Annotated in this window: 39 protein-coding genes and 1 pseudogene (1 of these 40 running past the window's edge); 12 read left to right on the plus strand and 28 right to left on the minus strand. The window is 47.8% G+C overall.

The genetic code is table 11. The features are described from left to right. Positions 1–368: 368 nt before the first annotated feature. Positions 369–899, minus strand: coding sequence for an NUDIX domain-containing protein (locus CIK93_RS09270; RefSeq protein WP_094391509.1), 531 nt, complete (start codon positions 897–899; stop codon positions 369–371). A 1-nt stretch (position 900) separates the two neighbouring features. Beyond that, entirely contained in the window at positions 901–2,352 is a 1,452-nt protein-coding gene (locus CIK93_RS09275) for a sialate O-acetylesterase (protein ID WP_094447173.1), read from the minus strand. A gap of 89 nt (positions 2,353–2,441) precedes the next feature. Here CIK93_RS09275 and CIK93_RS09280 point away from each other — a divergent pair, with 89 nt between their 5' ends. Then, a complete protein-coding gene (locus tag CIK93_RS09280) occupies positions 2,442–3,257 on the plus strand; it encodes an alpha/beta hydrolase (protein WP_094434774.1) in 816 nt (271 codons plus the stop codon). A gap of 158 nt (positions 3,258–3,415) precedes the next feature. On the opposite strand, the gene CIK93_RS09285 is transcribed toward CIK93_RS09280, so the two are convergent. The 3 genes from CIK93_RS09285 to CIK93_RS09295 form a co-directional block, all read right to left on the minus strand. Further along, the gene (locus CIK93_RS09285; RefSeq protein WP_094447174.1) at positions 3,416–4,558 is read right to left on the minus strand and encodes a TlpA disulfide reductase family protein; all 1,143 of its coding nucleotides are present in this window, start codon (positions 4,556–4,558) and stop codon (positions 3,416–3,418) included. Between the two features lie 253 nt (positions 4,559–4,811). Continuing rightward, positions 4,812–6,701 (minus strand): AAA domain-containing protein, encoded by a 1,890-nt coding sequence (locus tag CIK93_RS09290; protein WP_094391505.1) that lies wholly within the window; start codon positions 6,699–6,701, stop codon positions 4,812–4,814. Positions 6,702–6,784: 83 nt separating this feature from the next. Beyond that, entirely contained in the window at positions 6,785–9,436 is a 2,652-nt protein-coding gene (locus CIK93_RS09295) for a hypothetical protein (RefSeq protein ID WP_094447175.1), read from the minus strand. Positions 9,437–9,652: 216 nt separating this feature from the next. On the opposite strand from CIK93_RS09295, the gene CIK93_RS09300 reads away from it, so the two are divergent. Together CIK93_RS09300 and eno are read left to right on the plus strand one after the other, a co-directional pair. Continuing rightward, positions 9,653–11,041, plus strand: coding sequence for an RluA family pseudouridine synthase (locus CIK93_RS09300; protein WP_094447176.1), 1,389 nt, complete (start codon positions 9,653–9,655; stop codon positions 11,039–11,041). A gap of 114 nt (positions 11,042–11,155) precedes the next feature. Continuing rightward, the gene (gene eno / locus CIK93_RS09305) at positions 11,156–12,463 is read left to right on the plus strand and encodes a phosphopyruvate hydratase (RefSeq protein WP_094391502.1); all 1,308 of its coding nucleotides are present in this window, start codon (positions 11,156–11,158) and stop codon (positions 12,461–12,463) included. A 95-nt stretch (positions 12,464–12,558) separates the two neighbouring features. On the opposite strand, the gene dusB is transcribed toward eno, so the two are convergent. The 8 genes from dusB to CIK93_RS09345 all read right to left on the minus strand — a co-directional run bounded on the left by dusB (position 12,559) and on the right by CIK93_RS09345 (position 18,971). Beyond that, entirely contained in the window at positions 12,559–13,512 is a 954-nt protein-coding gene (dusB, locus tag CIK93_RS09310; RefSeq protein WP_094447177.1) for a tRNA dihydrouridine synthase DusB, read from the minus strand. A gap of 31 nt (positions 13,513–13,543) precedes the next feature. Next, on the minus strand, positions 13,544–14,662 hold the full coding sequence (gene dprA, locus CIK93_RS09315; protein ID WP_094447178.1) for a DNA-processing protein DprA: 1,119 nt from the start codon (positions 14,660–14,662) through the stop codon (positions 13,544–13,546). Then, the gene (locus CIK93_RS09320) at positions 14,659–15,054 is read right to left on the minus strand and encodes a thioesterase family protein (protein ID WP_094447179.1); all 396 of its coding nucleotides are present in this window, start codon (positions 15,052–15,054) and stop codon (positions 14,659–14,661) included. Before CIK93_RS09320 ends, dprA begins: the two co-directional genes overlap by 4 nt. A 4-nt stretch (positions 15,055–15,058) precedes the next feature. Continuing rightward, positions 15,059–16,399 (minus strand): DUF2851 family protein, encoded by a 1,341-nt coding sequence (locus CIK93_RS09325; protein WP_094447180.1) that lies wholly within the window; start codon positions 16,397–16,399, stop codon positions 15,059–15,061. 176 nt (positions 16,400–16,575) lie between these two features. Continuing rightward, complete coding sequence (locus tag CIK93_RS09330) at positions 16,576–17,463, minus strand: LysR family transcriptional regulator (RefSeq protein WP_094447181.1); 888 nt, start codon at positions 17,461–17,463, stop codon at positions 16,576–16,578. Position 17,464: 1 nt separating this feature from the next. Beyond that, positions 17,465–17,956, minus strand: coding sequence for a threonine/serine exporter family protein (locus CIK93_RS09335; RefSeq protein WP_094391496.1), 492 nt, complete (start codon positions 17,954–17,956; stop codon positions 17,465–17,467). 12 nt (positions 17,957–17,968) lie between these two features. After that, positions 17,969–18,751 carry a threonine/serine exporter ThrE family protein gene (locus tag CIK93_RS09340; RefSeq protein WP_094447182.1) on the minus strand — a complete coding sequence of 261 codons (783 nt, stop codon included), beginning with the start codon at positions 18,749–18,751 and terminating at the stop codon, positions 17,969–17,971. Beyond that, a complete protein-coding gene (locus CIK93_RS09345) occupies positions 18,723–18,971 on the minus strand; it encodes a hypothetical protein (protein ID WP_094447183.1) in 249 nt (82 codons plus the stop codon). The genes CIK93_RS09340 and CIK93_RS09345 overlap by 29 nt, the downstream gene beginning before the upstream one ends. Before the next feature lie 276 nt (positions 18,972–19,247). Between CIK93_RS09345 and pnp the strand changes: the two genes are divergently transcribed. Then, positions 19,248–21,557, plus strand: coding sequence for a polyribonucleotide nucleotidyltransferase (gene pnp / locus CIK93_RS09350; protein ID WP_094447184.1), 2,310 nt, complete (start codon positions 19,248–19,250; stop codon positions 21,555–21,557). Between the two features lie 436 nt (positions 21,558–21,993). On the opposite strand, the gene CIK93_RS09355 is transcribed toward pnp, so the two are convergent. From CIK93_RS09355 to CIK93_RS09370, 4 genes are all read right to left on the minus strand, one after another. Continuing rightward, on the minus strand, positions 21,994–22,671 hold the full coding sequence (locus tag CIK93_RS09355; RefSeq protein WP_094447185.1) for a hypothetical protein: 678 nt from the start codon (positions 22,669–22,671) through the stop codon (positions 21,994–21,996). 935 nt (positions 22,672–23,606) lie between these two features. Beyond that, the gene (locus tag CIK93_RS09360; protein ID WP_094391488.1) at positions 23,607–25,157 is read right to left on the minus strand and encodes a bifunctional GNAT family N-acetyltransferase/carbon-nitrogen hydrolase family protein; all 1,551 of its coding nucleotides are present in this window, start codon (positions 25,155–25,157) and stop codon (positions 23,607–23,609) included. A 75-nt stretch (positions 25,158–25,232) separates the two neighbouring features. Then, the gene (locus tag CIK93_RS09365; RefSeq protein ID WP_094447186.1) at positions 25,233–26,147 is read right to left on the minus strand and encodes a YafY family protein; all 915 of its coding nucleotides are present in this window, start codon (positions 26,145–26,147) and stop codon (positions 25,233–25,235) included. Between the two features lie 3 nt (positions 26,148–26,150). Beyond that, positions 26,151–26,759, minus strand: coding sequence for a ribonuclease HII (locus tag CIK93_RS09370; RefSeq protein ID WP_094447187.1), 609 nt, complete (start codon positions 26,757–26,759; stop codon positions 26,151–26,153). A 122-nt stretch (positions 26,760–26,881) separates the two neighbouring features. Between CIK93_RS09370 and CIK93_RS09375 the strand changes: the two genes are divergently transcribed. Continuing rightward, the gene (locus CIK93_RS09375; protein ID WP_094391485.1) at positions 26,882–27,163 is read left to right on the plus strand and encodes a hypothetical protein; all 282 of its coding nucleotides are present in this window, start codon (positions 26,882–26,884) and stop codon (positions 27,161–27,163) included. A 38-nt stretch (positions 27,164–27,201) separates the two neighbouring features. Here CIK93_RS09375 and CIK93_RS09380 read toward each other — a convergent pair whose 3' ends face one another. The 11 genes and pseudogenes from CIK93_RS09380 to CIK93_RS09430 all read right to left on the minus strand — a co-directional run bounded on the left by CIK93_RS09380 (position 27,202) and on the right by CIK93_RS09430 (position 43,403). Then, positions 27,202–28,416, minus strand: a complete 1,215-nt coding sequence (locus tag CIK93_RS09380) for an aminotransferase class V-fold PLP-dependent enzyme (RefSeq protein ID WP_094391484.1) — start codon at positions 28,414–28,416, stop codon at positions 27,202–27,204. Between the two features lie 14 nt (positions 28,417–28,430). Next, positions 28,431–29,762 carry a Fe-S cluster assembly protein SufD gene (gene sufD, locus CIK93_RS09385; RefSeq protein ID WP_094391483.1) on the minus strand — a complete coding sequence of 444 codons (1,332 nt, stop codon included), beginning with the start codon at positions 29,760–29,762 and terminating at the stop codon, positions 28,431–28,433. Continuing rightward, the gene (sufC, locus tag CIK93_RS09390; protein ID WP_094391482.1) at positions 29,763–30,518 is read right to left on the minus strand and encodes a Fe-S cluster assembly ATPase SufC; all 756 of its coding nucleotides are present in this window, start codon (positions 30,516–30,518) and stop codon (positions 29,763–29,765) included. It lies immediately after the preceding gene. A gap of 30 nt (positions 30,519–30,548) precedes the next feature. After that, complete coding sequence (gene sufB, locus CIK93_RS09395; protein ID WP_371327203.1) at positions 30,549–32,003, minus strand: Fe-S cluster assembly protein SufB; 1,455 nt, start codon at positions 32,001–32,003, stop codon at positions 30,549–30,551. 81 nt (positions 32,004–32,084) lie between these two features. Further along, positions 32,085–34,796, minus strand: coding sequence for a two-component regulator propeller domain-containing protein (locus CIK93_RS09400; RefSeq protein WP_094447188.1), 2,712 nt, complete (start codon positions 34,794–34,796; stop codon positions 32,085–32,087). A 279-nt stretch (positions 34,797–35,075) separates the two neighbouring features. Continuing rightward, positions 35,076–36,950, minus strand: a pseudogene (locus CIK93_RS09405) (OPT family oligopeptide transporter); the annotation flags it as partial. 16 nt (positions 36,951–36,966) lie between these two features. Further along, complete coding sequence (locus CIK93_RS09410) at positions 36,967–38,124, minus strand: MalY/PatB family protein (protein ID WP_094447190.1); 1,158 nt, start codon at positions 38,122–38,124, stop codon at positions 36,967–36,969. A gap of 5 nt (positions 38,125–38,129) precedes the next feature. Next, the gene (locus tag CIK93_RS09415) at positions 38,130–38,978 is read right to left on the minus strand and encodes a DUF3737 family protein (RefSeq protein ID WP_094434732.1); all 849 of its coding nucleotides are present in this window, start codon (positions 38,976–38,978) and stop codon (positions 38,130–38,132) included. A gap of 156 nt (positions 38,979–39,134) precedes the next feature. After that, complete coding sequence (locus CIK93_RS09420) at positions 39,135–40,574, minus strand: tetratricopeptide repeat protein (RefSeq protein WP_094447191.1); 1,440 nt, start codon at positions 40,572–40,574, stop codon at positions 39,135–39,137. An 18-nt stretch (positions 40,575–40,592) separates the two neighbouring features. Next, the gene (locus CIK93_RS09425) at positions 40,593–41,345 is read right to left on the minus strand and encodes a LytTR family DNA-binding domain-containing protein (RefSeq protein WP_158215022.1); all 753 of its coding nucleotides are present in this window, start codon (positions 41,343–41,345) and stop codon (positions 40,593–40,595) included. Between the two features lie 27 nt (positions 41,346–41,372). Further along, complete coding sequence (locus CIK93_RS09430) at positions 41,373–43,403, minus strand: histidine kinase (RefSeq protein WP_094447192.1); 2,031 nt, start codon at positions 43,401–43,403, stop codon at positions 41,373–41,375. 840 nt (positions 43,404–44,243) lie between these two features. Between CIK93_RS09430 and CIK93_RS09435 the strand changes: the two genes are divergently transcribed. The 7 genes from CIK93_RS09435 to CIK93_RS09465 all read left to right on the plus strand — a co-directional run. Further along, on the plus strand, positions 44,244–45,140 hold the full coding sequence (locus CIK93_RS09435) for a sugar phosphate isomerase/epimerase family protein (RefSeq protein ID WP_094447193.1): 897 nt from the start codon (positions 44,244–44,246) through the stop codon (positions 45,138–45,140). 30 nt (positions 45,141–45,170) lie between these two features. Then, on the plus strand, positions 45,171–46,682 hold the full coding sequence (locus tag CIK93_RS09440) for a DUF4992 family lipoprotein (protein WP_158215507.1): 1,512 nt from the start codon (positions 45,171–45,173) through the stop codon (positions 46,680–46,682). 35 nt (positions 46,683–46,717) lie between these two features. Next, a complete protein-coding gene (locus CIK93_RS09445; protein ID WP_254046777.1) occupies positions 46,718–50,053 on the plus strand; it encodes a TonB-dependent receptor in 3,336 nt (1,111 codons plus the stop codon). Between the two features lie 39 nt (positions 50,054–50,092). After that, the gene (locus CIK93_RS09450; protein ID WP_094447196.1) at positions 50,093–52,264 is read left to right on the plus strand and encodes a RagB/SusD family nutrient uptake outer membrane protein; all 2,172 of its coding nucleotides are present in this window, start codon (positions 50,093–50,095) and stop codon (positions 52,262–52,264) included. A gap of 237 nt (positions 52,265–52,501) precedes the next feature. After that, positions 52,502–54,253 carry a polysaccharide lyase gene (locus tag CIK93_RS09455; protein WP_094447197.1) on the plus strand — a complete coding sequence of 584 codons (1,752 nt, stop codon included), beginning with the start codon at positions 52,502–52,504 and terminating at the stop codon, positions 54,251–54,253. Positions 54,254–54,280: 27 nt separating this feature from the next. After that, complete coding sequence (locus CIK93_RS09460; RefSeq protein WP_094447283.1) at positions 54,281–54,955, plus strand: DUF3826 domain-containing protein; 675 nt, start codon at positions 54,281–54,283, stop codon at positions 54,953–54,955. Next, a protein-coding gene (locus tag CIK93_RS09465) for a DUF6298 domain-containing protein (RefSeq protein WP_254046778.1) crosses the window boundary here: on the plus strand, positions 54,952–57,671 show its 5' portion. Its footprint extends 280 nt past the window's final position; only the first 2,720 of its 3,000 coding nucleotides appear in the window; the start codon lies at positions 54,952–54,954; its stop codon lies beyond the right edge, outside the window. Before CIK93_RS09460 ends, CIK93_RS09465 begins: the two co-directional genes overlap by 4 nt.

Consider the following 57,671-nt stretch of genomic DNA (forward strand, 5'->3'; position numbering starts at 1 on the left):
TAATAATCCTTTAATACACTCAAACGGAATTGATCGTCAAAATGACGAGCTGCTCTACGTTCCTTTTTCATCATTTACACTGTTTTTTAATTGTTAAAACGGTGTAAAGTAAATCTGTATTAAGTCATTTAGAAGTGCTATGGATGTTTTTTCGGTAGGTTATTGACGTTGGTTAGACATATAATGAATAGGGGATATGATAGCAAAATAAATTGATTTGCTCAGCAAAACAAATTGTTTTCCTCAGCAAATCAATTTACTTTGGTCAGCAAATCAATTTGTTTTGCTGTTCCAAGTGATATTTGAAGCGGTGACGAGCAATGTGTAAAACATTGCCGACTAACGACTTGTGCATACGGAAGTGTGGCCTATTCGATGCGTGCCACTTCCAGAAAGCGTTCCACTGCACGGCGTATGCTGGTCAGTCCGAACTCTTTTGGGTGGAGATGGCGTATGGGAATCCACATACATTCGGCAGCATCGTCGGCTGCACGGGCACGCGTTTCGGCAGGAACACGTACCAGAAAGTCCATATCGATGGTATGTACGGTGATGCCGCTGTATAGATATTGGTTGGGGAAGGAAAAGAGATATTCCATCTTTGTGGCATGGATGCCCGTCTCTTCCTGTATCTCGCGACGCATTCCCTCCTCTACGGTTTCGTCCATATCGACAAAGCCGCCGGGCAAATCGAGTGTGCCTTTGGCGGGTTCTTTACCTCTGCGCACCACGAGTATCTCGCCGCGATCGTTGACAATGAATGCTGCTGTTGCAGCGCAAACATTGGCATAATAGGTGAAGCCACAGTCTTTGCATCGCTTGCTCTTAAAATTGTTAGTAACAAATTGCTTACTGCCACATATTGGGCAGTAAGCAAACATATCAAGAGGATGTTTCATATTACCAGTTGTCTGTGCGGAATGGGAACAGGGGCAGGCCTCCCGCATTGGCCAGATTGCCCAATTGGAAGTTGCGGAAGCAGTAGCGTACAGCCACAGGCTCCTTCACTTCAGGACTTGATACTACGATGGCTTCGTTCCAAGGGCCTGGTGCATCAACCCATGTGTGGCGTGCGGTAGCCTTGTGGAACACGCGGTCGGCACCAGCTACCTCAAAGCCTTCGATGCCTTCGAAACGGCTGTAGGCTCCGTATTCGTTGTCGAAATGTACCAAAACCTTATCGCCGTCGATCTTCATCTCCTTGAAAGTCATGCTCTCACAGATGATAGATTTCATGCCGTAGGTCTTGTTGAGCGCTTGATAGGCAAGTCGTTCGCCCACCTGACGCTTTTGTGCAGGATGGATTTGCTCTACCTCGTAGGGGTAAACGAGGTCTTCGGTGCATACGATACCACTGTTGGGGATGACCTTGGCAGCATTGAACTGCTGTTCGCGCAATCTTGGTCCAGCGTCGCCGTTGATGTCGCCGTTATGATAAGGAGCTATTTGTACGAAGTAGAAGGGAATGTCGCCCTGCTTGAAATCGCGGCGCCATTGAGCCACAAGGTCAGCCAGTCGCTGGGTGTATTGACCGTCTGGGTCGCCCACGTTAGAGCAGCCTTGATAGAAGAGGATGCCCTTCACGGTGCTGTTGAGTATTGGGTTGAAGGTGCCGTTGCCCCAAAGAAGTGGATAGAGAAAGTCCCATTTGAATTTATTCACCATGTGTGTGGAGTCTAAATCCTCTTTGGTATTCTTGATCAGATAGTCTCGGTCGAGCCAACTCTCTACGCGGCTGCCTCCTTTGTTTGCCATGATGAGTCCAACGGGAACGTCGATAGCCTCGTTGACAGTCTTGGCGAAGAAGTAACCGGTGGCTGATGCTTCGCTAACATTGTCTGCATTGGCCTCTTTCCATTCGCAGTTGGCATCGTCGAGAGGCTTTGTGCTCATGATGCTGGGCACTTTGACATAGTGAATACCTTTATGCTTATTGGCTTCGAGTACTACTTGGTTGTAGCCTTCCACAGGGCAATTGCCGAATCCTTTGATAGGCATTTCCATGTTAGACTGGCCTGCGCAGACCCATACCTCGCCTGCCAATACATTATTGACAGTAACCTTTCCATCACCGTCGTCAAAGCTAATGCTCAGTGGGGTATAGCTGGCTTTGGGCGATTTAACGGTCAGCAACCATTTACCGTCCTTGCCTGCAACAGCTTCGCTACGCTCATTGCTCCACGAAGTGGTAGCCACTACCTTGCTCTTGGGCTTTGCCCATCCCCAAAGGCGTACGTCACTCTGTTGCTGAATAATCATGTTATCGCCTACAAGATGCGACAATTTTACTTTTGCCTGTGCTCCGATGGTCAGTCCGGCGAGCACCATTAATGAAAGAAATCTTTTATTCATAGTCGTAATGATTTGTCGTTTTGGTAGTGCAAAGATACAGACTTTTCAATAATAATATGTATCTTTGCACCTAAAAATATCATTTTATTATGAAGAAACTACTTTTTTTAATCTTATTGTTTGTGTCTGCTTCGGCTTATGCCCAGCAAGGCATGGAGTTGAATCTGTGGCCCCAGGGACCACAAACCAATAATGGCGACCCCAATGACATGGCGAAGATAAGCATCTTTCTGCCTAAGAAGAGCCAATCTACAGGACGCGCCATTGTCATCTGTCCAGGCGGTGGCTACACTCATCTGGCATTTGAAAAAGAGGGGACTGCATGGGCACCCTTCTTCAACAGTATGGGCATTGCCGTCATTGTGTTGAAGTATCGCATGCCCCATTGCGTATGGAAAGTGCCTGCCGAAGATGCTGAAGAGGCCATGCGCACCGTGCGTCGCAACGCAAAGAGTTGGGATATCGACCCGCAGCAAGTGGGCATCATGGGATTCTCAGCAGGCGGTCACCTCGCTTCGACCATTGCCACCCATTCTAAGGGCGATGCAGCGCCCAATTTCCAGATATTGATGTATCCCGTCATCTCTATGGAGACAGGTGTCACCCATCAGGGTTCGCGCGATAATCTGTTGGGTAAGAATCCCAAGCGCAAACTCATCAACGACTATTGCAACGAGCAGCACGTGACCCATGCCACACCTCCTGCCTTCATAGCATTAGCCAACGATGATAAAGCGGTTTCGCCCATCAATGCTGTCAGCTATTACGAGGAACTCTGTCAGGCAGGTGTTTCTGCCTCGATGCATATCTATCCCACTGGTGGACATGGTTTCGGCATCCTCCAGTCCTTCCCCTATCATCTTGAATTGATGATGGAGTTGCGCCGTTGGTTGCAGAGTTTCTAAGTTCCGCAAAAGTATTAAGGGCATCAGCCGCAACATTCATCCATCACGCATTATAGTACAATAGTCTGTAATAGGATTCATCAAAAAATAAGCATCGCATAGACTTGGTGGTCTGTGCGATGCTTGTTTCTTGATGGTTCTGACGGTCTGCCAGACTGTTACAGCAGTGCCTTAATCTCAGCCTCGATGTCACGTACTTGCTGACTGCGCTTGCGCAAGGTGTTGGTACGATCGATGAGGAAGTATTCTGGAAGCCCTTGTACGTTGTAAACGATAAGCGACTGTGAGTCGAGACCTTGTGGGTCGCGCACGCTAATCCATGGCAGTGCGGCGGTTTGCTGCTTCCAGAAATGCTCATCGGGATCGAGTGCTACCTGGTAAATCTCAAAGCCCTGTGCATGGTATTTGTTATAGAGTTCACGCAAGAGCAGGATGCGCTTGGGTGAGTTTTCTGTGCCAAAGACATGGAAATCGAGCATCACCACCTTGCCCTTGAGGTCGCTCAGACGGCACACCTTACCATGGTTGTCGGTCAGTGCAATATCGATAAGTCCCGTGGTCGATACCTTGCTGGCATCGATGGTATTGGCACGGTCTGCCTCGTTGATGCGCATATTCTTCATGCCCTCGATGGCAATGTTGTGCAGGTTGGTTCCGCGCTCAGCTCCTGGATGGTAGGTATCCCAACTGGTAGCTACCGCTGCAAACACTTTGATGTCATCTTTGTTGCTGCGAGGGTTAAACAGCAGCATGTTGCCCAAGGTCTGGAACAGTGCAAAATATGCATAAGAGCGGTTGGGCTCTTTGAGAATATAGTTCATCTTTACATCATTCTTATAGTCGTTGATGATGCGTAAGATGCTGTCGTTGCTTTGGTCGATGGTCAGAGCTGGGTCGCGCTGGATAGCCATGACCCGCTGTTGCAGGTCGATTTGCTTAAGGGCAAGTTCCTTAATCTTCTCACAGTTTTCTGAACCGCTTACTTCATACTGTGTAGCCATTTGTGGATATTGGGTCTTAATGGTCACAGTTTCGGTAGAATCGATACTTACATTGATGATCTGGTCTGCAATGCGCAGACGGTAAAATTCGGGTGCATCGTTTTGTGCACAAGCAAAATTGAAGTTGCCTTCGCCGTCCAGTTTTACAGAATCCACTACGTTGATTTCCTCAATGCCCACGTTTTCGAGGTAGAGCACAGAGTCTTTAGCATTGGCAATGGTGCCTTCTACATGGAATTTCTTCTCGCTACAAGAGGCCATTGCCAGTACAGCCATGGCCATCATCATATACTTCTTCATTTTAATTGTTTTTTCGGTTTTGGGTACAAAGGTACGATTAAGTGAGCGAAAAGCAAAAGGAAAACTCGTTTTTCTTTTGCATTTCCGAACGTTAGTACCTTGGCGACACCGTCGCAAAGGTACGATTAAGTGAGCGAAAAGCAAAAGGAAAACTCGTTTTTCTTTTGCATTTCCGAACGTTAGTACCTTGGCGACACCGTCGCAAAGGTATGATTAAGTGAGTGAAGAGCAAAGTGAAAACTCGTTTTTCTCTCTATTCTTTCCTCTTCAACCGTTGTATATAGTCCCACAGCTGCTTATAGAAAGGATGTCGTGTCATGGTAGGCACATCGCCCAAGATGATGAGTTTCATACGTGCACGAGTAATGGCAACGTTCATGCGGCGTAGGTCACGGAGAAATCCGATCTGTCCCTCTTGATTGGAACGCACCAGCGAGATGACGATGATGTCACGTTCCTGCCCTTGAAATCCATCTACCGTATTGACGCTGATAAGCCTTCGGAAGGGCTTGAAGTATTCGCTGCGGCTCACCAACCGGCGCAGGTATTGCACCTGTGCTCTATAGGGCGAGATGATGCCCACATTGATGCGCTCGTCGAGCAGACGCTCTTTGCCGATGCGCTCGAAGTAATGTTGAAGGGTTTCGAGCGTCAGCGTTCCCTCCTTTTTATTAATACGACCGAACGAATCGCCAACAAACTCCTCATGCATCTCCTCTCCGCTGGTGTCAATCCACTCGATGGGAATGTCCAAATCGAGTATTCCACGATACTTCACATCGGGAGCACTCTCCACCTTACCATCATAGAAATAGTCGGAAGAGAAGCGCATGATGTCTTCGTTCATGCGGTATTGCGTCTGCAATAGACTGACTGCCGAGGGTTTTGTCTCTACCAGATGCTCCATCAATGTGCGGCCCAAACCAGCCTTGAGAGCAGCAATGCTCTTCACCGTGGGCGGCAGTTGGCAGTGGTCGCCGGCAAGGATGACTCGGCCCACACGGCGCATGGGAATCCAACAGGCAGCTTCCAATGCCTGTGCTGCCTCGTCGATAAAGAGGCTGCTGAACTTTCTGCCGTCCAACAGTCGGTGGCCGGCTCCTACCAAAGTGCAGGCAATCACTCGTGCATCGTCGAAGAGTTCTTGGTTGATGCGTATCTCCAATTCGGTGGCACGCCCTTTCAGACTCTCCATTTTCTGGTGGTATTTCTCATCGCCGCGCTTTCGGTGAGCACGCAAATCACGTATGGCTTTGCGGATGGCCCATAGTTGTGGATAGTCGGGATGCCCCTCAAAGCGCCGCTCGTAAGTAAAAGACAGCATCTTGTCGGTAACACGTGTGGGGTTGCCCAACCGCAGTACGGGGATGCCACGGTCTGCCAATTTCTCCGAAATCCAGTCAACAGCCATGTTACTTTGTGCGCATACCAACACCTGGCTCTCGCGCATAAGAGTCTCGTGGATAGCCTCTACGAGCGTTGTGGTCTTTCCTGTTCCTGGCGGACCATGGACTATAGCCACATCCTTGGCACGCAACACTAAGTTGACCGCCGCCTCCTGCGTGGTGTTGAGATAGGGAAAATGCATGGGTGCGAACGTCAGCACTTCAGGTTCTTTGCGCGAATAAAAGAGGTCGCGAAGGTAAGCCAGACGTCCTTTGGCACGTATGGCGCGGTCGAGTGCATCGAGCATCAATCGGTAACTGGTCTCATCAAACGATAATTGCACACCCAGATGGTCGGTGCGCTGAAGTGTCAGCAGATAGCCATCGTTGGGAATGACGCACACCATGCGGTCGCCATCCACATAGCTCACCATAGCCGTAAACGACAAATACTTGATTCGGGCGTCCTTTTGCGACATACTATCGCAGGAGAAAAATATGATGGGTTTGCCAAATTCGAAGTTGTGCTCGATGTCGGTATCGGTAGTGCGCATCACCTCCACAGCCAGTTGGTTGAGCGAATTATAGTAGCTCTTGGTGATTTGCAACGGATACCAAGCATCGCCACGCTTTACCTTCCGCATCATTCCCATCTCTTCGGTCTGTTTGCGGAAGGCTTCTTTCTCGGCTTGATACTCCATCTGGAGTAGCAATCGTTGTTGGGTGAGTGCCTGAACAGGCGATGTCGTAGAAACCATAGTGGGTGCAAAGTTACACTTTTTTTGTGTATCTCTGCACCCTGCTATGTGATTTATTCCCTAATCGGGATTTGTTTTTCGAGTTAACGAGCCAGTCGCTTCTGTCCGTTCTGTATATAGATGCCCTTTGACGGACGCTGTATGCGACGGCCCTGAAGGTCGTAAATAGGACCGTCGGTCTGTTCTTCGTCGGTCTTCACATGTTCGATACCTGTTGTACCGTCGGTCACGGCAAAGTTGAACTGACGTACCATCGAGTCGGAACCGTCGCTCACTTTGACGCGAACGGTATAGAATCCCTTGACCGTAGTGACCATGTTGAGGTTGTTGTCTTCGATGGTGGCACCGCTGACGCTATTGGCAATGGTAGCCGTAAACGAAGGATAGCCTGCGAAATAGGGTTTGAGGTCGATGCTCTTGGTATCGCCAACCTTCACGATGAAGTTTGGATGTGCCATCCAATCAAGGTATTCTTCCAAGTCGGTGTAGTGGTCTCCATCTCGATCGTCATTGTTGTTGGCAACATTTTTATCTGTTCCTGCAATTTCTTCAAACCAGTCGGGGATGCCATCCATATCGGTATCGAATCCTGTAGGACGTGTCTCGGTGGTGATTCCAAGTTTGGCGGCATCGAAACCCTCGCTGTCTTCCTCATGGTCGATGAGGCCTTTTTTGCCCGTTTTGCTACCGGTGGTCGATGTAGATCCGTTGCGCGTTTCGTCGATGATACGTGCATCGTGCTTGTTAAGAGTAGGCATATTGCAACCCACATCGCTCAACACACTCTTGTAGGCACTCTCTGCCGTTTCGATTTCGGCATAGCTTTCAAAGAAAGGCTTAGTGGCCCAGGGTTCCCAGTTGAGCACTTGACCGTTGGAGAGTTCATATATATAGGTGTCGCCTTCCTTATCGTTGACTTTTGATCCTGATGGTTCTTCGCGAATATTGCCTTTGACATAAGCAGCCTGTGTGCCGCTGCCCGTTCCTTCAAACTGATGGCGGAAGAGTTTTCTCATGGTTGTGGCAGGTCCCATCTTATAGTAGTTGTTGACGAAATTGATTTCGTGGGAACCACCGTCGGTAGCACGGCTGCCCCAGTTATAAACCACATTGTTGAACACATCATGATGACCATCATAGTTGCCGGTGCCATCGAGTCCGCCAGAGATACTCCAGTTGCGTCCTTCGTTATGTGCCAAAAGATTGTGGTGGAACGATCCGGGCAGTCCTCCCATCTGTCCGCTTCCGATGGTAGCGGCATAGCCGTGTTGTGTTCCCGTGCCGTAGTTGGGATGGTTGGCACAGTTGAGCGCCTCGCTGATGATAGTGCGTTGCAGCGTGATGGCCTTGGCATTACGGCTTGAGAAACCCTCGTCGATGGTCCAAGAAATGGAGCAATGGTCCATGATGGCATGGTCGTTGCCCGCCATACCCATTCCGTCGATACCGATCTGTGCATCTTTGGCATCAATGATATGGCCACGGTAGAGACGGATGAAACGGGTGATACCGTCGCTCTGCATGCCGAATGGTGCACCACGGAACAAGATACCGTTGCCTGGCGCGGTTTGTCCCGCCACGGTAACATATTTCTCAGAACAGGTCAGACGGGCTTTCAGGTGGATTACACCTGCCACATCAAACAAGATGGTGCGTGGCCCTTTCACCTGAGTGATACCATAGCGGAAAGTTCCGGGTTGGGGATTGGTGGCATCGTCATCGAGTGAAGTGACATGATAGACTATGCCTCCGCGTCCACCAACAGCATATTGACCATAGCCTTCGGCATCAGGAAATGCCTTGCGGCGCGGTTGAAACGACCATACCGTGCCATGGTGTATCTTGCCTTGGGCATCCTCTTCGTCCATGCGCCAGAAGTATCTGGTCAATGGCGATAGCTGACCGGTCTGCCATGAGGCTGCTGTTCCTTCATAGTCGTAGGTTGTGGCATTGACAACTGCCATGGAGTCGGTGCCGAATACCAAGTGGTGCTTGGCGGTACCGTCGGGAGCTTTCCACGACAGCGAAGCCTTACCATCCTCCCATGCCGCATGGCGGTCGTTGTTGGCAGGGGTAGGGTCGAGTGCCATGAAAGTGTCACCGCCCACTTCAAGCGAGTTGAGTTCGAGCGATGTGGTAGTGTAGGTCGTGCCCTCTACAGGTACTGTATAATAGGTGATGGTGACAGGTCGTTGATCTGTGACGGTAAATTCTACGCTCGATTTGGCAGACTCAGAGAGCGAAGTAGCACGACGGGTCTGTTGTATGCCCGTCACTTTGGTCACTCCATCAACATCGATACTGATGGGAGGAGCTACGAAATCGCCTCCATCCGTATTGTTGTGATAGGCCAGCAAGGTGTGGTTGCCATTGGGCAGTCCGGCTATATGCACCTTGATGCCTACCCGTCCGGTGGTGAGTTCGGGTCTGTTGCCCTGTTCGTCAAGTCCCTTGACCATCACACCATCGCAGATGAGCTTGGAATGTTGGCGTCCGTCTTTCCATCTTACGGTATAGAGGGTCTTTCCCTTGACATCGCCTTCTATTTCTACGGTAAATGTAACGCCACCGAATGTCTTGGTAGCTGGTTGCTGTTGCGTAGGGATTCCCCATGCTTCATAACCTTCCTCCAGATACTGTGAAGGATTGTCGTTGGGTTGATTGAAGTCTATTTGTTGCGCATGAGCGGTATGTGTGCACAGCAAACAGAGAAACATGTGTAGAAAATGTTTCATAAGCTTAATGTTTTAGTAGTTTTAGTTTGTTTTTAATGTAGCGTTTGCAAAGGTAGTGCAAACCGAGCGAAATGCAAAAGAAAAAAATGTTTTTATTTTCATTTTCGAGGTGCAGCCTACCTTGGATGCATAGTATCAAAGGTACGATTAAGCGAGCGAAATGCAAAAGGAATTTGGCAAAAAAGTTGTATCTTTGCATCAGAAAACAAAAAAGCAATGACGCTACATCCTCTATATTCCGACGAAAAGCCACCCGAACGGTTCACCTATCCCTTCGGATACGAGCCACATCCGCTCTGCCGACAAGCTGCAACAGAGGTGCAAACCTATATTGCCAGCCATAAAGAACTGCAAGACGATGCCGACCGCGGCAAGATGTTTGGTGTATTGGTGTGTGAGCAGCAGGGACAACTGGTGTTTCTGGCTGCTTATAGTGGACTCCTTGCCGGTCGTAACGACTGGGATTATTTCGTGCCGCCAGTATTCGATGCCCAACAACCAGATGGATATTTCAAACAGGAGGAGCGCGCCATCTCAGCCATGACAGCAGAGACAGACCGCGAATCACGCAAGCAACGGTCGCAAAAACTACAACGCTGGCTGTTCGACCAGTATCGCATGCTCAATGCAGAAGGGCAAAGTAGTCAGTTGGTCGATATTTGGCAAGGTTACTATCGCGACCGTGTGGTAAGAAAATTTCCGTTGCCTCCAGGCGGTACGGGTGACTGTTGTGCCCCCAAACTCCTACAGTATGCTTATCAACACGGACTTCAACCACGGTGTATGGCAGAATTCTGGTGGGGACAATCGCCTCGCCAAGAGATACGGCACCACTTACAATACTATCCAGCGTGTAGTGGAAAATGCAAACCAGTACTGTCATGGATGCTGAAAGGACTTAACGTGGATCCAGATCCCGATACATTGTCACATCCACGAAAGCCCATTGCCATTGTCTATGAAGACGATAGCCTGCTGGTGGTCGATAAGCCTTCGGGAGTGCTGAGTGTGCCTGGTCGCAACGAAACCTATAGTGTGGAGACCGTCATGCGAGAACGCTATCCCGGCAGTTATGTGGCACATCGATTGGACATGGGTACCTCAGGACTGCTCATCGTGGCAAAGACACTCGATGCATATCGCGACCTTCAAGACCAATTCCTGCATCATGAGGTGCGCAAACGCTATGTTGCTCTGCTCGAACCACCTGCAGCTGGACAGATTCTCTGCCCAGCGAAAGGCACCATCCGACTGCCTATGCGGCCCGATATGACAAATCGACCGCTGCAAATGGTTGATATGGAACACGGAAAAACGGCAGTCACCGACTATGAATTTATCGACTCCAATACAGTTTCGCTCACTCCACATACCGGACGCACCCATCAGTTGCGGGTACATTGTGCACACCCCGATGGGCTGGGGCGCCCCATTCAAGGCGATGAACTATATGGACATACCAACCCAACAACGTCCCGAATCCATCCCGATGACACCGACCGACTCATGCTCCATGCTGCCGAAATATGGTTCCGACATCCTGTTACCAACCAACCGATGCACTTTGTTTTGCCATTTCGGCATGACAAACTACACCTTATATAAAATAAATAAAGGTTAAACACCGATAAAAATGCCACAGGAGTATGGAGTTTTGAGATAAATTTGGTAACTTTGCGCACGGAAATTTACAATCATTCATTAAAATAATAGATTATTATGATTATTGAAAACATTCACGCAAGAGAGATTCTGGATTCACGTGGTAATCCTACTGTAGAGGTTGAAGTAACTCTGGAAACTGGCGACATGGGTCGTGCCAGCGTTCCTTCTGGTGCTTCTACCGGTGAAAACGAGGCACTTGAGCTCCGTGATGGCGACAAAGGCCGCTATCTGGGCAAGGGCGTTCAGAAAGCCGTAGAGAACGTAAACACCAAGATTGCTCCCGCTATCGAAGGTATGAGCGTTCTGGATCAGCGCGCTATCGACGCCAAGATGCTGGAACTCGACGGTACTCCTACTAAGAAAAACCTCGGTGCTAACGCTATCCTCGGTGTATCACTGGCCGTTGCTCACGCTGCTGCCAACTATCTGCAGATTCCCCTCTATCGCTATATCGGCGGTACTAACACCTACGTTCTGCCTGTTCCTATGATGAACATCGTTAACGGTGGTGCTCACTCTGACGCTCCTATCGCATTCCAGGAGTTCATGATCCGCCCTGTTGGCGCTGCCAACGAAAAGGAAGGCATCCGCATGGGTGCTGAGGTTTTCCACAATCTTGCTAAGCTGTTGAAGGCTCGTGGCCTCTCTACTGCTGTTGGTGATGAGGGTGGTTTCGCTCCTAACTTTGACGGCATCGAGGATGCACTCGACACCATCATGGAAGCTATCAAGGCTGCTGGCTACGAGCCAGGAAAGGACGTGAAGATCGCAATGGACTGCGCTGCTTCTGAATTTGCTGTTCAGGAGAATGGTGAGTGGTTCTACGATTACCGTCAGCTGAAGAATGGTAAGAAGAAAGATCCTAATGGTAAGAAGCTCAGCGCTGAGGAGCAGATTGCTTACCTCGAGCAGCTGATTACCAAATATCCTATCGACTCTATCGAGGACGGACTCGATGAGAACGACTGGGACAACTGGGTTAAACTCACACAGCGCATCGGTGACCGTTGCCAGCTCGTTGGTGATGACTTGTTCGTAACCAACGTGAAGTTCCTGGAGAAGGGAATCAAGATGGGTGCTGCCAACTCTATCCTGATCAAGGTTAACCAGATTGGTTCACTCACCGAGACTCTCGACGCTATCGAAATGGCTCACCGTCACGGCTATACCACCGTTACTTCTCACCGTTCAGGTGAAACAGAGGACACCACCATCGCTGACATCGCTGTTGCTACCAACAGTGGTCAGATCAAGACTGGTTCGCTCTCACGTACCGACCGCATGGCTAAATACAACCAGCTCATCCGTATCGAGGAGCAGCTCGGTGGCCGTTCAGTTTATGGTTACAAGAAACTGAAGTAATCTCTATTACTACAGCAAATACTGATAAGGGGTGGATGCCATGTGGCTTCCACCCCTTTTAAAGTTATATGCGATAATTGTTTTGATGAACAACTCTATTGGCGCAATCGCTCACGACATTGTTCCAGTATCTGCATCACCTCGTCCATCTTCTCTGCACGCAACATGGCAATGCGCGTCTGGCGGAAGTCTGGAATACCTTTGAATACAGGCGATGCTGCTAAGTGACGACGGGTGTGGAGAATGCCACGGCGCTCGTCGATGCGCTCAACATTGATGCGCAATTGTTCTTCCAATACGTCAATCTTCTCATCAAGCGTTAGTTCCTTACGACTGAATATCCAAGGGCAACCAAATGTGGCACGGCCAATCATCACCGCATCAACACCATATTGGTCGAAAGCGCGGTCGGCATCGTCGAGCGATTTGATATCGCCATTACCTATGATGGGGATGTGGATGCGGGGATTGCGCTTCACTTCTCCTATCAGTGTCCAGTCGGCATCGCCTGTGTACATCTGCGCACGAGTGCGGCCATGGATGGTTAGTGCCTTTATGCCACAGTCTTGCAACTGTTCGGCGAGTGTGGTGATGACGAGATTGTCGTTGTTCCAACCCAAACGGGTCTTTACCGTGACAGGCAGATTTACTGCATCGACAACCTTACGAGTGACGTCGAGCAATTTGTCGATATTCTGCAACATGCCAGCACCTGCGCCTTTTCCTGCAACCTTCTTGACAGGACAACCGAAGTTGAGGTCAATCAGATCTGGACCAGCTTGTTCTACAATCTTTGCAGCATCGACCATAGCATCAATGTCGCGGCCGTATATCTGTATGCCAACGGGACGTTCCTCGTCTGCAATCGTTAGTTTTTGTACCGTCGATTTGATATCGCGCACCAAAGCTTCGGCAGATACAAACTCTGTATATACCATTGATGCACCAAACCGCTTGCAGAGCAGACGGAAACCGATATCGGTCACGTCTTCCATTGGTGCCAGAAACACCGGGCGTTCGCCCAATTCTATATTTCCTATTTTTGTCATTCTTGATTGTTGTATGATGGTTGTCGGAGTATCAGCTCAGTAGATGATAGGTGCCACCAGCCATAGGACGTACTACTCCTTTCATTTCCAAGCTGAAGAGTAGGGCGGTGACTTGGCCGATAGGGATGTTGGTGACGGTTGTTATCATATTGAGCTGTAGGTCGTTGGTTTTGCTTAAAGCATCAACAACAGCCTGTTCTTCGATGGTAAGATCAGGGAAGAGCTGGCGCTCTACGGCTTGCGGACGCAAACTGTCGGTAGTCCATCCCATTGATGAAATGAAATCATCGGCAGAAGTGATGAGGGTTGCGCCATTGTTGCGGATGAGTTGGTTGCATCCTTTGCTATATTCCGCTCCTACCGGACCAGGGAATGCAAACACCTCGCGACCATAGTTTTGAGCAATGTCGGCAGTAATGAGACTGCCGCCATGTGATGCACTTTCTACTACGATAGTGGTGTCGCTTATGCCAGCCACAATGCGGTTGCGTTTCACGAAATTCATTTTTTCAGGACGTGTCATCGACATATATTCTGTCAGCAGACCGCCTTGTTCGGTCATTTGCTGGGCAATGCCACGATGGGCAGATGGGTAGAGCGTGTCGAGTCCATGAGCAAGGACTCCAACGGTAGGTATCCCGTTGTCAAGGGAGTACTTATGAGCGCACACATCCACACCGTATGCCAGACCGCTGACGATAAGTGTATCAGGGCATTTTGTCTTTAGGTCTGCCACAAACCGGCGAATCAAATCGTTGCCATAAACCGTACAATGGCGTGTTCCCACGATGCTTATCACGCGTCGCGCATTGAGGTTGGCGTTGCCACGATAGTAGAGTAGAAGTGGTGCATCGGCACATTCGTGCAGTCGTGTGGGATAGTTGTCGCTACCGAAGGGGATAGCTTCGATATTGTTTTCCGTCATGTAACGTATCTCCTCATCGGCACGCAGTAGTGGCTCTGACCAGTCTTGTAGCAGTTCGATCAATCTTTGTGAACAATCGGGTACGGTTTCAGTCAGTCTGTTGCGGTTTTCATATACCGCTTGGGCCGATCCAAATTCGCGGTAGAGCAATTGTGCAACGGCAGGATAGAGCACCAGTATGCGACTTAAGGCAATGGTATAGCGGATATCTTCGTTCATCGTCATGATAATAAAGCCCGGTCGTAATCCTGGCTGTTAGCGAGTTTTCCATCTATCAGACATACCAGTGTGATGATTCCGCGGAAACATAATGCCTCGTCGGAAGCACGGAAGATGTCTTGATGGAATATGTATTTGACACCTTCTTTCTCTACCCACAGTCGTGAAATAAATTCGTCATCGCAGCGAAGTGGTGTCTTGTATTGCAGATTCATACGTGCAACCACGGCATCTATTCCACGCTCATGCATTTCTGCAAAACTCAGGTTTCGTGATTTCAGAAACAGATGGCGGGTATGTTCGGCATAGTGCAGATAGTTGGCATTGTTGACAATGCCTTCGATGTCGCATTCGTAGTCGCGCACTTCCATGTGCGCTTCAAAGATATATTTACTCATGTATTTATGATTTGCTATTTATCTGTTCATGGGGCTGCTGTGTTTTGTCTCCTGGTCGGCGAAGGTATTCATAGCCAATGCGGCAGCGCAGACAGTCTTTTCGGTCGCAGTATTCTTTTTTTAGTTGGATAAGTGCTTGCGAATCGCCGGCCGTTTTCACCTTCAGACCGCATTCGCTCCACATGCGGATGATATGGTTGCTCTCGGCGCGGAGCTGTTCCAACAGGTCGAAAGCCCTGTCGCAATATTCCTCTTTGGCAGTGTGACGACCGTAAGCAAAGAGCATCGGTATGCAAGTGTTGATGAGCAATAGGTTGATAGAGAATGGCGACAGATGTTTAGTGTTGCTTTCGCTCTCCTGTCCGAAAGTGTAGTGAGTCTTCCAGTAGTCGGATACGTGGGTGCCCATCATATTCTGCAACTCTGCCATAGTTTTGCAATCGGTCAGTTGCGAGAGACTTGTTTTACGCTCATGATAGAGACATGCCAGTTGTGACAAACGGATATAGGGGAAATTCTGAGGTCTCAGTCGTAGGAAACGCCAGCGGTGGTGGTCCATCGGTTGGAGTGAGAATTTATGGGCAAGGTATGTATATTCCTTACTAAGGCGCTGAAAGTATGGGTCAGCAACGGCTTCGTCGCGGTAGCGCTGTGGAATGGATTCGGGTGTTAGTAATCCTGCTTGTCCCATGAAAATGGCTTCCACTTGAAACTGATCATCGCGATGATGTCCCACAGCCGATAGGGGAATGTGTGCTGCCCACTCTTCGAAACTGTCTCCGTTGATGCCGAAACCATAGTTGCGGGCCAAGGTCATGAAGTAAGCGTCTTCCCACGAACCATCCAATCTACGTGCGCGTTCAGCTATAGCCTCCGTTTTTTGCTCCAACCGCTCGGTTTGCAAAGCAGCCATCCAAGCATGGATGGTGATGGGAGCCAATTGAGGAATGATGCGGTAGCACGGCGGATATTGGTCGGTACGTAGCAACTCCTCATAGTTGTCGATGACTTGTTGAGGCACATCGATCTGCATTTGTGGTATGAAATGGCCCAATGTATTGGTCACATCGCAGTCGATGATGCCAGCTACATGAAGTACTACATTGTCGTAGGCAGCATCATGGTCATGACCATGCAGAAACCAATCGCTCGATTTGTCGTGGATTTCTACATTGCCCACCCATAGCGTCTGACCGATTTTTACCTTGGCATTGAAGAAATCGGGACCGCTGTTGCGATTATGAAGACCAGGGTCTATCACCTCTATCGGTCGTCCGTCGGTGGTGGCAAGTGGTCTGGCAGGCAGCAAACGGTGCTTCCAGACATAGTGTAGGAGTTGTTCCATGCGGCATGAAATAATAATGGTGCAAAGTTACGCAAATTATTTTTTTTTGGCAACTTTACACCGTTTCTTTTTACTCCTAATCGGTTATAGAGATTCTATTTATCCCTACTTTTCGGTTTAATATGCGATTGGAGGATAGTCATGTAGCATTTGAATGATGGGGTCAGCACTTGCATTTACATCTTGTAGAAGGCGATATACTCTTTCAGCAGACGGAGCATTTCGTCGGCAGCATGCTTCCGATATACTCCTTTCAACGTATGGAAACATCCCACCATACTACTTTCTTCCCCTTCAAGAGGAATGGCGCATAGGTCTGGTGTGGTGGCAACAGCTGAACAAGACAGCACGGTCAGCATCTTGCTCTTACGCACCAGGCGCAATAAGGGCGTGGCAATGTTCAGTTCCACATGTGTGTTGAGAGTTATGTTGTGCGCAACCAACAGACGTTCCAATACGTTGCGCGCCTGTAAGCCCTTTGCTGGAAGTGCAAACGAATAGTTGGCAATGTCGGCAAGAGTCAGCGAAGGGCGTGATGCCAGCTCGTGGTCTTGCGGTACAACCACCCCCAACTGGTCTTTGAAGAGTTCTACCGATTCCACTTTCTTGCTGATATGAGTGGGCTTGTATGACAGCACTACATCCAATTCATGACGGCACAACTTGTCGATAAGTTCTTCCATACGCAAGTATGTGATATCAATGTGCGTGTTGGGATAGAGGCGGCAGAATTCTGTCACCACTTCAGCAGTCATCAATGAAAAGGAGTGGGTGACACCAATGCGGAGCGTTCCACATTTCATCTGCGTCAGATCGGTCATTCGTGCCATGCAGTCATCGGCAGCAGTCACCGTGCGGTTGGCATAATCCACAAGTTCCTTACCAGCTTCTGTCAGATGTACTTCGTGACTGTTACGGTCGAACAGCACCACGCCGAGCTCAGTTTCCAACTGTTTAATAGTTTGTGTTAGTGTGCTTTGGGTGATGTACAATTGCTTAGAAGCTTCTGAGAAATTGAGAGTCTCAGAGACTTTTAGGAAGAAACGAAGCTGTCTTAGTTCCATGTTATGCTGTTTTTGTATCGCTATTATCAGTTTGTCTGCGTGCATCCACTATGATGGGAACTGTCGCACCAAGTACCATCAGTATGACAATGATGACGCATACCATGCCATTGTAACTAAACAGATAGAAGGCATGGGTGAATGTTTCGGCATCCTTGCTCATAATGCATTGTAGCAATCCCTCAACCGAACGATAGGCATACATACCCGGAATCATCGGTAAGAGAGCAGGAAATGCCAGCGCTTCGGCAGGAATACGCCAGTGGCGGCTCGCTTTCGGTGCAAAGAATCCAATGACCAATGCACCGATAAAGGCTGCTGGAATCAGTCCCCAACCGCAGGCATGGGTCAGCACGAAACGTGTGGCATGACCTGCTGCCGCAAGCAGTGCACATCCTTTGAAAGCTTGGAGAGGCACATTGCTGATGCTTCCGAAACCGATGGCGGCAATGGCGGCAAAGAAACCGTCCAACAGGATATCTGTCATAATCATAACGTAAAGTCTTTAGAAATATTGTATGTTCATTAAAAGAATGCCTACCGATAGGCCGATGCCCAAGCATGCTGTCAGCACAGATGCTTCGATGAAACGGCTGATGCAGCAGAGTAAATGTCCGTGGATAAGGTCGCTGACGGAGTTGATGTATGGGATGCCAGGTACAAGATATAACACACTGGTACCTAGTGCAATGTCTGGTGTATCGGTGCAATGGAACATAAAACCTGCACAGGCGATGACTGATGAACAACAAGCAGCGCAAAGTACAGCCAGACGCATATCCCATTTCCATTCTTTATGCAAAGCATTCTTAATCCAGAAACCATTGACAGTGGCAATAAATACAATGAGCATGGCTCTCCAATCGCCTTCAAACAAACGGCAGAACGAAGCATTGGCAAGGCCAGTGAGTAGCGTTACCAACCAAGGGTTGAGTCGTGGTTTCTTCATGATGCTACGAAATTCGTTTTTTGCATCTTCCAGTGTGATGCCATTGTCGCGGACATCCCATGACAAGTGACTCAGACGGGAAATGACATAGAAGTTGAGACCTGTGACAGGCAATTTCTCTCCAACGGAAAAGGACTGACTATGATCCTTGTCCCATACAGTGGTCATAACCGTATGGGGTAAGATGGTGATCTCTGCTGTTGTTCCGTATGCTTCGGCAATACGGTGTACCGTCTTTTCGCAACGGGCAGATGAACCGCCGGCAGCCAGCATGGTTGCGGCATAGGTGGCAAGAAAATGGGCAGTTTCTTTAGAGCTGTTCAAGTTCGTAGTCGTCATATACCATGCCTGTTTCGTTGTCCTTAATCATCACTTCCTCTTCTGCCATGTGGCCAGCTGTTACGTAGTCGTAACATTCGTTGTTGAGAAATAGTTTCTCTTGACAGCCCAGAGTTCTCTTCTTGTAATTTTGGAAAGCGAAAGTGAACTTTTTCAACGCCACAACAATCAAAGGCATAGCCAATGAAACAGCTAAAATAACTAATCTATAAGTCTCCATAATTTATATATTTTTTTCTTTCTTTTTATATGTAAAAACGAGGGTTGAGCGATATCGCTTTCCTCGAAAGCGTGTGCAAAGGTCTCGCTTTTTATCCATATCTTTTTGCATTGGCTATTAAAAATACCGAATGCCGCTATCGGTACCTATATCCCCACGATAGAAAACGGTTGTGGCAAATTCATAAAAAAAAGAAAAATATCGGCAGTTTATTCGTTTATTACCAATAAAATAGGTAATTTTGCATGATTTATTTATTTAGACGTAAAAAATAAGATGAACGTAATTACGAAAAGTATTCAGTTGCCTGATGGAAGAACCATCACAATTGAAACCGGGAAAGTGGCAAAGCAGGCTGACGGAAGCGTTGTTCTCCGTATGAACAACACCGTACTTCTGGCCACTGTTTGTGCCGCAAAAGATGCAGTTCCCGGAACAGATTTCATGCCTCTGCAGGTTGACTACAGAGAGCAGTATGCCGCCGCAGGTCGATTCCCCGGTGGTTTCACCAAGCGCGAAGGCAAAGCCAGTGACAACGAAATCCTTACCAGCCGTCTGGTGGACCGTGTGCTCCGTCCGCTGTTCCCTTCTAACTATCACGCTGAAGTTTATGTGAATGTAATGCTTCTGAGTGCAGATGGTGTTGACCAACCCGATGCATTGGCAGGATTCGCCGCATCAGCAGCATTGGCATGTTCGGATATTCCCTTCGAGTGCCCCATCAGTGAGGTTCGTGTAGCTCGTGTTAATGGCGAGTTTGTTATCGACCCAACCTTCGAACAGATGAAGGAAGCTGACATGGACATCATGGTTGGTGCTTCTGCCGAAAACATCATGATGGTGGAAGGCGAAATGAAGGAAGTATCAGAGCAAGATATGATTGGCGCACTGAAAGCAGCGATGGCTGCTATCAAGCCTATGTGTGAATTGCAAACCGCACTGAGCAAGGAGCTCGGTACCGATGTGAAGCGCGAATACGATCACGAAGTCAACGATGAAGAACTGCGTGAGCAGATGAACAAGGAACTCTATCAGCCTTCGTACGACGTGACCAAGCAGGCTCTTGAGAAACATGCGCGTGCTGAGGCATTCGAAAAGATATTGGCAGATTTCAAGGAGCAGTATGCTACTGCACATGCCGATCTCACCGAAGATGAGCTCGAAGAGAAATATGCCATGATGGACCGTTACTATCATGATGTGGAGCGCGACGCTATGCGACGTTGCATTTTGGATGAGGGTATTCGTCTTGACGGTCGTAAGACCGACGAGATTCGTCCTATTTGGTGTGAGGTTTCTCCACTGCCCATGCCTCACGGAAGCTCTATCTTTACACGTGGTGAGACACAGTCTCTGACCACTTGTACTCTCGGTACTAAACTCGATGAGAAACTTGTTGACGATGTACTTGACAAGAGCTATCAGCGCTTCTTGCTCCATTATAACTTCCCTCCATTCTGTACTGGTGAGGCCAAAGCCCAGCGTGGCGTGGGTCGTCGTGAAATTGGTCACGGTCACTTGGCATGGCGTGGCTTGAAGGGTCAGATACCTGAGGACTTCCCTTATACCGTACGTCTGGTATCTCAGATTCTCGAGTCTAACGGTTCTTCATCTATGGCTACCGTTTGTGCAGGTACGCTTGCCCTGATGGATGCAGGTGTTCCTATGAAGAAGCCTGTATCAGGTATTGCCATGGGTCTGATTAAGAATCCCGGTGAAGATAAATATGCTGTATTGAGCGATATCCTCGGCGACGAGGACCATTTGGGTGATATGGACTTCAAGACCACTGGTACTAAGGACGGTCTGACAGCCACTCAGATGGATATCAAGTGCGACGGTCTGTCGTTCGAAATCTTGGAAAAAGCTCTTATGCAGGCTAAGGCTGGCCGTGAGCATATCCTTAAATGCATCACCGATACTATTGCTGAGCCACGTGCTGAGCTTAAACCACACGTACCCCGCATCGTAGCCTTTGAGATTCCTAAGGAGTTCATTGGTGCTGTGATTGGCCCGGGCGGAAAGATCATTCAGCAGATGCAGGAGGATACCGGTGCTACTATCACTATCGATGAAGAGGATGGCGTTGGTAAGATTCAGGTGAGCGGTCCCGATAAGAACAGCATCGATGCTGCTATTGCCAAGATTCGTGCCATTGTGGCTATTCCTGAGATTGGTGAGGTTTACGAGGGTACCGTACGCAGCATCATGCCTTATGGTTGCTTTGTAGAGTTCATGCCAGGCAAGGACGGTTTGCTCCATATTTCAGAAATCGACTGGAAGCGTTTGGAGACCGTAGAGGAAGCTGGTATCAAGGAAGGCGATAAGATTAAGGTGAAACTGCTGGAGATAGATCCTAAGACCGGTAAGTTCAAACTCTCTCATCGCGTTCTTATTGATAAGCCTGAGGGATATGTTGAGCGTCCTGCACGTCGCGACCGTGGCGAGCGTCGCTCCCGTCCTGAGCGTGGCGAGCGTCGTCAGCACAACGATCACCGCGAGCGTCCACAGCGCAACGACGAATTCCATGAGCCCAACAACGAGCCCAAGGATTTCAGCGATGCTCTCGACAAAATGGACTTCTAATTGCAGCGAATCATATAGCTGAAAAATAATCTAAAGTGTCCTGCAGAAGCTTCACGGCTTTGCAGGGCACTTTTCCGTTTTTCCAGAGTTATACAAGAATTTTAGTTTTAAGAAAATTTCGACCACTCGACCACCGATGTGTGCATCACGTTATCGTTCAGTATTTTAGGCGGTGGTCGAAACTGTTTATATCGACCACCCATCGACCACCAAATTGCGAAAGCATATCTGCGATGCTCATATCTATTCGAATGTCGCTCAGAAATAAAATTGATTTATATTCTTTTGATAACGTTTTGCCAAGGTGTGCCAAATGTTTTGCAAAAGTGAGAGCGACTTCAATTATATTTCAGTTTTTATGCTGAATAATTCACTAAGTACTTGTCTCTTTGGGCCGTTTTGTATAGCCAATACTCTTGCCGTTTCAATCTACACGTCATTCCGGTATATATGAGAGATCTATTTGCTTGGGCAGATTGTCTTTTTTCACGAAAACTGTTCTTTTATACTTATCGTCCCACGTCATCGTAAACTTCAAGTCTTGATGTAGGGGCACTTGAAAATACGTTGTGTCTGAACGGATGCATTTGTCATATCTACCACCCACAGATCTTTCTAATTCACACTCTATTTTGTATCTCTTGGCATCTTTAGGCTTTGTTTTTGCAATCACTTTAACATATTGGGCTTCCCATAAAACATAATCGTCAATTATATGGTATCTATCTGTCCAGAAGCCTTCAATATTCTCAGTTTCGTATAGATAAGTGAGAAAATACTTTTTCTTGTTCAGGTTTGGTTCTATGTAATAGATACTTCCTTCTCCTCCATTTATACTTCTTTCTTCTTTCTTGCGATAGACCGTGAGTTTATATATACCGTTCTCATCTGTTTTTGACGTGGCTTTTTTTAGGGTATAATTTATAAACCAGTTACCACAATTATAGTAGAATGAAATTGGTATATTCTTTACAGGTTGGTTGTTGTGGTCTAATATTCTGCCTGTTACAGATAGTACGTCTATTGCATCCGCAGGGGTATCGTCTTCTTCTATTTCACATCCACTGAGTAATCCAATAATACACAATATTAAAAGTTTATATGAATACTTCATATCGAAAATAGTTTTAAAAGGTTATAATAGCTATTGTTGGGTCATAAAACACTTGATAATTTCTGCAAATATCGTCTTTTTATTTTTACAGCACAAGGTTTTTCGTGTTAATTAAGGTTAATGGCATAGGAATTTCACTTCAATGGCAGATATTCCCCATCGTTTGTCCACAGAAAAGCCATGATTGTCTTCTTGTTTGCGGACTGTTGCTGACGGTGTTGCGGACGTCGGTATAATATGTTGAGAAACAGGAGTTTCGCTCGAAAATGCAGTCGATGCGAATGCAAAGTAAATTGATTTCCTCAGTAAAACAAATTGATTTCCTTTGCAAAGTAAATTGATTTGCTCTGCAAAACAAATTGATTTGCTGAGAAGAGCGACTTTCGTTTGAGACATGCAGCAGTTCTTTAGCGCACGAATATCATCATGACAATAGGGCAAAATCATTGAAATAGCCGAGTAAATTCATTGAATTTGCTGACCAAATTCAATGAGATTGCTGACCAAATTCAATGAATTTGCAAAACAGCGCACTATCCTTTTGACTGTCATGCACTTGCAAGGACCTTGTTTTGCTCGTCGCGAAACTGCGATGGCGATACTCCATATTGGCACTTGAAAGCGGTGCAGAAGTGGCTTTAGTGTAGCCACGAGAAGTGCCAAGCGGTGGAGATTAGGCATGCGCGTATCACGGTATTTTTCTCTTGTCGAAAAAGCCTTTTGGTGGTCAGTTGGTGGTCGAATGAAGGTCTGTTGTGGTCAGTTGATGGTCTATTTGTGGTCGAAACGTGGTCGAAACGCGTCAAGATAAAGTCGTCGGCCACAGGCTATGTTTCTGTATCTCTGTTGGTTAGACAGTGTTTGTGGTCGGGTGGTCGATTTTTGAGACATCGCGTGTGCGCGTGCGCCCATGCGCACGCGCAAGGAGTATGAGGTTAACCTTCGATATCCTGTTTAGCAGCAGGTTTAATCTTTAGTTCGTAGAGGTCGCCACGACGGTCGCGCAGGTTGCGCACAGCACCATAGGTGTGTAGCTCGTTGAGCAGACTCAGATCTACATCGCTTACCAATATCATCTCGGTGTTGGGTGTTGCCTCGGCACGCATACCGTCGGTGGGGAATGCAAAGTCGCATGGCGTGAACACAGCAGACTGTGCATACTGGATATCCATGTTGTGGACACGCGGCAGGTTGCCCACACTTCCGGCAATTGCCACGTAGCACTCGTTTTCGATGGCACGAGCCTGTGCACAGATGCGAACACGTGAGTAGGCGTTCTTAGTGTCGGTCATGAATGGTACAAAGAGTATCTGCATGCCCTCATCTGCCATCAGGCGTGACAGCTCAGGGAACTCTACATCGTAGCAAATCAGTATGCCGATGCGTCCGCAGTCAGTATCAAAAGTCTGCACATGGCTGCCACCGGTCAGTCCCCAACATTTCTGTTCGTCGGGAGTGACATGTATCTTTTCAAACATCTCGTACGATCCGTCGCGACGGCAAAGAAAGCCCACATTGTAGAGAGCACCGTCATCTTTAACGTAAGGCATACTACCTGTGATGATGTTGATATTATAGCTGATGGCCATTTCAACGAAGCGATCGCGGATTTTCTCCGTATATTGTGCCATGGCACGGATAGACTGTGCCTCGCCCATATCGTTGAACTTCGCCATCAGTGGAGCGTTGAAGTATTCGGGGAAGAGGATGAAATCGCTCTTGTAGTCGGATACGGAATCGACAAAGAACTCTACCTGTTCGAACAAATCATCGAGCGTATGGTAGGGGCGCATCTGCCATTGTACCATACCGATACGTACCGTGGGACGCTTTTCCACCACATTGTTGGATGGCTGATAGTAGATATTGTCCCATTGCAGCAGTGTGGCACAATGTTTCGACTCCTCGTCGTTGGGCAGATAGTTGCGGATGACACGACGCACGTGGAAGTCGTTGGACAGCTGGAAAGTAAGTACCGGGTCGTATATCTCTCGCGTGCGTACCTTTTCTATATATTCCTTAGGACGCATGGTGTCGGCATAGAGGTGGTAGTTGGGTATTCTACCGCCAAACATGATGGCCTTGAGGTTGAGTTTCTCACAGAGTTCCTTGCGATATTCGTACATGCGGCGAGCCAGTCGCATGCCACGGTAGTCGGGATGGATAAACACCTCGATGCCATAAAGGATATTGCCGTCGGGGTTGTGAGTGTTGAACGTTTCGTTGCCAGTGACCTGTGCATAGGTGTGGTCGCCTTTCACCTTGTTGTAGTCAACAATGATGGATAGGGCACATCCCACTATCTTATCATCGACCACGATAACAATCTGGCCTTCGGGAAAGATAGTGAGGAGTTTCTTGATTTGTGCGTGAGTCCAGAAGACATCAGCATCGGCATAGATGCGTCGGAATGATCGTGCCAACTGGTCGTAGTCCTCCATTTGGAGGTTGCGCAGTTCTACTTTGTTGGAGTGTGACGTTTCCATAATGTACGGGTTATCTTTTGCTGTTTTCTTTTTACCGACGCAAAAGTACTAATTATTCCTTTATGTTGAACACTATCATGGTGTGTTTTTTATCTTTTCTTCCATCTCCTTGACTTTGTCGTGGATATATTTACAGAAACCAGAGTCTTCCAATACTTCGATATCAGAAAACAGTCCCATGACAAAACGACCTATACCAATATAGCTGCACACATCGAGTTCAAGTATCCAATGGGTGTCATTGTCTTTACAGATATAGGCTGCCGATAATGGATATTCTTCTTGTATGATATTGGCTGATAGGCGGCCCAGACGTAGTTTGATACGCATCTGTTGTTCGCCGCTGAACATGAAGATGTCGGTGTACATCTGTCGATGCTGCCTTTCGTGCTGCCATTCGTCGGCCAACAACTCTACCGATTCCATGCGTGCCACCTTGAAGGTCTTGTTCATCTTTGATGTTAATTCATAGCAACGCACCTCGCGATTGTCGTTCATCAACATGAACGGTTCGACAATGCGATCGCTCACCGAGTTGCTGTGTGGCGATGAATAATGGTGGAGAATGACATTGCGATGATATTTGATGGCATCGTAGAGGACGCTGATATTCAAAGCCTGCTGTTCGCGCAACTGGGCATCGGCAAGGATATTAAAATCGTAGAGCGTGTCGAGCTTCCTCTTTAGATGGGCCACCAGTGCTCCCTGACCACCATAGTTTTCAAGCATGCGGCGGATATAGATGGCTTCGTCTTCGGTGAAATGCACTTTGCGGAAGAGTTTGGTGAAGTAGGTGGAGTTTTTGTCGATGGAATAGACGGTACCGCGCTTTTCCACTTCGAAGCCAAAGTCACGGAAAAAATCGAGATAGTAATAGAGCGTGCGCTTTGATAGCTCCATCTTTTCGCAGAGTTGCTGTACGTTGAGCTTCTTGTTTTCGGTAAGTAGAAGCAGCAACGACAGCTCTCGGTTCAGTTTGTCGTGACGCATAGGCTATTCTCCAAAATCGAGTGAAAGCTGCCCATCGCCCAGCAGATTGAAACTCTTGCGGTGATAGGGAGTGATACCGTAACGACTGATAGCTTCGCGATGCTTCTTGGTGGGATATCCTTTGTTGGAATGCCAGTCGTATTCAGGATATTCCTCTGCCAGTCCATCCATATAGTCGTCGCGGTAAGTCTTGGCAAGAATCGAGGCTGCTGCAATGCTGAGATATTTACCATCACCTTTGACAATAGTGGTGTGGGGCAACTTCTGATAGGGTTTGAAACGGTTGCCATCCACAATAATTGCTTCTGGACGCACTTTCAACTGGTCGAGAGCACGGTGCATGGCGAGTATCGAGGCATTGAGGATGTTAATGCGGTCGATCTCCTCGGCTGTTACGATGCCTACAGCCCATGCCAATGCGTCGCGCTCAATAATCTCGCGCAACTGCTTGCGCTTATAGTCTGTCAATTGTTTCGAGTCGTTGAGCGCCTCGTTGTGGTAGTCTTCAGGAAAGATAACAGCAGCAGCATAGACGCTACCTGCCAAACATCCACGTCCGGCTTCATCGCATCCTGCTTCTATCTTACCCGTGTAATAATGGCTTGCAAGCATATAATATTGTAAAGAGATGTTAACGATTAAATTCTTTTAACTAAGATATTTTGAAAGTGAACATATTGTGCACAAAATAGTAGTTCCTTTGCAGCATCGAAACAATAAAATCTGAACTGAATATGAAACAGACCATCACTTTGAATCGTAACGAGCGCCTCATGCTCAATGTACAGCGTATAGCCAATCTTGCCAATAAACCCCTTGCGGCTCTTGCCAACTACTATTCGCGATTGCTAGGCGAGAAAGTCAACGTGCGACAGACCTTGTTGCTATGCAATGCACAGGCTGCTTTCTTCTTCCTTGTATTTGCATCCATGTCGTTGGTATTGCGGCTGCTCTGTCTGCTGTGGTTTTGCAACGCATTGCTCAAATGCCGAAACAGCGGACTTGGACGCGACTAATAGTTAATGCCCAATATGCAGAAACTTGACACTGTTGGTCAGAACATCTGACTGACACGGCGTATGCCATTGACCAAAATGTCAATCTCCTCTTTCGTATTGTAAAGGGCAAACGATGCGCGCACCGTGCCGCTGATACCAAGGCGAGTCATCAGGGGTTGGGCGCAATGGTGTCCAGTGCGTACAGCTATGCCAAGGCGATCGAGCAGGGTGCCCATGTCCAGGTGGTGGATATTGCCCACCAGAAAACTGACTACTGCATCTTTGTGTGCTGATGTGCCAAACAGACGCATATCATCGATGGTTGACATCTGCTCCATACAATAATGGGTAAGCATCTGCTCGTGGGTTGCTATCTGGTCAAGGCCTAATGCCGAAATATAATCAATAGCAGTGGCGAGGCCGTGGGTTGCTACATAGTCGGGCGTGCCTGCTTCAAATTTAAAGGGCAGGCGTTCAAAAGTGGTTTGTTCCCACGATACTTTATCTATCATTTCGCCGCCACCTTGATAGGGTGGAAGTCTTTCCAACCATTCTTCTTTACCATAGAGCACACCGATACCAGTAGGGCCATACATCTTGTGTCCACTGAAGGCAAAAAAATCGCAATCCAGTTCTTTTACATCAACATGAAAGTGGGGAGTGCTCTGTGCACCATCCACCAATACGGGAATTCCATATTTGTGGGCAATGGTTGTCACATGCTTTACATCGTTTACTGTGCCGAGCACATTGCTTACATGGGCCATGCTCACCAGTTTGGTACGCTCGTTGATCATCTGTTCCAACTGATCCAAACAGAGATCGCCCTTTTCGTCGAAAGGCAGATGACGTACTACGATGCCGCGGCGGTTGGCTTGTAGTTGCCAAGGCACGATGTTGGAGTGGTGCTCCATGTCGGTGACAATAACTTCATCGCCCTCTTTCATCATCTCTTCGCAGAATGATGATGCTACTAGATTGATGGCTTCTGTAGTGCCGCGAGTGAACACAATCTCTTCTGTTTTAGCGGCACCGATGAAAGCACGCACCTTTTCTCTTGCTGCCTCATGTAGGTCGGTGGCCTGTTGCGACAGGTAGTGGACACCGCGATGTACATTGGCATTGACGTTGAGGTACTCCTCTCTCATAGCATCGAGCACGCAGAGAGGTTTCTGAGTGGTGGCTGCATTGTCGAGATAGACAAGTGGACGATCATAGACTTTTCTCGACAGAATGGGGAAATCTTCCCGCACTTTATTGATATCGTACATCTTTTCTTATAATCTTATTTACAGAGTTTGCATCCCACACATTTGCTGAGTTCACCGCGGAAACGCTTTTCTACCAAATAGTGCAGGCGGTCGCGGAGTGGTTCGAGTTGCATCTGATCGACCACCTCGTTGATGAATGCGTTCTGCAACAGCAGTCGTGCCTCTTTTTTCGATATGCCGCGTTGCTGCATGTAGAAGAGGGCCGCATCATTGAGCTGGCCTACTGTACTTCCGTGAGCACATTTTACGTCATCGGCATAAATCTCCAGCATGGGCTGGGTGTACATACGGGCTGTCTTTGAAGCTGTCAAGTTCTGATTGGTCATCTGCGATGAGGTCTTCTGTGCGCCATGTGCCACATAGACTCTTCCTGCAAATGCTCCAACGGCATCTTCGTTGAGCACGTACTTGTAGAGTTCTGTGCTGGTGCAGTGGGGCACCTCATGACGGATGAGCGTGTTGTTATCTACATGTTGTTTCTTGTCGGCAATCACACAGCCATAGCATCCACATTCTGCACCTTCGCCAGCAAAGGTGAGATCAAGGCGGTTGCGTGTCACACCATTGTGAAGGGTTATCACATTGTGGTTGACACGGCTATTAGCTTGTTGCTCTATATATACATTGCTGATACGTACGTTCTTGTGGTGTGTCTCTTCCAAACAATAGAGGTCGAGCGAGGCATTGTTGCCAACAAATGCTTCGATGATCTGTGTGGAAAGGAAATTGCGGTCATCGGCTGCATGGTCGCAGAAGAGCATTTTCAGTTCGGCTCCATCCTCCAGGATAATCATCACGCGGCGGTTGACCATAAGGTCAACATCGCTTCGGAGGATGTTGATGACCTGTATGGCACGTTCCACTTTGGTGTGGCGTGGCACATAAACAAGCAGTCCGTCTTGTGCCAACATGGTGTTGAGAGCTGTTACGGCATCTTCGTCGGTTTTTGCTAAGCGCCCATAGTGGCTTGCCACCAGTTCGGGATGTTCCTTCATTGATCCCACAAAAACACCTTCGGGCAGATGGCCTTTAGGAGTTTCTTGGGTGTAGAAGGCGTCATTGACCATGAAATAAAGCGAAGTAGATAGGTTGGGTACATCGCATCGGAAGGCCTCATAGGGGTCAACGGGGATGTTGAGTCGGTTGAGGTTCAGTCCGTAGTTGGGTTCGAAGAGTTGTTGCAGGTCGGTATATTTATACCGTTCCACCCGTCGGGTGGGGAAGCCCTGCGCTTTGAAATGCTCGAAAGCCTTGTCGCGTATGGCATTCATGTGCTCTGGGGCATGACTGATAATCATCTGCCTTGCTTCCTGATAGAGCTCGATATATTGTTGTTCGCTACCCATTTATTCTTCTCCTATTTCTTCTTTGATCCAGTCGTAACCATGTTCTTGTATCTCTTTGGCCAGTTCTGGACCTCCGGTTTTTACGATGCGTCCCTTGTAGAGCACATGAACAAACTGTGGACGAATCATCTCCAGCAGTCGGTCGTAGTGGGTGATAACGATACAGGAGGTTTGTGGAGTCTGCAGTTTGTTGACTCCTTCTGCAACAATGCGCATGGCATCGACATCGAGGCCTGAGTCGGTCTCGTCGAGAATGCTTAGCTTTGGTTCAAGCATAGCCATTTGGAATACCTCGTTGCGTTTTTTCTCGCCACCGCTGAATCCTTCGTTGACCGAGCGGTTGGCAAGTTTAGAATCGAGTTCTACTATCTTTCGCTTCTCGCGCATCAGTTTTAAGAACTCTGCGGCATTCATTGGTTCAAGACCTTGATATTTCCGTTTTTCGTTAATGGCAGCTTTCATGAAGTTGGTCATCGATACTCCGGGAATCTCCACAGGATATTGGAACGAAAGGAACAATCCCTCGTGTGCGCGGTCTTCGGGCTTCATGTCCAATAGATTTTTACCATTGAAATATGCTTCTCCTTCGGTCACTTCGTAGAGTGGATTGCCCACGAGAACGGCACTGAGTGTGCTCTTGCCCGAACCGTTGGGGCCCATGATGGCATGTGTTTCACCGTCGCGAATGGTCAGGTCGATGCCTTTCAGTATTTCTTTGCCAGCAATGGTGGCATGCAGGTTTTTTACCTCTAACATATCTTGAGTCTTTTTATTGTCGTTGTTGTTTTATCCCACGGTACCTTCGAGTGATACGCTGAGCAGTTTCTGTGCCTCGACGGCAAACTCCATGGGGAGTTTCTTGATTACTTCTTTGGCATAGCCATTAACGATGAGACCTACGGCTTGTTCGGTGGGTATGCCACGCTGGTTGCAGTAGAAGAGTTGGTCTTCCGATATTTTGCTGGTAGTTGCTTCGTGTTCGAATACTGCGGTGTCATTGTGTACATCCATATAGGGGAAGGTGTGTGCACCACAGTCACTGCCCAGCAGTAGAGAATCGCAACTGGAGTAGTTGCGTGCATTGTCGGCTGTGCTGGTAGCACGTACCAGTCCGCGGTATGAGTTTTGGGAGTGGCCGGCAGATATTCCTTTCGATATGATGGTACTTTTGGTGTTTTTGCCCATGTGTATCATCTTTGTGCCAGTGTCTGCTTCTTGATAATTGTTGGTAACAGCTACACTATAGAACTCTGCTGTCGAGTTGTCACCACGGAGTATGCAGGAGGGATATTTCCAAGTGATAGCACTTCCGGTTTCTACCTGTGTCCACGAAAGTTTAGAACCTTCACCTCTGAGATCACCGCGCTTGGTGACAAGGTTGAGCACACCACCTTTACCATTCTCATCACCGGGATACCAGTTTTGTACGGTAGAGTATTTTACTTCGGCTCTATCATTGACAATGATCTCTACGATGGCGGCATGTAATTGGTTTTCGTCGCGCATAGGGGCTGTGCATCCTTCGAGATAGGATACGTAGGCATCGTCGTCGGCAATAATCAATGTGCGTTCAAACTGTCCTGTGTTACGTGCATTGATGCGGAAATAACTGCTCAATTCCATAGGACAGCGCACACCTTTGGGGATATAGACAAAAGATCCATCGCTGAATACGGCACTATTGAGCGCTGCGAAGAAATTGTCGCGGTATGGTACTACCGTACCAAGGTATTGTCTGACGAGTTCGGAATGTTCCTTAATGGCTTCACCGATGGAGCAGAATATTACACCTTTCTCTGCGAGCTTCTCTTTGAAGGTGGTCTTTACCGATACCGAGTCCATGATGGCATCCACTGCTGTATTGCCACTCAATGCCAGACGTTCTTCAAGGGGAATACCCAGTTTGTCGAAAGTCTTCTCCAGTTCCGGGTCAATCTTTCCGTCACCTTGGGGTTTCTTGGCCAGCGGGTCTGCGTAGTATGATATGGCTTGATAGTCAATAGGTGGCACATGTACATGTCCCCATCGTGGTTCCGTCTGCTGTTGCCAGTAACGGAAAGCTTTGAGACGGAAATCAAGCATCCATTCGGGCTCTCCTTTTTTTTGCGATATGAGCCTGACAATATCCTCATTGAGTCCTTTCTCAATGATTTCAGTATGTACATCAGTAGTGAATCCAAACTCGTATTTCTGTTCAGCTACTTGGCGTACTAATTCGTTGTTGTTTTCTTTCATTTCCATTTGGGGTACAAAGTTACGAATAAGTGAGTGAAGTACAAAAGGAAAACGAGTTTTTCTTTTCGCTTTAGTTCCTTTAGAAAACTATTCTCTGCTTGATGATGCATAGTCGCGTGGTGATAGACCGAAGCGCTTGCGGAAACACTTGCCGAAATAACTACTATCCTTAAAGCCTGAACGATATGCCACTTCGTTGATGCTGAGGTTAGTGTGTTTTAGCAGTTCGGCAGCACGTGATAGTCGGAACTCCTTGATAAGATCGAGTGGTGCAAAGCCTGTGACGTTCTTCACTTTCTTGAAGAATGCCGATCGCGACAGCCCCATTTCAGCAGCCATGGTATCGATGTTGAATTCGCTGTTTTGCAGATTCTCATCGATGATGCGATGCAACTGGTCTATAAACTCCATACCTTTTTGCTCAACATATTGTGAGTAGTCAATCTCTTTGGCTGGTGTAGCGGTGGCCATAGTATGTAGCTTTGCCAGTCGTTGACCGATAATCATTTCGTTTCTCATTCGGTTCATTTGCAGTCCTGTGCGTACAATGAAGAATGTGATGATGCCGATGACAGCCAGATAGATAAGATATGCCCACCATGTGGCCCACCACGGTGGAAGTATGCAGATGTGCAGTTCGTCTCTTGAGCAGAGTGTTGGATTGCTGTCGTCTATTGTTTCAACCACAAAGGTGTAGTTACCTGGTGGTACTTTGGTGTACGATGCTTGTCTGTTTTGTCCGCTGTAGTTCCAGTCGTGGTCGTATCCTTTCAGTCGGTATCTGTATGCCACATTGTTGTTATTGATGAAGTTGAGTGCGGCAAATTCGATGGTGAATGAATTCTGATCGTGTTTCAGTTCTATCTGTTTGAGTTGGTCGATGCCATGTTGGTTTTCTATGCGTTCCAGTTGTTGGGTGATGTTTCTGTTGTTTACGCTCATATTGGTAATGAACGTATGGTAGTTACTGTTTTCGTTGACCAGATGCTTGGGGTCGAAGACGATGATGCCTTGTTTGCATCCTAGCCATATTTCACCATTGTTCATGCGACATGCAGAAGCCTCTTCAAATTTGACATCAGGCAGTCCATCGTATTTGTCGAAGTTACGTATGCGTTCATTTTTCGGATTATAGCAAGCAATAGTGTTTTCTCCTGCAAACCACAGTCTGCCGTTCAAGTCTTCGGTAATGGATACGATGACGTCGTTGCGCAGTCCTTCTCTCATGCCAAGTGTTTTGAAGTCAGGACAGTGTTTGTGTTTGTCGTAGTTGGTTAGTCTGCTCAGTCCACCACCGAAAGCGCCCATCCATATATTATCCCTGTTGTCTTTGAAGATGGTGTAGATGTCGTTGTTAGCAAACGATGATGCACGCTGTTCCTTATAGGTTTCAAATTTGATGTCTTGTGGTTGGCGGAATTTGGTATCTGTACTCATCAGTCCGTCAATCGTTCCAATCCATAGCCGTCCGTGTTGATCCTCGGCCATGTTTCTCACTTCAGTATATAATCCGTAGGACGGGTAGTTGATAAATCCGTTATGTCTGTTGTAGAAAACCAGTTGCGTGCTGCCGTTTTGTTTCACCAGATTGAGCCCGCCATCGAGAGTTGCTACCCAGATATGTCCTTTTTTATCAGTATAAGTCATATATACCGCATTGCCACTGATGCTTTGTGGATTATTGTCATCGTGTAGGTAGTGGTTCAGTCTGTATCCAGTAGGCTGGCTGTTATCGGGTGTTGCCACGACAAGTCCGTCGCGTTTGGTTGATAGCCAGAGTCTGTGGTGCTTGTCTGCCATGACGTGGTAAATGGCTCCGATACCATGAGTCTTATAGTCGAAGGTATGTATGCGTTGTCCTTGTGGGTTGAGAATGAAAACGTCTCGGCTTCTAGTGCCCACCAATACGTTGCCATTAGGAAGTTGAAAGATGCTTCTTACTCCCGTTTGATCGAAATCAAAGGGGATGAGTTTGAAAATGCTTTTTGGTGAATGTATGCAATAGATGCCGTTCGTTGGAGTTGTTACCCACACAAGGCGGTCGTTGTCTTCGTAGATTTGAACATAGTCGTTGATGCCAGCTTGTGCAACTATCGCCTCCAGCTGTGTGTTTTTCCTCTGTTGCAGATTGTCGTTGTCTGCCATCCGTTGTTGTAGTTGTTCGCCTCTGGGTACAGCAAAGATGCGATAGTCGCGTCCCACCCATACTGAATATCCGTTGTTTTCTTCACAGTAGTCACGGTATAGTTGGTAGGTGAATGGGTTGATTTTCCCTTTTGACGAAAACAGTGTCTTGATGTCAATATGTCCCTTGGGGGTTGTTGTTGCCATCAAGAGGTTCTTGTCTTTTGTAAGTAGCAATACTTGCCCATTATCTGTAGCCTGCAGTTTAATGACCTGCATGTTTTGCGAGAGGTGTTTGAGTTCCTCGCCTAAGGCATGAAACCGTCCTGTGCGTCGGTAGAATACATACACTTTCCAATCCACGGTCTTTAGCCAAAGATTACCTTGTTGGTCTTCTGCCATGCTTTCTATCTTGCGTGGTGGTATGTCAGAGTCCGGGCGTGTACTTTTCTTCATTGTCTCGAAGTGGCTTCCGTCAAAACGACATAGTCCATACCATGTGCCAAACCACAGAAAGCCATCGCGGTCTTTCATCGCACAATACACATTATTGCTTGGAAGTCCGTTGCTGGTTGTATAGTGGTCCGTTACAAGTAACGATGCTGTTTGCCCCCATACTGTTAATGCGGGTATGATGGTCAGTAGCAGTACCAGACAGTTTTTAAGTTTCGTCATGGTGACAAAATTACAAAGATTTTTTGAAAATCAATGATATTCCTGATAAAAATATGTGCATTGGTACTCATGTAATAGGACATTTCTCACAATCGCTATCTTGTGTGGTGTTGTTATTTGTTGTTATCAAATATAAAGATATAGGTGCATCGTGATAGAGATAACGGGAACGAATATTACAATACGCTTACTTCTATTTCGGCAAAGAATGAAAATAAGAACGGGTGTGATAAATCATTCTTTTCCTCCACACCCGTTCTCTGTATTCCTGTCACATGATTATTTTCTTGTGGCGCGAATGAAATAGGTAATCAGTAGAATATATGCAACGAGCGAGAGGAGTTCGCTCAATGGGTTTGCCCACCATGCTGTATAGTCAAACTGCACACCACCGAAGCGCAACAGTGCACTGATGACTCCCATTAATGCACCACCAGCAATGAATCCTGAAGCGATGAGGTTACCCTTTTCGCCACGTTCTTTATTCTCTTCTGCATTCTTAGAACGTGATGTTACAAACCAATTGACAGCACCGCCAATCAGCAGTGGCACGTTGAGCTGTATGGGGATAAACATGCCCAATGCGAAAGCCAGTGCAGGAACTTTACACCAAGTGAGGATAATAGCCAGTATGGCACCGATGGCATAGAGAACCCAAGGCGCTCCTGTGCCTGTCATCAGCGGATCGATGACAGCAGCCATAGCATTTGCCTGAGGTGCAGCGAGTGCTCCTGATGCAAAACCGTATGTCTCGTTGAGTAGCATCATGACACCACCTACAGTTGCAGCACTTATCAGTGTACCGAGGAATTTCCACGTTTCCTGTTTACGAGGTTGTGTACCTGTCCAGTGTCCAATCTTCAGGTCGGTGATAAACGAACCTGCCATAGAGAGTGCTGTGCATACCACTCCGCCCATGATGAGTGCAGCCACCATACCGCCGGTGCCGCTCAGTCCTACAGCTACCATGACTACCGAAGCAAGTATCAATGTCATCAGTGTCATTCCTGATACAGGATTGCTACCCACAATGGCAATGGCATTAGCAGCTACGGTAGTGAAGAGGAACGCAATGATGGCAGTAAGAAGAATAGCTACTACGGCAAAGAGCAGTTTGCCGCCCATAACACCAAACCAGAAGAAGATGAAGGTGATGAGCAATGTAGCAATGGAAGCGATGGCGATGAAGCGTAAGGACAGATCGGCATCATTTTTTTGTTCTGTTGTTGGTTCGATATCTGTTGTTTTAGCGGTAGGTTTCATGCGTTTCACTGCGCCAATGATGATGTCGCGACTCTTGATAATACCTATGATGCCTGCCATGGCAATGGCACCGATACCTATTGATTTGCCATAGCTGGTGAATATTTCCTCTGGCGACATTGCACCTACTGCTGTAGTAATGGCAGGGTTCCATTGGTTGAGGACCTCGGTAGGGAATAGTAATGCCATTCCGGGCACTACCAACCACCATACAAAGAGTGATCCCAGTGTGATGATGAGTGCGTATCGGAAACCGATAATATAGCCCAAGCCGAGAACTGCCGCCCCTGTATTGTTTTTTAATACGAGTTTAGCGCGGTCTGCCAAATCGCTACCGAATGGTATCATGCGGCTGGTTACATTCTCGTTCCACCATCCGAAGGTTGCCACGATAAAGTCGTAGAGACCGCCAATCAGTCCGGCCAACAGCAATGGGCGAGCCTGTGATCCACCTTTCTCTCCACTCTTTAAAACCTGTGTAGTGGCAGTAGCTTCAGGGAAAGGAAACTGTTCGGCAGGAGCTTCTACAAAGTATTTGCGGAAAGGAATAAGGAAAAGGATGCCGAGCACACCGCCCAATAGCGATGCAATGAAGATTTTCAGGAAGTCGGCTTCCATTCCAGGATACTTGGCCTGCAGGATATAGATGGCAGGCAAGGTGAAGATGGCACCAGCCACAACGGCTCCAGAACAGGCACCAATCGACTGGATAATGACGTTTTCGCGTAGTGCATTGTTGCGCTTGGCTGCTGTTGATACGCCCACGGCAATGATGGCGATGGGGATGGCTGCTTCAAAAACCTGTCCTACTTTCAGACCGAGATAGGCTGCGGCAGCCGAGAATAGTACAGCCATGAGTACACCCCAGGTGACAGACCATACGTTGACTTCGTTTTGTTGTTTCATATTATAATTTTAGTTTGATTCTGTTCATAGCTTCCTCCAAGCGTTTGCGCTGGCAAGCAATATTGACACGGACATAGCCACGACCACTTTCGGCGCCGTACATAGTGCCAGGATTGAGCCATACTTGAGCTTCGTCGAGCAGTCGTTGGCAGAGTGCATCAGTCTCCTCGCCACCAGCCGATACGTCAATCCATGGTAGATAGGTGCCTTCCAATCGGCATACTTTCCATTGCGGGATGTTGTTTCCCACAAACTGACAGAGCCATTGGTAGTTGCCCCAGAGGTATTCGTTGAGTTGGTCTATCCAGTCTTCGCAGTCGTTGTAGGCTGCCATAAGTGCCACATTGCCGAAGGGATTGATATCGCACACCTCATTGATATTAATAGCTCGGTTCAGTCTGCGTCGCCATTCGGGGTTGGCGCAAATCATGTTGGCAGTCTGTAGTCCGGCAATATTAAATGATTTGGATGGTGAATTCAGTATCACGCTGTTTTGCCGACAACTCTCGCTCACGGCAGCAAAAGGTTGGAAACGGTGTCCAGGCATGACAAGTTCGCAATGTATTTCATCGCTAATCACCTTCACATCGTGCTTCATGCAGATGGTATTGATATGCTCCAGCTCGTCTATAGTCCACACTCGTCCTGTTGGATTGTGTGGATTGCAGAGCAAAAGCATCGTAGTTTTCTCTTCTGCACAACGTTTTTCCAAGTCCTCCCAGTCTATTACAAACGTATCGTTGTGGCGCAACAACACGCTTTCTGATACCTGACAACCGTTGTTTCGGATTGATGAGAAGAAGCAATTGTAGTCTGGCGATAGCATCACCACTTGTTCGCCAGGCATGGTCAGTGCCTTGATAGCCACCGAAACGGCAGGTACTACACCAGTGGTATATAGAATTTCGTCGCGGTGGATAGTCCATTGGTGGCGTCTTGCAAACCATGAGATGACGGCATTATAGTAGTCATCTTCCACCAGAGTATAGCCGTAGATGCCCTGTTGTGCTCGTTTTACTACTGCTTCGACAATGGCAGGAGCTGCTTCGAAGTCCATATCAGCTACCCACAAGGGTATAACCTTGTCTGATGGAGCCTCGTCCCACTTTACACAGTGGGTACCCCGGCGTTGTGTTGGTTTGTCAAAATCGTATTTCATAGGCTTTATAGCTTGCGAGTTTCTATTACACAGTTGTTAGGTTGCCGCACATTTTTGTCGATGGTGATGCTACCTATTGAGTCTGCCACGATGTGTCCCGACGTTGGATTTTTTATGTTTTCCACATGTCCGCGGATGTCTGCCTCTACTGTAGAATATTCGAAGATGCGGTCACATTCCGCATCGAAGGTACAGTTTTCGAGTTTGAGGTTATCCACATAGCAGAGCAGTTGTTCGCCTTTGAGGTGGCAGTTGACGAGGCGTACGTTCTTGGAGTGCCATGCCAGATACTCTCCATCGAGCTCAGAGTCATAGACCGTCACGTTCTCACACTCCCAGAATGAGTCTTTCGTGGTGATTTTAGCATGGTGTATTTCCACATTCTCGCAGTATTGGAAGATATATTTCGAGTCGCTCACCAGTCCGTCCACATAGATGTTGCGTGCAAACATAAAGGGGTATGTCCCATCGTGTAGTGTTACGTTTTTCAGTCGTACATCTTCTACGCGCCAAAAAGTTTCGTCGGCATCTGTAATCTCTACGTTTTCCAGCGTCACGTTTTTCATTTCGCGGAAGAATTTCGGACCGTCAATCTTGGTATCTGTCATTGTAAGATTGTCGGTGTACCAGATGGCAGAACGTGATCCTGGTGCAAAATAGCAATGGTCAATTTGTGCACCATCAACGTGCCACCAAGGATATTTTCCATAGAAGTGACATCCTGTTGCAGCGATATTGCTACATTGCTTGATACCACTCTCACCATCTATGATGGTCACGTTATCCAGTTGTAGGTCGTGTGTGGCGAACAATGGGCGTTCACCACCGAATTGTTTGTCTTTTATCAGTTCCATATGTAATCTTGTCGTAGCCCATCAACAGAGCATTTATTTGTTTTATTCCGCAAAATTACGACTATTTTGTGGAAAATCCCTCTCCCTTTCCACTAATTTTTCTTTCTGTTAGGTATAATCGGAAATAAAGGTAGTTTTTCGGTCTTTGAGGTATCTCTATGTTTCTTCGTTCTGCATCAGAAAGCGGAATACCATATCGTGGCTTTTCTGTTTGAATCGGCTTCTGCGTTTACGCAGTGTAGGTTCTGATGTTTTGGTCATCATGGAGATGGTGGCATTGTTGCATCCGAGGAAGGTGAGGATAGCATATATACATTCGTCTTCGGTCAGTTCGGTGAACAATCTGCGAAGGTTTTGCAATGGTTCAATAAACACCTCCACCACACTATCAAGCAATGGCATGCGTTCTGGGTCTGACAGATATTGATGATCGGTGCGATATTTCAGTTGGTAGAGTCGCATGTATTCGGGTCGCATCTTAAACAAATCGCGTGCCACTGCCAATTGTTGTAAGCAGAGTGTATAGAGTTTTTCGTTGTTGGGCATTGTTTGCCCTACCTTGTTTTGACTTTCTTCCGCAGTCTGTTGTATTGTGTTTCGTTCGCGGTAGATTTGCAGTTTGAGGTTTTCCAAGCGTTTCTGTAAGCGCATGATACGTTTTTTGTTGCGGTGTGATACAAACATGATGGCAGCCCCCATAATCATCAGCACCACAACTACCATTACCATCCATTGCGTGCGTTGCAGTTTCAGTTGTGCGTTGTAGCGTTCTTGCTGATATTGCTCAGTCAAGTCGCGCATATCCTCATTGCGCCTTTGATTCCAATATTTGTCAAGATAGTTATACGATGTATCTGCAGCCACACATGCTGCTTCGTAGTTTCCTATGCTCCGTTCAGCCAAGAAGAGTCGTTGGTATAGTTTCGATCTTCCTTCTAAGTCCTCTTTGGGAATATTGGCGATTGCCTTACGGGTGGCATCGATACACAGTGTCCATTGTTTCAAATACTGATAGCAGCGTGACTTATTATAATAATAGTGAAATTCATGGGCATCTATGTTGCGTGCATAACTGTATGACTTGTCGGAATAGGCGAGTGCTTCGTCAAACTTCTTCATGCTGAGTTTCAGTGCACCGAGGTTGTTGTATGCATTGTAAATGCCGTTGGAGTCGTTCATGGCAATGGCTTTGTCGAGTGCCTTATTGAAATAGTAGGTAGCCGAATCGTTCTTGTGTATGAGATAATAGGACGATCCCACTCTTGTGTATAGTTGTAAGTGAAGAGTGTCGTTGCGCATTGCCAGTGCGGTGTTGAGTCCGCGGTGTGCATATTCTATAGCTTTCTTGACGCGATCTTCCTCCCAATATACTTTCGACAGTAGTGCATAGGTGCGTGCCAGTAGCGGTGTAGGCTCGTTTTCGTCTTGCAGTTGCAAACTGCCAAGCAGCATTTCGCCAGCTTCGGTCCATTTGTGATCCTTCTTAATGAGTTGTTCGCTTTGCTGATATAGCATTTGTGCCTTTTCTGCCTTATTGCTACATGCCCCCATGGTGATGATGGCAAGGAGCATGATGATGAGTTTCAAATAGTGCATGTGTGATGTGTTTAGTGTTTATAGTGCATAGAAAGCATCCATTAGTGAGCGTTTGTAGTTTCTGCTCACCTTCAGTTCGTCGATGTCTTGCAGTGGCTCTTTGAGAAAACACTGCGACTCCTGTATCATTTTGACGTGTTCTATGTTGACAATATAGCTTTTGTGAATTTGTACGAAATCGGCAGAGTAGTCCAGTATAGTATCGCTATTGCTGCGTGATCGTAGGCAGTAGATGTTGCCATCGCAGCAGATTACTTCCCATTGTTTCCTGTCTGTATTGAAGCGGAAGAAAGCCACCTCAGAAGCCTGCAATACAATATGTTCGCCCGTTGCGTTGATTACGATAATTGATTGACGGCGCTGTGGTGCAACTGTCTGCATGGTTGGTATTTCCGTCAGTTTGTTTTCGTAGTAGCGCATCATCAGCATTGCTACATCTTCTGGTGTGGGTGGTTTGAGCAAATAGTCGAAAGCCTGTAGATGAAGGGCATCTATCATATATTTTTCGTGGGCGGTATAAAACACCACTTTGGTATTTGGTTTTACCTGATGACGTATTTGTTGGCAGAATTCTATACCCGTCATGGATGGCATCTCTACATCGGTGAATATCAAGTCGGGTTGTAGTTCTATCACCTGTCCGACAGCCGTCGGCCCATCGTAGGCAGTACCTACCACTGTTACTGGGTGATTGCTTTCAAGTATTCGTTTCAACACTTCGACAGCCACGACGCTGTCATCAATGATGAATGCTCTGATATGTCGTTCCATATTAGTCATAAGCTCTTTTATAAAAGGTTATAGTAAGAAGTCGAAACTGTCGGGCACAGTAATCCACGAGCGGCATCCTGTTTCTCCGGCAGGCAGGTCTCGCCTGTTCATTATGCCGAAAGCAATCTTACTGTTGTTGTGGTCGTTGAGCATTTGTATGGTTTGTTGCACCACTTTCATACCGGTGTGCATCTGTTCTGTTGATGTAGGTCCCAGTCCCATGCCGTTGTCGAGCACTTCTATTTCAGTGCTGTCAGTTCCTTTTCTGTGTATTTTGATGAGTAGGTCACGATATTTGCCTTCCACTATTTTCTTGGGTCTCAGTCCGTGTTTGATAGCATTCTCTACATAGATTTGTACCACCATAGCAGGTATAAACACACGGTCTGTGTTCACGTTTTTTTCTTTTTCTATCTTGAAACGGAAGTCAGATTCCATCTGTTGTGACTCGATGCTGACGTAGTATTTGATGAAAGCCAGTTCTTCGCTGAGTGTTGTTTCCAGCATTTCGGTTTGTGCCAGTCCTCTTCTTAGCAGTTGTGTCAGCGATGACAGGTTTACCTTTTTTCCATTCATTTGTGCCAGCATTTCATGGTTGAGTGCGTTGAATATGAAGTGAGGCGATATGCGGTTACGTATGTTTTCCATGCGTAGCCTTACAATCTGTTGTCTTACTTCCAGATTGTGTAGTTGATGTTGTCGGTGTCGCAGATAAACCAATATACCAAGAACGATGATGATGAGTGTGGCAATGAGGAATAGTCCCCATGCCAGCAGTCCCATGATATATTGTCGGTCAATGATGTGCTGTTGTTCGTCCAGCTTTCTATTGTGTTGGTATTGAAGCAGATTGGCATTCATGCGCATGGTCATGTTTGCCGTTTGTATTGAGTCTTTGATGGCATCTTTTTGTTGGTGAACTGCATAAGCTTGGGGCATCATCTTAGCTGTACGATACACCAGTTCTTCGATTTTGAGTCGTTGCACCACTGCCGCAGGCAGCATGTGCTTGGGTGTTGAGGCTTCAGCCATGCGCTTTAGTGCCCGATCAGTATGTCCTTCTTTAAGGTCGAGTCCAATGCGCGATGTTTCGATATAGTAGCGCACAATATCGAATCCTGCCTGTTGGAAGAACGCGTCAGCCTCGTCGAGTGCCTGTCGGGCTTGTTCGGTGTGTCCCAGCCACACGTAGATTTCGCCCATATTGGCACGTGCAGTGTAGTAGTCCCATGCTTTGGTAGAGTCGCCTTTTACCAGTGTAGCAGCTTTTTTGAAATAGGGTAGAGCTTCGCTGTATCGTTGTTGCAGGTACAGATCATTACCTCTGTTATTGTAGAAGATGAATTGATCTGCTCTCTGCATCTCTGATACGTGTTGTTCGGCGCGTTTCCACCATTTGTTGCTATTCTCATAGTCTGCCATGAAGGTATATACTGTAGCTATGCCCAACTCTACGGCAGTGTTGGCATTGGGGTTATTCATCGTGTCTGATAGTGCAAGTGCCTGCATATAGGCGTCGGCGCTATAGTCGAGTTTTCCCAATTGTCGGTAGTAATCGGCTTGGTTGGTTAGTGCAGACAGCATCAGTTGAGGGCGTGCGTTGATTTTTTTGAGTTGTTCTATGGCCTTGTTGTTATAGACCAGTCCAGAATCAGGTCGCCCCATGATGGCAGTATGCCACACCCCTTTAGCCAACAGCCATTCGGCTTGCAGCAGATTGAAGTCGCTGCCTCCACGTCCGGGCTTGCGAGCTTTATGGTTACAACTGCTGATATACTGTTGTATGCGGTTCATGGTAACCTTCATGGAGTCAGTCTGCATGCGGGTGTAGTATAGTTTATTGCGCATAGAGAGCCAGAGGTAGTAGGCGTCGCTGTCTTTTGCTGCCATCAACTGTTGGTTGATGCATCGCGAGGCGTATGCCGTACGTCCCATACCTATCGAGTCTTCCACGTTTGTGCGCAGTGTTTCTTGTTGCTTTTCTTCTTGCACAACGTCGCATCCCGTCATCATGGCGAGTGCAAGTAAGCCCCCTGTCACTGTTTTTAGTTTCCACATAGTTATTGCCAGGTTATGTTTATGCAACCGCAAAAGTAGGCATTTTTTCTGAAAAAGCCATCATCTTTCTCATGTTTTTGTGTGCTAATGCCTTTTTTCAATTTTGTATTTCCTCTTTCTAATCCTTATTAGGCATGGTGCTTTTTTGCTCGTTGATATGTGTGGCATGTGGCATCGCTATTGTTTTTTTTATATTGATGTGCAACCCATTATTTGATGTTTTTTTGTATATTTTTATTGTGGTTGTGAGAGTTATGAACAATTTTATCATAAGGGTGTTGCACGTTTGATAAAAGTATTATCCAACGTTTGATAAAGGTATTATCCAACGTTTGATAAAGGTATTATCCAACGTTTGATAAAAGTGTTATCCAACGTTTGATAAAAGTGTTTTCAACGTTTGATAAAGGTGTTTTCAACGTTTGATAAAAGTATTGTCTAATGTTCGACAAAGGTATTTTCCAATGTTGCCAAAGGTGTTTTCAAACGTTTGGCAAAAGTGTTGGCAATGTCGAAATGAAAACAAAGTGATTGTTGGTCAGTGGTCGAACGGTGGTCGAATGGTGGTCGAATTTCCCGATTTTTAGGAATCGACCACCCGGTGTAAGTGCCTGTAAGCGTGCGTTATATTGTAGAATGGTGGCCGAGTGGTCGAAAATTTTAAAGGCACGCGTGCGTGCGCATGTGTGCGCGTACATTATATTATAATATTATAGAGATAAGCTAAATAAAAAAAACTGTGAAGCAAAAACAAAGAAATTTTTTTTTAGTGTTTATGATGACAAACCGTGCAATGGTGCGTCATTATACTGAAATACTATATAGTTTGTACAACCTAAAATGAAATTTAAAGCAACCACCTTACACATGATGATATGTGTAGCCTTCATGATAATGACAAATGTCACAACGGCATTTGCACAGAAATATCGTGTGGCTGCATGCGACTGGATGATGCTGAAACGACAAAAGTTAGGAGAGTTTCAGCTTGCTAAAACCATTGGCGCTGATGGTATCGAGATGGATATGGGGCCATTAGGCAAACGACCGCAATTTGACAACAAACTCCGTGATCGTCATTTCCAGCAACTCTTCCGTCATACAGCCGATTCACTTGGTATCGAAGTGCCATCGGTAGCCATGTCTGGATTCTTTGCACAGAGTCTGATAACGCGCGACAACTGGCGCGACCTCGTAGCAGACTGTCTGAAAACCATGGACGTGATGGGTGCCAAGGTGGCATTCCTGCCATTGGGAGGCACTGGCCGCGAGTGGCAGACGATGACAGGCGAACCCTATAACACACTTGTTGCACGTCTGCACGAAGCCGGAGAGATGGCACGCCGCGAAGGCAAAACTATCGCGCTGCGCACAGGAATGGATGCCCGCCACACCAAGCGGATGCTTGCCGATGTTGATAGCAAGGGCGTGAAAGCCTACTTCAATCTTCAAGATGCCGTTGACCAAGGGCTCGACCCATCGACAGAATTGCGCATACTGGGCCGACGCCGCATCGCCCAGATCCATGCCTCGCTGACCGACAGCGTCACCCTCGACCGCGATACGCGAATCGATATGCCCGCAGTGAAACGCACCCTCGACCGCATGGGGTGGAGCGGATGGCTCGTAGTGGAGCGCAGTCGCGATGTAAGTCGTGTCAGAGACGTGAAGTATAACTTCTCCACCAATGTGGCATACCTCAAGAGACTGTTTCAAGAAAAAAGAGACAATAAATAAAAACTAATTACTAACAAAATGATTTATTCTATGAACAAAAATCGAATCTTTACATCAGGTAAGATGTGTGCCATAGCCCTCGTAGGTGCTGGTGCGCTGATGCTTGCCTCATGTGCAGAAGACGGTTTCACAGAAGAGCAGTTCGTTAGCTCTGTTACCAACAGCAAGCTCAAAAACCCAGAACTGACCTTCGGTTCGCAGGTCAATTCCGACGGAAGTGAGAGCGTCATTGTGAAATGGGAAACCGTGGCTGGTGCCGGTGGCTACGAGTATGAGGCTTACAATGTGGACGACCCCACAAAGCCAGTAGAACTCGCTAAGGGTACTGTAGATGGAACATCGTTCACATTCCCCAAAGCAGAGGACACCAACTACGAGGTGAAGGTCCACACCATGGGCAACACCCGATTGAACAATACCGAGGCCGATGCTCCTGAGGCAGTGAAGTACAGCACACTGGTGCCTGCCATCACTATTCCTGCCGGTCAGGATATTGCCGAATTCGTTGCTGCCAATATGCAGGACAGCGAAAACGAACAGGCCTTCGAGTTGGAAGCAGGCGGTCAATACACCTGCAACACCGCAGTAGATTTCAAAACCAACAAGATGACTTTGCGCGGTAACAAACTCGACCATGCCACTGTGGTGATGGGCGAGAAAGCTGCCATCTTCACTTCAGCACAGCTTAAAGTGAAGTTTATTAAATTCGACTGTAGCGCCATCAATCGTAAGGGTGGTGTCATCGAGATGTCACCAGAGCCTCCTGCATCATGTTCAGCCGAAGCCCAGAAGGTGGGTGCCGGTAAGAACGGTGGCAAACCAGCCGATGTCTATATCCTGCAAGATCCTATCGTCATCCAGGATTGCGCCTTCAAAAACGTATGTGACGGACTCTTTTCAGTGGGCGAGTGCTCATGGGGTATCGCCGATGTGCGCGTGATGAATTGCGTGGTTCAGTTGAACAACGATGGTATGAAGAACTCCAACGGTGCCATCATCTGCGGATTCTCTAACGGCTTCAAGGCTCCAAGCGGTGGCTCATTCTGGTATGGTGGCATCAAGAGTATCACCATCAAGGAGAGCACCATCTACAACATTGTAAGCAACAGCAAGAACCGCATGTTCCGTTTCAATAACAAAGACTTGGATCGTGCATTCCCCACAGCCGACGGTAGCTGCACCATGATGGACAATACCTTCGTGCGCGTTTATGACAAGAAAGAGTTTGGTAACAACACTCCTAACCGCAAGGAGTATGTTATCACCTTCGATAACAATATCTTCTACGACTGTTTCCGTCTGCAAAAGTTCATTCAGGGCAACTGCACCAAGACCTTCCATCAGGAGCTGAACACCATTCAGGGCATTGCCAACTCAGTTGATGGCACCGACAAAGGCAAGTATGCAACAGAAGAAGAAATCGGTATCGATGTCGCTGAGACCAAGAAAGAACTCGACTTCACACAGCCCAACTACGGTATCAATTTCAAAGCCACAGGTGCTATCTCAAGTACTATTGGCGACCCACGTTGGAAGAACTAATCCATTAACGACCAAAAAATATAACTGAACACAGTATGAGAAAGTTTATTGCAAGAATATGTCTGGGTACGATGATGGCTTTTGCTGCCGCACCAGTCATGGCCCAGAACCAGACCGTTACGGGTAGCGTGGTCGATGAAAACGGCGAACCCGTCATCGGCGCATCCGTTATGGTGTCGGGCACCAAGACTGGTACGGTCACCGACGTCAACGGTACTTATAAAATCAATGTGCAGAAAGGACAAAAGGTTGTCATCTCTTATATCGGCTATCTGCCACAGACCGTATTGCCCGGAGGAAAGATCTCCCTGCAGGAAGACCGCCAAAGTCTTGACGAAGTGGTAGTAGTAGGTTATGGTGCACAGAAGAAAGCACACCTCACCGGATCAGTAGCCACAGTAGATATGAACGACGTGCAGGATATTGCTGCAGGCGGACTGGCTTCTACACTGAGCGGACTGGTTAATGGTATGTCGGTTAGTGGCGGTGATGCCCGTCCAGGCGAGCGCGCCACCATTAAGATACGTGGTACCAACTCACTCGGTTCCGTGGGCGTCAGCGCACAGGAGCCTCTCTTCGTTATCGATGGTTATGTATATCCCAACGATATCAAGATTGGCAACAGCACCCAAAACCTCGGTGCTGAGGCATTCAATAACCTCGATCCCTCTGAAGTGGAGAGCATCTCTGTATTGAAAGACGCTTCTGCCGCCGTTTATGGTGCACGTGCTGCCAATGGTGTAATCCTCGTGACCACCAAAAAGGGTAAGATTGGCAAACCAACCATCAGCTATAGCGGAACCTTCGGTTTTACCGATGAGGTGGCTCGCCCCAAAATGCTGAGCACCTATAACTATGGTCGTCTCTACAATGCAGTGGCTGCCGCCGACCCCACCAACACTTCGCTCAACAAGACCACCGCACTCTTTCAGAAGGATGAGCTCGAGGCTATGAAGAATCTCAATTATGATTTGCTGGGCGACAACTGGGAGACAGGATTCACGCAGAAGCATTCTGCCAATATCAGCGGTGCCACGGAGCGTGTCAGTTACTTTGGAGGTATTTCTTACTTCACACAGGACGGTAACCTCGGACGCCTCGACTACAACCGCTGGAACTATCGCGCCGGCATCGACGTGAAGGTCAGCAAGTGGCTCGGTGCCAATCTGACCATCAGCGGCGACTATGGTAAAAAGAATACACCACTCGTGAAAGTGGGCGGTTCGGGCAATGAGAAAGACTATAACCTGCTGCTCACTCACCCAGGATATATTCCCGAATATGTCAACGGCATGCCTATGGCTGCCTATGGAGTCAGCAACTCGGAGGTGAACCAAAACCAGAACTACAACTTCTCGGTGCTGCAGAACAATGGCGACTACAGCCGTTCGATGAGCAACAACATGAACATCAACGCTGGCATCACCTACGACTTCGGATGGAGCAACATCCTCAAAGGACTGAAACTGAAGTTCTCTTACTCGAAGAGTATCAACAACACGAAGAACAACCAGTATGGTTCTCACTTCACACTCTATAAGATGAACCAACGCTATGGTAGCGGTCAGCACCTCTATACACCAACATCTGGCGATGAAGAGGGCTTCGACTATCTCGCCAATAGCAACTTCGTGGCTCTCGAAAGGGCCAACGGCGATATGCTCTACCGCACCATGACACGCACCGACAACTATCAGATGAACTTCACCGCAACCTATGCGCGTGACTTCGGACAGCATCATGTCAACGCGCTCTTCGCCATTGAGAAGTCGGAGGCCGAGAGTGAATACCTCGAAGGTCAGCGTCAGACTCCTTATCCCTTCACCACAGGTCAGTATAACTCGGCTAGCGGCGAACGCACCACGGTGTTCACCCGCAGTGAGAGCGGTACGATGTCGTACATCGGACGTATCAACTACGCTTATGCAGATAAATACCTCTTCGAATTCTTGCTCCGCTCTGACGCTTCTACTAAATTTGCTCCAGAAAACTATTGGGGAACATTCCCTGCAGTATCAGCAGGTTGGGTAATCAGCGAAGAGAAATGGTTCCAGAAAGCTGCATCTTGGGTTGACTTCCTCAAACTGCGTGCCAGCTGGGGTATGACCGGTCGTGACAACACCGCTGCTTGGCAGTGGATGCAGGTCTATGCACAGGATGCCAACAAGGGTATCATCTTCGGTACGGGTGCGAACATCGATTCGGGTAGCCGTATCACCATCAATAAAAACAACTCGGCCGTCAACCGCGACGTGCATTGGGACAAGTCCTACAAGACCAACATCGGTGTTGACTTCCAGGTGCTCAACAAGCGACTCGCCGTTTCGGCTGAATACTACAATGAGAAGAACCGCGAAATGCTGATGAACATCAAGCAGAGCGTGCCTTCTACCGTTGGTACTCAGAGTGCCGCTGTCAACCTCGGCGAGATGAACAGCTGGGGATGGGAGCTCAGCGTCAACTGGCGTGACAAGATTGGCAAGGACTTCAAATATCGCATTGGTCTCAACACTGGCTATCGCGACAATGAGGTCCTCGTGATGGACTGGGTGACTGGCAACTCACTGTATCGCCAAATTACCAAGGGACATCGCACCGACATGGGACTCTGGGGTATGCAGTGCATTGGCATGTTCCGTTCATTCCAGGACATCAACGAATACTTCGACATGTATATGAAGAAGGAAGACGGCAGCTATGGCACCTATATGGGCATGACCAAAGAACAGGTTCGCCCAGGTATGCTGATCTATAAGGATGTGCGTGGCGCATTGCAAGAGAACGGCACTTATGCTGGTCCCGACCACAACGTGGACGAGGAGCTCGATCAGGTGCAACTCTCCAACCGCACCAACCCTTATGGATTCACCATCAATGCCGGCGCTGAATGGAAGGGCATCTCGCTCACCGCTCAGTTTGGCGCAAGCTGGGGTGGCTACACCGTAGTGCCTTCGGCTGCTCTGAAACCCAACGGTAGCCTGGAATACTGCAACATGCCGTCGTTCTGGAATCCCGACAACATGTTTGTATATCAGGATATCTATGATGGAAGCGGAAATCTGCTGATGGAAGCCAACCGCGACGCACAGTATCCTAACCTGGCTTATAGCAATGTGAATGCCGTGACCTCTTCGTTCTGGAGAGTGAGTGCTGCACGTGTGGCCCTCAACCGTCTGACCTTGGCTTATACCATTCCTTCAAGCCTCTACAAGAAATTTGGTATCAACAACATCCGTGTCAACGTGACGGGTCAGAACGTGCTCAACTTCTACAACCCCTATCCTGATAAGTTTATGAATCCTATGGCAGGCACTTACGGCAGCTATCCTAACCTCCGCAAGTGGACTGTTGGTGTCAACCTCTCGTTCTAATTCATTATTGGGACACATTATATATAATAGTATAAGAATATGAAAAAAACAATTAAATATTTCAGTTTCGGTCTGTTGACAGTGGCTGCTTTCTCGGCTTGTAGCGACTCGTTCCTTGAGGAAAAGAAGAACTACGACAATGTCAACAAGGACGTATATAACTATATCGAGGGTGCCAACGGCCGCCTCAATGACCTCTATGCTTGGTCGTTGCCACAGGTGAGCAACATCTCTTGGAAGTACCCCTCATGCGGCAATGCCGACGACGCTGCCAAATCTACAGAGGAATATAGCGGCTTCGGCGCATTCGTTGACCCGCAAAACGAACTATCGTCGACAACTACGGGTACCAGCGTACCCGACTATTTCAAGGGTTCGGACGGCAATATCCAGGAACTCTGCTATGGTCGTATTCGCAATATCAACGACTTTATCAAAAACATCAAAGAGTGCACACTCAGCGAGGATAATAAGAATATCATGCTCGGACAGGCTTACTTCCTCCGTGCCTGGTGCTACTACAACCTCGTGAAATGGTATGGTGGCGTGCCCCTCGTGACCGAACCACTCGATCCCGTGGAGACTTCGTTCACCAATCGTTCTTCGGCTGAGGCCAGCATCAACTTCATCCTTGAAGACTTGAAGCAGTCGGCTGAACTGCTTGAGGCTAAGACTACCAATGGCGGATGGGACTCAGACAACTGGGGACGCGTCACCACGGGTACGGCTCTAGCCCTGAAAGGCCGCGTGCTGCTGCTTTGGGCAAGTCCGCTCTTCAACCGCGACAACGATGAAAGCCGTTGGACCAATGCCTACACCGAGATGAAGGCCGACCTCGCCAAGATCAATGCTTGTGGCTATGGCCTCTATCAAACCGCCAACAACGTGAATGGTAGCGACTTCGCCGCTCAGTTCACTCAGGTAGGACAAAACCCTGAAGCTGTCTTTGTGACACTCCACAACAACATCAAGGGCACAGGTGCCGACAACCAGAAGAATAACAACTGGGAGAACGGCATCCGTCCTAAGAATACTTGTGGCTCGGGCAAGAATGCTTCGGCTATGCTCGTAGATATGTTCCCCATGGCTGATGGTAAGATTCCTGAGGGCATGGAAACCTATACCAAACTGCCTACTTCCAAGTATACTTACGATGCCAACTATCCATTCATGGACCGCGACCCACGTTTCTATCGCACCTTCGCTATGCCTGGTTTCCGCTGGGCCTATAATGGCGATGCTTCGTCTGCCAATGCCAACAACCCATCGGATGGCAAGAACTATGTGCTTTGGAACTATGTGTGGTACACCACGCTCGACGATCAGGGCAATGCTGAAAGTGGCAACTCTTATGGTGCCGACAACTTGCTCGCTAGCCGTCAGGGCATCTACGTGCGCAAAAAGAGTGATGACCTCGATGTCAATCCTTCTGCTCTCTACACCTACAATCCTACACAGTCTGGCAATGGCGCGCCCTTCCATTCAGCAGCACAGCTCATCGAACTGCGCTATGCTGAGGTGCTGCTCAACCTCGCTGAGGTGGCTTGTGGTGCCGGTCAGTTGAACGATGCTGTGGGCTATGTCAATCAGGTGCGTCAGCGTGCTGGCGTTCCCGCCTATGATCTGCCAGGCGATCAGGCCACTTGCATGAGCGAAATCCTCTATGAGCGCCAGGTGGAGTTTGCCTATGAGGGTAAGCGCTTCGACGACATGCGTCGCTGGTTGCTCTTCGATGGTGGTGCAAACTTCGCCTCTATCGGTGCCAAGGTGCTGAAAGGATGGGGTGGTAATACCTGCACATGGCTCGGCTTCAAGCCTTTCAACGGTCAGCGTCGTGAGAACATGGAGTTCCGTACTGCTGATAAGTATGGCGTCGGCAAGACCACCTATGACTCGGATCCTCTGGTGAAGGCTGGCGTGACGCGTCCTGCTGGCGTTGACTTGCGCAAAGACCTGACCGACCAGTTGGAGACGCTGAAGTCATGGTATGGCGACAACCTCGTGCGCAAACTGAAGAAGGGCGACGCCCGTGAGACCAATGGTGAGTCGACAAAGGTGGATCTCTATACCAACTTCCGTGCGAAGTACTACTTCCTTGGCTTCTCGTCGGCTATCTCAGAAAAGAATATCGGTTTGCCCCAAACCATTGGATGGGAAGACGCTAATAACGGTGGTGCGATGGGTACGTTTGACCCGCTGACTGCTGAATAATCTGAAACAAACATATCAAAAGGAATCCCTTGCATCATCGGTGCAAGGGATTCCTTTTTTTGAGGAGCGGGCTAAGTTTTCTAGAAAACCTATTCCCTATAGAAACCTCAGCCCATCAGCCCCCGCCCATCTCCTCAGAAAAAAATCCTGTGATAAATAGGTACATTTCTTTAAACCTTTCGTCATTATTATAGTCGAATACCACAGCCAACTACAATAAAATCTACATAAGAAACAATGAAACACTCTGTTTTGATGGCTGCAATGGCAGCCACTCTGCTGTTTCCTGCAACAGCTAAAGCCCAGTATCCACAGATCACACAGGAAGCAAAAAAACTGATTGACTCTTTGGAGAATAAGTGGCAAGCCCATAGCGACTCAGCTTGGGCAGTAGCATTCCCCATCGTGGTGAAAGAGGCACAGGAAGGAAAACCCTATGTGCCTTGGGCTTCGCGTCCATACGACCTTCGTCAGGCAAAAATCCCCGCTTTCCCCGGAGCTGAGGGAGGCGGTATGTACACCTTTGGTGGCCGTGGCGGAAAGGTATTGACTGTCACCAATCTCAATGACGATGGTCCCGGATCGTTCCGTTGGGCATGTGAACAGGGCGGTGCACGCATCGTTGTATTCAACGTATCGGGCATCATCCGTCTGAAATCCCCCATCTTTGTACGTGCGCCATATATCACTATTGCCGGACAGACTGCTCCCGGTGAAGGTGTGATTATTGCTGGCGAGTCGTTTCAGGTGGATACCCACGATGTTATCGTGCGCCACATGCGCTTCCGTAGAGGTGAAACTCTGGTATGGCATCGCGAGGATTCCTTCGGTGGAAACCCTGTGGGCAATATTATGATCGACCACTGTTCATGTGAATGGGGACTGGATGAGAATATTTCATTCTATCGCCACATGTTTGACATGAAGGATGGAAAACCCAAACGAAAGGTGCCTACAGTTAATGTTACCATTCAGAACACCATCTCTGCTAAAGCACTTGATACATGGAACCATGCTTTTGGTTCTACCATCGGTGGCGAAAATGCCACATTTATGCGCAACCTTTGGGCAGATAATACTGGACGTAACCCAAGTATAGGATGGGGCGGTGTGTTCAACTTCGTCAACAACGTGGTTTATAACTGGGTACACCGTACTGCTGATGGAGGTGAGTTTACTACCATGTCCAACTTCATCAACAACTATTATAAACCAGGTCCTCTCACTCCGAAAAACTCACCAGTGGGCCACCGCATTGTAAAATCGGAGAGCCGTAGCGTCAATCTCTTCCCCTTTAAGCAGTTTGGACGTGTGTATGCTACCGGCAATATCATGGAAGGATATGATGAAGTGACGCGCAACAACTGGAATGGTGGCATACAGACTGCCGACAAGGATGGTGATATTGATGCTACAGAACTCGCTCTGATGCGTAGCAACGAACCTTTCGAAATGCCATTTGTCAACATCATGGGTGCAGAGAAAGCCTTCGACTGGGTATTGTCAAATGCTGGAGCTACTATTCCCTCACGTGATATCGTCGATCAGCGTATCTGTGATGAGGTGCGTACCGGACAGGCATACTTCGTGGAGAAGTATGAGAAGAAAGTAAAAGACAATCCCTATGGCGACATGTGGGGACTACACGATAAGTCGAAAAACGAACAGGGATTCTTCAAACATCGTCGTCTTCAGCAGGACAGTTACAAACAAGGTGTCATTACTGATCCCCGTCAGATGGGTGGCTATCCTGAATATAAGGCTTGGACACCATGGGTAGATACCGATGGCGACGGTATGCCTGATGAGTGGGAAATTGCCAACGGATTGAATCCTAACGATCCTTCTGACGCTAACGACGACTGCAATGGCGATGGATACACCAATATAGAAAAGTACATCAATGGCATCGATCCCAAGAGCAAAGTGGATTGGCGTAATCTCAACAACAACTACGATACACTTGCTGCCAAGGGTAAACTGATGTAATACAAGGTATTGACAATGATGAAAACCATGATAAAATGTGCAACTATCGTATGCTTTCTGTTCTTCTCTGCTATTTCGGCAATAGCTCAAGTGGCGCTGAAGAGCGAAGGCCGCGATGCGCAATATGTGGAGACTATCAAGGCACGATCGCAGAAAATAGTGAATGGTCTTAAGCTCGCCGATGCCCAACAGGCTGAGAATGTATGCCATATCATAGCTAACCGTTACTTCCTGCTCAACGATATCCACGAGACTTGTGCACAGCAAAAACGCTTTGCCAAAGACTCGGTGGCTGATTCCAAGCAGCGTCAGCATATTATAGAATGTGCAGAACGCAGTCGAGATGCAGAACTCTACAAGCATCATTTCGAGTTTACAGCAACTCTTTCGCTCTATCTTAACGATAGTCAGGTAGAGGCGGTGAAAGATGGAATGACCTATGGCGTGGTGCCCAAAACATATCAGGCACACCTTGAAATGATACCATCACTCAAGGATGAAGAGAAAACACAGATTCTGGCATGGTTGAAAGAGGCACGCGAATTTGCCATGGATGCCGAAAATTCTAATAAGAAGCATGGTTGGTTTGGCAAATACAAAGGGCGCATTAACAATTGGCTCACAGCAAGAGGATATAATCTGAAAGCTGAACGTGAGGCATGGTACAAACGCATAGAACAACAAAAGAAAACAGAAAAATGATGAAAAAGGGATTCTTACAACTCCTTTTCCTACTTATGGTAATTCCATCGGCAGCCCAAGTGTTGCCGATGGATTACTCGTATTGTGGGTATGAACGTTCGGAACAGCCGATTCCTGATGCTGCCGTGAAGGTCTATGTGCAACCTACAGGTGGTGATGATGCTCCGTTGATTCAACAGGCCATTGACATGGTAAGTCGGCAGAACCCCGATGCTCGATTGGGTGTCCGTGGTGCGGTATTGTTGGGAGACGGTGTCTTTAACCTTGCCACTCCATTACGTATAAGAACCAGTGGCGTGGTGCTTCGTGGAAGTGGTCGCGACCGCACCATTCTGCGCAAGACAGGATACGACAGGGGAGCGCTACTCTATATCGAAGGACAGCCCCAGCGCATCTATGGAGATACTGTTGATGTGGAAAATACGCCTGCTGGCGCTCTATCCATAGGTGTTAAGTCATTACCCAAAACATGGACTACTGGCACCCGACTCCTTGTATGGCGGCCTTCTACTGCAGATTGGATTCGCTCACTCGGTTGCGAATCGTTTGGCGGAGGCCAGCGGATGGGGTATTGGGCATGGCATCCTGGGGATATTGATCTGCGTTGGAATCGCCGTATCATGTCGTATAAGGGCAATACACTGGCGCTCGACGCTCCCGTAACCCTCTCGATAGAACAACGGTGGGGCGGGGCTAAGGCTGTTGCCTATACCCAACCAGGGCTCCTTGAACGTTGCGGCGTAGAGAATCTTACACTTGAATCTGATTACGACCGCACCTTGCCGAAAGATGAAAACCACTGTTGGGATGGCGTATCAATTACTGATGCTGAGAATTGCTGGGTACGTATGGTCACCTTCCGACATTTTGCAGGTTCTTCGGTTGTCGTAGGTCGCAGCGCTTCTCAGGTCACTGTTGAAGACTGCAAGTCATTGGCTCCTGTGTCAGAGATTGGTGGTTTACGTCGTCGCACCTATTTAGTATTGGGCGAAAAAACACTCTTTCAGCGTTGTTATTCCGAATATGGCATCAACGACTATGCTGCCGGACATACTGCTCCTGGTCCTAATGCTTTTGTACAGTGTGACAGTTGGCAATCGTATGGTCCCAGTGGCAGTATCTCTTCCATGGCGCCAGGTCTGTTGTTTGACCTTGTCAACATTGATGGCAACGATCTTTTGTTCCGTAATCTGGAGTTGGAGAAGTTTGGTGCAGGCTGGAATACCGCCAATAGCACGCTTTGGCAGTGTACGGCTGCAGGTTTGTTCTGCTATTCACCTGATACGCTGAATCGCAATTATTCAATTGGTTGTTGGGGACAGATAGTAGGCAATGGTGAGTATTCCAAGATGAACGAACATGTCAAACCCTATAGTGCGTATCGTGACCAATTATTGAAACGCCTAACTACCGATCGGGATGAGATAGATAAACGATGCCGTGTGTTGGAGCGAAATACTACTGCAAGCAGTTCGCCTACTATGGAAGTGGCGATGAAAATGTCGGCAGAAGCCCTGTTGCCACGTACTACGATGGAGGCTTGGATTGATTCCGCACATTTTGAAGCAGACATTACACCGATTAAACCTTTGGTCTGTAAATCTCCGAAACCATCGGTACAGAATCCGTCCGTCTATGCCCTAATCAATGGTTGGATTACCAAAAATGGTGCTGTATTGGTTGGGCAGAAGCATCAAACGCCTTGGTGGTCTGGTCGCACGATAAGTAGTTTCCTGCCTAAAGCCAAAGCTGCACTCACTCGTTTCGTACCTGGCGAAGAAGGTACTGGTCTCACCGACCGTGTGGATAGTGTGGTAGAAACCATGAAAAAATCGCACACAGTAATATTCAGCCAAAACTATGGTCTATGGACTGACCGCCGACGCGATGACCATGAACGCATCCGTCGTAAGAATGGTGACGTATGGGCACCGTTCTTTGAACAGCCTTTTGCCCGTAGCGGACAAGGTACAGCATGGGATGGATTGTCGCTCTACGATTTGACCAAACCTAATCTGTGGTATTTCTATCGTCTTCGTCAGTTTGCTGAAAAATCGCAAGACATAGGTATGCTACTCAAAAACCAACACTATTTTCAGCACAATATCTTGGAGGCTGGTGCCCATTGGGTTGATTGTCCATGGCGTACAGCCAATAATGTGAACCATACACCATTCTTGGAACCAGTCAATTTTACAGGTGACAAGCGTATCTTCACCGCTCAACTTTTCTACGATACTACCAACGAAAGCCTCCGTCCGCTTCATCGGCAATATATCCGTCAGATGCTTGATGCTTTCAAAGGACAGCCTAATGTGGTACATTCCATTGGTGAGGAATTTACCGGCCCCCTGCCATTTGTGCGCTTCTGGCTCGATGTGGTTGCTGAATGGGAAACGGAAAATGGTCGCACTTTGGTGGCACTGGCTGTCACAAAGGATGTGCAGGATAGTATTCTGAACGATCCTATACGCTCAAAAATTGTCGATATCATCGACATCGAACAATGGTACAACCATCAAAAAGGACAATATGCACCGCCGGGTGGTATGAATATGGCACCACGCCAGTATATGCGTAAAATCCGTGGTGGTAGTGTGCGTTTTGATGACGTGTATCGTGCCGTAGCGGAATATCGCACCAGCTATCCTGATAAAGCAGTCATCTATTCCGCCCAAAAGTATCCTGAAATGGGCTGGGCAGCTTTGATGGCAGG

Origin of the sequence: Prevotella sp. P3-92 (genome assembly GCF_002251205.1) — a bacterium.
In the GTDB taxonomy this organism is placed as follows: Bacteria; Bacteroidota; Bacteroidia; order Bacteroidales; family Bacteroidaceae; genus Prevotella.

Bases quoted from the DNA above. Each gene is read 5' to 3' on its own strand.
- CIK93_RS09460 (WP_094447283.1), top strand. From the start codon at position 54,281: ATGATAAAATGTGCAACTATCGTATGCTTTCTGTTCTTCTCTGCTATT.
- sufB (WP_371327203.1), bottom strand. From the start codon at position 32,003: ATGGAAATGAAAGAAAACAACAACGAATTAGTACGCCAAGTAGCTGAA.
- CIK93_RS09400 (WP_094447188.1), bottom strand. From the start codon at position 34,796: ATGACGAAACTTAAAAACTGTCTGGTACTGCTACTGACCATCATACCC.
- CIK93_RS09355 (WP_094447185.1), bottom strand. From the start codon at position 22,671: ATGAAGTATTCATATAAACTTTTAATATTGTGTATTATTGGATTACTC.
- CIK93_RS09370 (WP_094447187.1), bottom strand. From the start codon at position 26,759: ATGCTTGCAAGCCATTATTACACGGGTAAGATAGAAGCAGGATGCGAT.
- CIK93_RS09300 (WP_094447176.1), top strand. From the start codon at position 9,653: ATGACGCTACATCCTCTATATTCCGACGAAAAGCCACCCGAACGGTTC.
- dprA (WP_094447178.1), bottom strand. From the start codon at position 14,662: ATGACGATGAACGAAGATATCCGCTATACCATTGCCTTAAGTCGCATA.
- CIK93_RS09365 (WP_094447186.1), bottom strand. From the start codon at position 26,147: ATGCGTCACGACAAACTGAACCGAGAGCTGTCGTTGCTGCTTCTACTT.
- CIK93_RS09455 (WP_094447197.1), top strand. From the start codon at position 52,502: ATGAAACACTCTGTTTTGATGGCTGCAATGGCAGCCACTCTGCTGTTT.
- CIK93_RS09435 (WP_094447193.1), top strand. From the start codon at position 44,244: ATGAAATTTAAAGCAACCACCTTACACATGATGATATGTGTAGCCTTC.
- CIK93_RS09360 (WP_094391488.1), bottom strand. From the start codon at position 25,157: ATGGAAACGTCACACTCCAACAAAGTAGAACTGCGCAACCTCCAAATG.
- CIK93_RS09320 (WP_094447179.1), bottom strand. From the start codon at position 15,054: ATGAGTAAATATATCTTTGAAGCGCACATGGAAGTGCGCGACTACGAA.
- CIK93_RS09330 (WP_094447181.1), bottom strand. From the start codon at position 17,463: ATGGAACTAAGACAGCTTCGTTTCTTCCTAAAAGTCTCTGAGACTCTC.
- pnp (WP_094447184.1), top strand. From the start codon at position 19,248: ATGAACGTAATTACGAAAAGTATTCAGTTGCCTGATGGAAGAACCATC.
- CIK93_RS09335 (WP_094391496.1), bottom strand. From the start codon at position 17,956: ATGATTATGACAGATATCCTGTTGGACGGTTTCTTTGCCGCCATTGCC.
- CIK93_RS09440 (WP_158215507.1), top strand. From the start codon at position 45,171: ATGAACAAAAATCGAATCTTTACATCAGGTAAGATGTGTGCCATAGCC.
- CIK93_RS09290 (WP_094391505.1), bottom strand. From the start codon at position 6,701: ATGGTTTCTACGACATCGCCTGTTCAGGCACTCACCCAACAACGATTG.
- CIK93_RS09375 (WP_094391485.1), top strand. From the start codon at position 26,882: ATGAAACAGACCATCACTTTGAATCGTAACGAGCGCCTCATGCTCAAT.
- sufD (WP_094391483.1), bottom strand. From the start codon at position 29,762: ATGGGTAGCGAACAACAATATATCGAGCTCTATCAGGAAGCAAGGCAG.
- CIK93_RS09430 (WP_094447192.1), bottom strand. From the start codon at position 43,403: ATGTGGAAACTAAAAACAGTGACAGGGGGCTTACTTGCACTCGCCATG.
- CIK93_RS09450 (WP_094447196.1), top strand. From the start codon at position 50,093: ATGAAAAAAACAATTAAATATTTCAGTTTCGGTCTGTTGACAGTGGCT.
- CIK93_RS09380 (WP_094391484.1), bottom strand. From the start codon at position 28,416: ATGTACGATATCAATAAAGTGCGGGAAGATTTCCCCATTCTGTCGAGA.
- CIK93_RS09295 (WP_094447175.1), bottom strand. From the start codon at position 9,436: ATGAAACATTTTCTACACATGTTTCTCTGTTTGCTGTGCACACATACC.
- dusB (WP_094447177.1), bottom strand. From the start codon at position 13,512: ATGACAAAAATAGGAAATATAGAATTGGGCGAACGCCCGGTGTTTCTG.
- CIK93_RS09345 (WP_094447183.1), bottom strand. From the start codon at position 18,971: ATGGAGACTTATAGATTAGTTATTTTAGCTGTTTCATTGGCTATGCCT.
- CIK93_RS09425 (WP_158215022.1), bottom strand. From the start codon at position 41,345: ATGGAACGACATATCAGAGCATTCATCATTGATGACAGCGTCGTGGCT.
- CIK93_RS09275 (WP_094447173.1), bottom strand. From the start codon at position 2,352: ATGAATAAAAGATTTCTTTCATTAATGGTGCTCGCCGGACTGACCATC.
- CIK93_RS09340 (WP_094447182.1), bottom strand. From the start codon at position 18,751: ATGACGACTACGAACTTGAACAGCTCTAAAGAAACTGCCCATTTTCTT.
- CIK93_RS09410 (WP_094447190.1), bottom strand. From the start codon at position 38,124: ATGAAATACGATTTTGACAAACCAACACAACGCCGGGGTACCCACTGT.
- sufC (WP_094391482.1), bottom strand. From the start codon at position 30,518: ATGTTAGAGGTAAAAAACCTGCATGCCACCATTGCTGGCAAAGAAATA.
- CIK93_RS09280 (WP_094434774.1), top strand. From the start codon at position 2,442: ATGAAGAAACTACTTTTTTTAATCTTATTGTTTGTGTCTGCTTCGGCT.
- CIK93_RS09420 (WP_094447191.1), bottom strand. From the start codon at position 40,574: ATGCACTATTTGAAACTCATCATCATGCTCCTTGCCATCATCACCATG.
- eno (WP_094391502.1), top strand. From the start codon at position 11,156: ATGATTATTGAAAACATTCACGCAAGAGAGATTCTGGATTCACGTGGT.
- CIK93_RS09325 (WP_094447180.1), bottom strand. From the start codon at position 16,399: ATGGAACAACTCCTACACTATGTCTGGAAGCACCGTTTGCTGCCTGCC.
- CIK93_RS09415 (WP_094434732.1), bottom strand. From the start codon at position 38,978: ATGGAACTGATAAAAGACAAACAATTCGGTGGTGAACGCCCATTGTTC.
- CIK93_RS09285 (WP_094447174.1), bottom strand. From the start codon at position 4,558: ATGAAGAAGTATATGATGATGGCCATGGCTGTACTGGCAATGGCCTCT.
- CIK93_RS09445 (WP_254046777.1), top strand. From the start codon at position 46,718: ATGAGAAAGTTTATTGCAAGAATATGTCTGGGTACGATGATGGCTTTT.
- CIK93_RS09270 (WP_094391509.1), bottom strand. From the start codon at position 899: ATGAAACATCCTCTTGATATGTTTGCTTACTGCCCAATATGTGGCAGT.